Here is a 57,269-nt window from a genome sequence, read left to right as displayed (position 1 = left end):
TCGACGGTTTGGCAGTCAGCCTGCTGTATGAAGAGGGCGTGCTGACTCGTGGTGCCACGCGCGGCGATGGCAGCACCGGCGAGGACATCACCATCAACGTGCGCACCATTCGCAATGTGCCGCTTAAGCTGCAAGGCAGCGATTGGCCGCCGGTGCTGGAAGTGCGTGGCGAGGTGTATATCAGCCATGCAGGTTTTGCCGCACTCAATCAACGCGCCCTCGCAGAAGGCAGCAAGGTGTTTGCTAATCCGCGTAACGCCGCCGCCGGCAGCTTGCGCCAGTTAGACAGCAAGATCACCGCCAGCCGTCCGCTGGAATTTTGCGCTTATGGCTTTGGCCGCGTCGAGGGCGGTGAACTGGCCGATAGCCAATATCACATCCTGCAGCAGTTCAAGCGTTGGGGCATACCAATCAGCCCCGAGCTGCGCCAAGTCAGCGGCGCCGAGGCGTTGCTGGCTTATTACCAAGACATTGGCGCGCGGCGTGCTGCCCTGAGTTACGACATCGATGGGGTGGTGTTTAAAGTCGATGATTTGGCTTGGCAGGCGCAATTGGGCTTTCGGGCGCGTGAGCCTCGCTGGGCGATCGCGCACAAATTTCCGGCGCAGGAAGAAATCACCACCTTGTTGGATGTGGAGTTTCAGGTCGGACGCACAGGGGCGGTGACGCCGGTCGCGCGCTTGGCGCCGGTGCAGGTGGCGGGGGTGACGGTGTCCAATGCCACGCTGCACAACATGGATGAAGTGGCCCGCTTAGGGCTGATGATCGGCGATACGGTGGTGATTCGCCGCGCCGGTGACGTGATTCCGCAGGTGGTCAGCGTGGTGCTGGAGCGCAGGCCAGACGATGCACAAGCGGTCACCATTGCGTGCCAGTGCCCTGTCTGTGGTTCGGCGGTCGAGCGTACGCAGCTGATTAAACGCGGCAAAGGTAAGGATAGTGTCAGTGAGGGAGCGGTCTACCGCTGCGTTGGGCGTTTGGCCTGTCAGGCGCAGTTGATTCAAGCGATCATCCATTTTGTGTCGCGCCGTGCCATGGATATCGATGGTTTGGGCGACAAAATTGTCGAGCAACTGGTCAATGAAGGCTTGCTGCGCTCGCCGGCTGATTTGTACGCGCTGCAGTATGAACGCATCGTCGGTCTGGAGGGCTTTGCGGACCTGTCTACGCGTAATCTGTTGGCTGCGATTGCCCAGAGCCGACAAGTGAGTTTGGCGCGCTTTATCTATGCCTTGGGCATACCTGATGTGGGTGAGGAAACCGCCAAGCTATTAGCCCGTGCCTTAGGCTCGTTAGCGCGAATTAGCCAAGCGCTGCCGGAAGTGCTGACCTATTTGCCCGATGTCGGGCTTGAGGTGGCGCACGAGATCCATAGCTTCTTTGCCGATAGCCACAATCAGCACGTTATTAGCGCCTTGCTAGAGCAGGGCGTGGTGCTTGAGGAATCGTCCGAGCTGCATGCGGAGTTTAGCGCCTGCGCCACGCTCGCCAGCGTGCTGGAAAAATTGAACATCAATCATATTGCCAGCACCGGCGCGCAGCGCTTGGCGCAGCGTTTTGGCTCGCTGTCAGCACTGCTGGCGGCCGATTGGTTGGATTTGCGCAGCATCGAGCGCTTTACCGAGAAGGCCGCCCAGTCCTTGCGTGAGTTTTTGGCTAACCCCGCCAACGTCGCGCGCGCACAAGCCATTGAGGCGCAATTGCTGGAGTTTGGTATGCACTGGCAGAGCCCAAAGCAAGCGCTGACTGGCTTGCCGTTGGCAGGGCAGACGTGGGTGCTGACCGGCACGCTAGAGATCATGAGCCGTGAGCAAGCCAAGGCTAAGTTAGAAGACTTAGGCGCCAAGGTGGCAGGCTCGGTGTCGGCCAAAACCCATTGCGTGGTGGCGGGCCCTGGGGCCGGTTCTAAATTGACCAAAGCGCAGCAGCTAGGCGTCGCCGTATTGGATGAGGCAGCGTTTATGCAACGTTTGCAGGCGCTAACAGGTTAAGGCTTGTGGCTGAGCGCAGCTTGCGCGGCCAGTTGCTGGCCAAAGTGCGCGCCTTGTTCGGCACGCTGCATGCGGTGTACGTACAAGGCCAGTTGATGCTCAGCGTCTTCGCGGGTAAAAAACGGCCCGTGCCAACGGCTTTCGCGGGTGGCGAAAAAATACTCCCCATCAACGCAGTTAACGCGTTGCGTTCGATAATGGGTGCCGTGGTCATCATCACACGACCTTCGACAATACATTCCCTGCACTCCAATGCATCACAGGTTTTAGGGAGACGCTGAGTTAATGCCCGCTCAAATCAATCTTGGTGTTGTGCGGTGCCCGCAAACTTGAGTCGTTCGACGATTAAATCAGCGCCTCCTGAGGTCATCTGTATTGAATCTAGTCCGCTTTGCGTTGGTTGAAAAATGTACAGTGGCCCGTTGAGCGGTTTTTCCGCCCAACGGTGTGTTTCTTCGGGTATTGGGTGGTTAAACCACACGATCCTCCGGAAACCAGTGCCGCGTGCGGTTAACGAATGCGCACAGCGACAGCATGACCGGAACTTCAACCAGCACGCCCACCACGGTGGCCAGTGCCGCGCCTGAGTGCAGGCCAAATAAGCCAATCGCTACCGCCACCGCCAGTTCAAAGAAATTGCTGGTGCCGATCAGGCAAGCAGGAGCGCTAATGCGATGCGGCAGTCGCCAGTAATAGGCCCAGGCATAAGCAATGGCGAAAATACCGTAGGTTTGCAGTAGCAGCGGCACGGCAATCAAGGCGATAACCACAGGCTGGGCGATGATGGTCGGCGCTTGCAGGGCAAACAACAGCACCACGGTGGCCAGTAAGCCGCTAATAGACAGAGGCTTCACGTGTGCGAGAAAGCGCTCATAGTGCGCTTGGCTGCGCTTGAGCAGTGCGCGCCGCACCAGCATGCCGGCCAGCAGTGGCAGCACCACATACAGCAGTGCGGATAGCCACAGGGTTTGCCACGGCACACTGATTTCAGTCACCCCCAGCAGCAAGGCGGCCAGCGGGGCAAATGCGACCACCATGACCAGGTCATTGATCGACACTTGCACTAAGGTGTAGGCCGCATCGCCGCGCGTTAGCTGGCTCCAGACAAACACCATCGCGGTGCACGGGGCTACACCCAGCAGAATCATGCCGGCGATGTATTCTTGCGCGCTTTGGGCATCCACCCACGGGGCAAACAGGTACTCAAAAAACAGCACCGCCAGTGCGGCCATGGTGAACGGCTTGATGAGCCAGTTGATCACGATGGTGAGAATCAGCCCGCGTGGCTCACGGCCTACAGCGCGCACGGCGGCAAAGTCGATCTGCACCATCATCGGCAGGATCATCAGCCAGATCAGTACGGCCACCACCAAGTTAACCGAGGCAAACTCCAGCTGGCTGATGAACGTAAACAGAGCGGGTAAGGTTTGCCCCAGTACTAAACCGGCGGCAATACACAGAGCGACCCAGACGCTTAGATAGCGCTCGAACAATCCCATGGGATTACTTTGACTCATGCGGTGGTCGCTCCGATGCGCGCGAGCTTCTCGCGCAGGCTGGCGTCATCCAATGTTTCGATGGGCAAGGCCAGCAGTTGCTCAATACGGCGGCTGAGTTGCTGATAGGTCTGCTCAAAGGCTGCGGCAACAGTGGCGGCATCACCGCTGACATGGGCTGGGTCAGGCAGGCCCCAGTGACCTTTGACGGCACGCCCTGGGTAAAGCGGGCAAGCTTCGCCAGCGGCGTTGTCACACACCGTGATAACCAGATCAAAAGCTTGCTCGCCAAAACTGTCCCACGTTTTGCTGCTAAAGCCTGCCGTATCGAGGCCGTGTTTTTGCAATACCGCAATGGCGCCGGGGTTGACCTGCCCTGTGGGTTGGCTGCCTGCGCTAAAGCCTTGCAGACGACCTTGGCCGAGGTGGGTGATCAGTGCTTCACCGATGATCGAACGGCAAGAGTTGCCGGTGCATAAAATCAATACATTCAACATGATGGTCTCTTAGCAGCAGCCGCTTTTCGGTGAACAGCATGATGACGCGCTGGGGGCAGGCGTCGCCGGCTTCTCGCTGGGTGCGCAACAGGCGCTGGTGCTGCTCTTGGCGTCTGCGCTGCCGTTAAAGGTTGGCACTTCATGCAGAGAGTGAAACTGCTCCCATGGGATGCCGGCAGGGTCCACGGTCCAGTACTTGTTGGACTCCATATAGCAACAGGCGCCATTTTCTGGTCGCACTGGGTTGCCGGCGGCGTTGGCGCGTTGCTCTAGTTCGGCCAGCTCGTCAGCGTTTTCCGCCTGAATACCTAAATGATCAAGGCCGGTTTTGCCACTGCGGGTGGAGATAGCAAAGTTCACGCGTGGGTCATCCAGCATCCACTTGGCGTAATCATCTTTCACCACGCTAGGTTCGGCGGCGAACAGTTGTTGATAAAAGCTGATGGCGCTGGACAGTTCAGCGACAGAAACATGAATGTGTAGGCGTTTCATAGCAGTCCTCACGGGTTCTGGGTGGCGGTTTAGCAGCAAGTGCTTGTCGTGCGTAGTTGTGGGAATTGCGCCGGCAGTTGTTGCAAGCAGGCCGCAACGATAGGTTGGGCCCAAGCCGGTAGCTCAGGATTGATGCGGTAGTACACCCATTGGCCTTGGCGGCGATCGAGTACCAAGCCCAGGCTGCGCAGCAGCGCCAAGTGGCGAGATATTTTCGGCTGAGCTAATTGCAATGCGTCGGTTAGGTCGCACACACACAGCTCGCGCTCGCCCATCAGCAGCAGGCATTGCAGGCGGGTGTCATCGCTGAGGGCTTTGAACAGGTCATTGGGGGTCATTGAATATTCGCCAAAACGCATATGTGATTAATCGTATATATGGATTGGTGAATATGCAAGCCGCGTTATCGCTAAAAGCTGTCTATGCTTAACGTCGGCGTAGTGCGGGGCAGGTTGCAGTTAAGGCCTGAGCGCGCTGCAAGGTGTGTTGGCAAAGGTTGTCTTTGTCGCTGCGGAGGTGCCGCTATGTTTGCTGTGCTGGCTAACTTAAGTTTCCGTTGGAAGATTGCATTACCCATCGCCCTGTTGGCTTTGGTGCTGGTGGTGGTGGCTGTGAACGGAATTCGTGGCGTCAACAGTGTGGCCGATCATGGCGGGCAGCTGGGCCTGCGTGACATGCCCGGGGCGGTACTGTTACTGGAAGCCGACCGCGACATGTACCAAGCGTTCTTGGCTGAGCGCAGCTTAATTTTGGCGACTGATCCGCAAATCCAACAGGCCATTCGTGGCGAGAGTCGCGAAAACCTAGATCAGGCCCGCGATCGGGTGAAAAAGGCAGAAGAACTGCTGAACAACCCCGCTTTTAAAGATGAGTTCCAGCGTTTTCATCAGCAGTTTCAGACTTGGCGTGGCATCACCGAATCGGTGGTGGCTATGGCAGGCAAGGATGTTGCCCAAGCGCAGCAAATGACCATGACGCAAGGCTTCGATAGCTTCAGCGCCGCGCGCGGCACCTTAGATAAGATTAGCGAGCAGGTGTCAGAAACCGCGCGCACTGCCGCGAAAGAGGTTGCGGCGGAGGCGGAGGCTGTCGCTTGGTCGCAAACCATTGCCTTACTGGTTGGCTTGGGCTTTTGTGTCGCGCTGATTATCGGCTTTCCTGCGCTGCTGACCACGCGCATGCATGGCCTGCTGGAGAGGGTGGAGAACATCGCCAGTGGCAAAGGCGATCTGACGGTGCGTGTTAATGCCGATGGTAAAGATGAACTGGCACGGTTGGGTGCCGCGTTGAATCGTTTTTTGGACACCCTGCAAAATCTGATCAGGCAAGTGGGCAACACCACGCGTGACGTTGCAGGCTCAACCGATCAGTTGGTCGCGATGGCGGGCGAGAACAGCCGCTTAATCGCCGAGAGTCACCTGTCTGTTGATCAAGTCAGTACCGCGGCCACGCAAATGAGTAGCGCTATTCATGAGGTGTCGCGTAACGCGCAGGCGGCGGCTGATACCGCACAAGTGGCCGAGCAGAAAACCGAAGCCGGTGGCCGAGTGGTGAAAGAAACCATTTCCGCCTTAAGCGAATTGGCGCGTGAGGTGGCAGGCGCCTCGCAAGCTATCGGCGAGCTGGAAAAAGAAACCGGCAACATTGGTGCCGTGCTGGAAGTGATTAAGGGTATCGCCGAGCAAACCAACCTATTAGCACTTAATGCGGCCATTGAAGCCGCGCGCGCCGGTGAGCAAGGGCGAGGCTTTGCCGTGGTTGCCGACGAGGTGCGCGCCTTGGCTGCACGCACGCAAGAGTCGACCAAAGACATTCAAACCATGATTGAGCGTCTCCAGCAGGGCGCGCAACATGCGGTAAAAGTCATGCAAAACGGCAGTAGCCGCGCGGAGGCCAGCGTCAAACAAGCCAGCCAAGCGGAAGTGGTGCTGAGCGAGGCGATTGCCGCGGTTAATGGCATTAACGAGCGCGCCGCGCAAATTGCCACAGCCTGCGAGCAGCAAAGCAGCGTGACCGAAGAAATCGCACGCAATATCACCGATGTGCGCGATATGTCCGATCGCAGCGCGCAAACCTCTAGCGAGGCCACCGAGGCGTGTCGGCACTTGGCACAAATGGCCGATTCACTGGAGCAACAGGTCAGTCGCTTTAAGGTCTAACGCGGGCTGTGGCGTCTAGATCGCTGCCGTCGGTTGTCTTTGTCGAGCAAATCAGTACAATGCGCCACCTGACGACCAGCTTGGTCGTCAGTGCTTTATGGTGGCCCCATCGGTCCCCTCGCAACGATCAGCCGTGAACCCGGTCAGGCCCGGAAGGGAGCAGCCGCAGCGGTGACATTGTGTGCCGGGGTGTGGCTGATGGGGTTGCCACCCTCTCGTTTTACTTCGCCTACTTTTCCCTAAAAGCTTTGATTGCCACGTGCGCCGCATGCTGGCGGATGCAATTTGCCGATGGCTTGGTTACAGTACCGGCTGATTCAATAAGGTCTAGGTTTGCATGAGCTATCAGGTACTTGCGCGCAAGTGGCGTCCGCGTTCATTCCGCGAAATGGTCGGTCAGACCCACGTGCTCAAGGCGTTGATCAATGCTCTGGATAGCCAGCGCCTGCATCACGCGTATCTGTTCACGGGCACCCGGGGTGTCGGTAAAACCACCATCTCCCGTATTTTGGCCAAGTGCTTAAACTGCGAAACCGGCGTGAGCTCTAAGCCGTGTGGCGAGTGTTCGATTTGTCGCGAGATTGATGAAGGGCGCTTTGTTGACCTGATTGAAGTCGATGCGGCGAGTCGTACCAAGGTCGAAGACACCCGCGAGCTGCTAGAAAACGTGCAGTACGCGCCCAGTCGTGGCCGCTACAAGGTTTATCTCATCGACGAAGTGCATATGCTCTCGACGCACTCGTTCAATGCCTTGCTCAAAACCCTTGAAGAACCGCCGCCACACGTCAAATTTCTGCTGGCCACCACGGACCCGCAAAAACTGCCGGTGACTATTCTGTCGCGCTGCCTGCAGTTCTCGTTGAAGAACATGCCGCCGGAGCGCGTGGTTGAGCATTTGGCGCATGTGTTAAGCGCCGAAAATGTCCCGTTTGAGGATGATGCCCTGTGGCAGTTGGGTCGTGCTGCCGATGGCTCGATGCGCGACGCCATGAGTCTCACCGATCAGGCGATTGCTTTTGGTGAAGGTAAAGTGCTGGCTGACGATGTGCGCGCCATGCTCGGCAACCTTGATCATGGGCAGGTGTACCGCGTTTTACAGGCGTTGGTCAGTGCCGACGCTAAAGCGTTATTGGCGGCCATCGCCCATTTGGCCGAGCAAGGCCCCGACTGGGCCGGCGTGTTGGCCGAAATACTCAATGTTTTACACCGTGTCGCGGTGGCGCAGTTGCTGCCGGACGCGGTGGATAATGCTTACGGTGACCGCGAGCAAGTGCTGGCTATGGCTCAGCATTTACCCGCCGAAGATGTGCAGTTTTATTATCAGGTGGCCTTGTTAGGTCGTCGTGATTTGCCGCTGGCACCGGATGCACGCGCAGGCTTTGAAATGGTCATGTTGCGGATGTTGGCCTTCCGCCCGGCGCAAAGTGCCGAGGCGCCCCCGCCGCCCCAGTTGGCCCAACCGGTAAAGCCTGAGGGCGGCAGCGCGGCCACGACTGCTCCCCAAGCCCCAGTGATGGCCAGCGCGGCAGCGCCGTTGCCACCGACAGCGCCCAACGTCGCGACTGAGTCGAGCGTAGCTGCGCCAGCGCCAGTGGATTTGCCTTGGCAAACCTCGGCACAGCCAAAGCCTGCTGCTGAAGTGATTAATCCGTCTGAGCCGCAGGCGGCAGCCGAACCGGCGCAGCTTGAGCGTGTGGCACCGCTTGCCGAGATTGCTGTTGAGCCTGCATTACAGGCCCCCGCCGCAACGCCCACGCCGGCGCCTTTGCCCGAGCAGAGCACCGCAGACATCGCGCCCGATGTGGTTGAGCCAATACCTGAGCACGCACTTGATCCGGCCCCTGTTTCTAGCGAGCCTGCGCCGCTTGCCGCTGCGGCTGAAGTGCCGTCTGAGCCTGAGCCGGCAATGGTTCAGGCGATGGCCTCGAACTTTGTTGTGCCCGATATCGAGCAGGCCGATACCGATACCGATGATGGCGATGTTGTGCCAGAGGCCGCGCCCTTAGGTGCCGATGCGTATTTCGATAGCTTGCCTGAGTACGCCGAAGACGACGAGCCGACGACATCTGGCGCGTTCGTTAGCGGCAGTGCCGCGCAGGCGCAACTCGATGAGTTGGCGAGCTTGCCGCCGGCTACCGGATTGGCTGCCGAGTGGCTGGCGCTGTGTCCGCAGCTGGGCTTGTCGGGCCTGACGTTGAATATTGCAGATAACTGCACGCTGGTTGCGCGCGAGGGCGCGCGCTGGTCGCTACAGCTAGACCCAGGGCAGAGCGCGCTGTACAACGAAACCCAGCGTACCCGTTTGGCCGATGCATTAAGTAAGCACCTAGGCCACGCCGTAGAGCTTGTGGTCGAGGTGTGTGTGCCGGCGCAAGAGACACCAGCCAAAGCCAAGCTGCGCGGCCGTGCGCAGCGTCAGCTGGACGCTGAACTGGAAATTGCCGCAGATCCGCTGGTACAACAGCTGGTCAGCGATTTTGCTGCCGTAGTAATCGACGGCAGCATTGAACCTATCCATTGATTTGAGGGTATTCCCATGATGAAAGGCGGCATGGCCGGTCTGATGAAACAGGCCCAGCAGATGCAAGAAAAAATGCAGAAAATGCAGGAAGAGCTGGCTAACGCCGAAGTCACCGGCGAATCCGGCGCGGGCATGGTCAAGGTCACCATGACCGGTCGTCATGACGTCAAGCGCGTCAGTCTCGACGACAGCCTGATGGAAGAAGACAAAGAGATTCTCGAAGACTTGATCGCGGCGGCGGTGAACGATGCCGTGCGTAAAGTGGAAAAGAACAGCCAAGACAAGATGTCCGGCATGACCGCCGGCATGCAGTTGCCGCCCGGCTTTAAAATGCCGTTCTAACTGAATCTCGCCCTGCGGCAGTGTGCTGTCGCGGGGTGTGTGGTGGCTGTGTGAGAGTGTTTGATGAGTTTTAGTCCGTTAATTCGCCAATTGATCGATTCGCTGCGTGTTTTACCCGGCGTGGGGCAGAAGAGTGCGCAACGCATGGCTCTGCACCTGCTTGAGCGCGATCGGCAGGGCGGATTGAAGCTGGCGCAGGCCTTAGAGCAGGCGTTGACAGGGGTCGGCTACTGCCAGTCGTGCCGCACCCTGAGCGAGCTGGATGAATGTCAGCTGTGCAGTGATGTGCGCCGCGATGACACGCTGTTGTGTGTGGTGCAAAGCCCGATGGATGTGTGGGCGGTGGAGCAAACCGGCTTTCGTGGCCGTTACTTTGTGCTCAAAGGCCATTTGTCACCGTTAGACGGCTTAGGGCCGGAGTCCATCGGTATTCCATTGCTGGAAAACCGCATCAGCCGTGGCCAGTTCACGGAAGTGATCTTGGCTACCAACCCCACCGTAGAAGGCGAAGCGACCGCGCACTACATCGCGCAATTGCTGCTGCCCAAGGGGCTGGCAGTTTCGCGCATTGCCCACGGTGTGCCGTTGGGCGGCGAGTTGGAGTTGGTCGATGGCGGCACGCTGGCGCATGCCTTGGCGGGCCGTAAGTCGATGGCTAACTGAGCTTAAACCCCGCGCCAAATTAGTCTGCCGTTTGTTGCTGCAATGTGGCGGTCACTGTGGTGCCTTGAGTACGCGCTTTGTGCTGGCAGGGAACTGCGCGAGCTTTTCCGCTGGCCGGCGCGGGCGTTGGACCAGCTCGCCAGCGCAGTTGGGGCACTGCTGTTGCAATGGGCCGTCGCAGCAATCTGCACAAAACGTGCACTCAAATGAGCAGATGCGGGCATGGCTGGCGTGGGCCGGTAAGTCGGCGTCGCAGCGTTCGCAATTGGGGCGTAGCTCTAGCATGCTGGTGTCTCCTTTTTGACGTGACTTGTCATGGCTTAGCAGCCGCAACCCACGTGTGTTTTTAGGGCCTCTGAGCCGCGCGCGGTGGGTAAGCCTTCCTCGCGCCAGCCGGTCATCCCGCCGAGCATCTCTTTTACGGTAAAACCTAACTGGCTCAACGCCAGCGCGGCTTTGTGCACACCATTGCAGTGCGGACCGGCGCAATACAGTACCAATAAGCGCTCCTTGGCAAAGGCTGCCATGCGCTGCGCATTGATCTCGCGATGTGGCAGGTTGAGTGCGCCGCGGGCGTGTTCTTGTTGATACAGCGCAGGGCTACGGACGTCTAACAAGGTGAAGCCGGGCTCGTCGCCCTCCAGCGCTGCGGCAACATCGCTGCAATCGGTTTCCCGCGCTAAGCGTTGTTGGTAGTAGTGCACGGCTTGGTCGGCGGGCAACGCTGGGGTGTGGCAAACGGGATTAGGCATGGTGATATTCCTCGGTGTGGCTGCTGGTTTCCACTGTAGAGATTGTCGGTCTTGGGTTAAATTGGCGTTAAAGACATTAAACGGTGGAATCTAGCCAATGCAGCGCTCACCCGGCTTAGTGGTCACCTTGGCTTATGACGGCCTGTGTACCTTTGAGTTTGCGATTGCCGTAGAAATCTTCGCCTTGCCACGGCCCGAGTTTGAATGCCCTTGGTATCAACATGCTGTGGCGGCGGTGGACCAAGGGCCACTGCGTGCAGCCGGTGGTTTGCTGTTTCAGGTCGATGGTGACTTACGCCTGCTGGAACAGGCCGATACGGTCGTGATTCCCGGTTGGCGTGATCGCACCGCCCCAATCCCCCCGGCGCTGATCAGCGCCTTGCGGGCGGCGCATGCCCGTGGCGCGCGGATCGTGTCGATATGCTCGGGCGTCTTTGTGCTGGCCGCGTCTGGCTTGCTGGATGGTCTGCGGGCAACCACGCACTGGCGTTATTGTGCCGAACTACAAGCGCGCTACCCGCTGATTGCGGTGGACCCGCACGTGCTGTACGTGGATAACGGCCAGCTGTTGTGCTCGGCCGGCAGTGCGGCGGGCATCGATGTTTGCTTGCACTTGGTGGCCCGCGATTGCGGCCAAGCTGTGGCTAATCGCGTGGGGCAACGCTTGGTGATGGCGCCGCAACGTTCCGGCGGGCAGGCGCAGTTTATTGAGCAGCCGGTGCGCCGCAGTTCGCGGCGCGACATTGCAGCCTTGTTGCAGTGGCTGCAAACACGGTTAGCACAAGCGCCGAGCTTGGCTGAGATGGCGGCGTTTTTATCGGTCAGCCAGCGCACCCTGTTAAGGCGTTTCCAGCAAGCCACGGGCATGTCACCTAAAAGCTGGCTGTTGCAGGAACAACTGCGCCAAGCGCGGCAGATGCTTGAGCACACCGCCGATACTCAGCACGTCGCGCAGGCCTGCGGTTTTGCCTCCAGCGAAAGCCTGCGTAGCGCCTTTCGGCAGCATGTCGGTTTGTCACCTAGGCAGTATCGGCAGCAATTCGGCCAGAACAGCGCTAGCGGTGGCCAAAGCGTCATCTTGTAAACCAAGCAAGCGCTCGGTATGGTCGGTAAACCTACTGAGGAGGCTGGCATGTCTGCTTTTACTGAATACTTTACCGCTGAGCATCAACTGGTGCGCGACTCGGTGCGGCGCTTTGTTGAGCGCGAAGTCTTACCACAGGTTGCCGACTGGGAAGAAGCCGAAAGCTTCCCCCGTGAGCTGTATCAGCAAGCCGGTGCCGCCGGTATTTTAGGCATTGGGTTTCCTGAGCAATACGGCGGTAGTTACGAGGGCGATGTGTTTGCCAAAGTCGCAGCCAGCGAAGAGTTAATGCGCTCGGGCTCTGGCGGCTTGGTCGCCGGCTTAGGCTCGCTGGATATTGGCTTGCCGCCGGTGCTTAAGTGGGGCAAGCCGGCGCTGCGCGAGCGTGTTGTGCCTGAGGTGTTAAGCGGCGAGAAAATTATCGCACTGGCGATTACCGAACCTTCTGGCGGCTCGGATGTGGCCAACCTTAAAACCCGTGCGGTGCGGGATGGCGATTATTACCGTGTCACCGGCAGCAAAACCTTTATCACCAGCGGTGAACGCGCGGATTACTACACCGTGGCAGTGCGCACCGGCGGTGAAGGCTTTGGCGGTGTGAGCTTATTGCTGATCGAAAAAGGTACGCCGGGCTTTACCGTGGGACGCAGCCTGAAAAAAATGGGCTGGTGGGCGTCCGATACGGCGGAGCTGTTTTTCGATGACTGTCGCGTGCCGGTGGAGCATTTAATCGGTGCCGAAAACATGGGCTTTGCCTGCATCATGGCTAACTTCCAGAGTGAGCGACTGTCGTTGGCGATCATGGCCAACATGACTTCGCAGCTGGCGCTGGAAGAAGCTATGCGCTGGGCCAAAGAGCGCGAAGCCTTTGGTAAGCCCATCGGCAAGTTTCAGGTGCTCAAGCACCGCTTGGCGGAAATGGCGACGCAGTTAGAAGTCTCGCGTGAGTTCACTTACCGCCAGGCAGCCAAAATGGCGGCGGGTAAGAGCGTGATCAAAGAAATCTCCATGGCGAAAAACTTCGCCACCGATGTTTCGGACCGCATTACCTACGATGCCACGCAACTGCTGGGCGGTATGGGCTTTATGCGTGAGAGCTTGGTGGAGCGGCTGTATCGCGATAACCGCATTTTGTCGATTGGCGGCGGCACGCGGGAAATCATGAACGAGATCATCAGTAAGCAAATGGGCTTGTAGTCTTAAGTGGCATTGCGACTGCTGCGTGAGCGGAGCCAATGCGCTGCTGTGAGCCGTGTGCGCGGCAAATGGCTGTGCGGCTAACTAAGCTGTGGGATGTTTGCTAGGCGCGGGGCTGATCACCGCCTGCGCCAGCACGCTTGTACCATCCGCCTGTTAAGGCAAGTAAGGCAAGTAAGGCAGGTAAGGCTTAGCATGGACAAGACGCCGCTGGTAAGCGTGCCCCTAGAGCAGTTGGTTCCACAGGATGCAGCCGCGCGCGCCAGCATGTTGGCCGCTGCGGCCGAGATTCGCGAGTGCTATCGCGTGCTGGTTAAGGGCGGGCTTAACGTCGTGGGTGAGGTATTGCGCGGCGAAGGGGCTTTCTACCACCAGCAGCATTACCCCAGCGAAGATGTTTACGACAACGAAACCCACGCTCAGTACTACTACCACGCTCATCGTGGTGGTGAGCAGGAGCACGGTCACTTCCATACCTTTATGCGTGCTCGTGGAATCCCCGCGGGTATTGGGTCAGCCGAATACCCCCACCCCAGTCGGGCATCATGGCCACAAGGGCCTGACGTGATTAGTCATTTGATTGCGCTGTCAATGGATGCCTATGGCTACCCCATGGGCTTGTTTGCGACCAACCGTTGGGTAACCGGCGAGGCTTGGTATAGCGCCGAGCAGGTGATCAGCCTGTTAGACCGCTTTGCCATTGATCACGCCAAACCGTCGTGGCCGGTTAATCGTTGGTTAAGTGCCATGCTACGGCTGTTTCGTCCGCAGATTGAGTACTTGCTGCGCCATCGAGACCAGCAAATCGCTGCTTGGCAGCAATCAGCGCCCGATGCCGATGTGCTAGAAGACCGTGCGCTGGAAATCACCGGCTATCTGCCGATCAATGTCGACGCTTGGGTGTCTGCGTTAACGCAGCATGATTCAGCTCAAGCCAACGGCACGCCCGCATAACGCCAGCTATGGTGTAAGCACCGAGCGATTAACGCTTGGGGTATATCTGGGCCTTGCTGTGCAGAAGGCTTGTGCCTATCGTGCCATTTTTTGACCTGTGGGGATCAGCATGAGCCAAATCAGCCGTGCGCTGTTGGTGGTGGGGCAACCCGATTGTGGGCGTATCGAGGCGGTGAAGCGTTACGCCAGTGAGCAAGGCATCAGCCTTGATGCAGTGGACGAAAGCCGCTTTGTACAAACGCCTGCCGAATGTCTACAAGATCATGAACACTTGGTGGTGGTGATCGATGATGAGCAACTGGCCGGTTACCTCGATATCGCCGAGCGCATTGGTTGCTCGCTGGGCGTGGTGCCGCGTGAAAAGCAGTTACGCCTACACGAGTGGTTCAGTCTGCCGCGCAATGTCGATCAGGCCATTGAGTTGGCCTTTAGCGAGCAAACGACTCAAGTCGATGTGCTGCGCTGTAACGGTGAAACCACACTGGGCTTGGTCATGCTCGGCGATACGCCTTTCATTGATAGCCGCAGCAAAGCATTCCGTAACCGCGATCACTCGTTCATTGAACATTGGTTGTACCGTTTTGCCTTGGTATGGCTAAGCCTGCGCAATTTATTTGGCATTAAGCCGTTCCCCATTCGCCTGACGACGACGCGCGAAGAAGGCTTAAATACCGCTATTACAGGGCTGGTCGCGATTGAAAACGATGTGCGTGGCCCGGCGGCGCGCTTGGTCAACACCAGTTTGAGTGTGCAGGACGGGCTGATTTCTACTTTGGTCATCGCGCCCAAGTCGGTGGGCGAATATTTGGCCTTTTTGTTCACCAGTATTTTTCAGGGTGAGCGCCCGCTGAGTAAGTTGCCGCGCGCGGTGAGTTTTATCCGCTGTCCTGAGCTGTGCATCGAAAGTAAAACCTCGCTGGCGTACTTCATCGACGGGCAAGCCCGTGAAGCTGAGCGCATCGAACTGAAACTGCACAGCAAAGCCGTGGCCATGAAGGTGCCGGAAGATTATTTCGGCCGCGCCGAGGGCAAAGAGGTGCACCGCACCGAGCAACTGCCGCGCAAAGCAGAACGCTTAAAGATGATCGAAGAGCATCTGCCGCTGTTTACCCACGCGCTGGAAGACGAGTTCCGCGACCTGTTTGTGATCCTGCGTGACATGGCGCGGCCGCACAGCACCTTCCTGACCTTGATGGTGCTCAGCGCCATCGTCGCCAGCTTGGGCTTATTCCTCTCAAGCCCTGCGGTGATCATTGGTGCGATGGTGTTGGCACCTTTGATGGCGCCGATTATCTCGCTGGCGATGGGCTTGCTGCGCGGTGAACGCGGCATGTTGGTGCAGTCGCTACAAACCATTGCAATTGGTGTGGCGCTGGCGATGGGGACGTCTGCGCTGGTGGCGTTAATGATTCCGGTGGAGCGTATCACCCCAGAAATTGCCGGGCGCTTGCAGCCTAACTTGCTGGATTTGGGCGTGGCGATTGCCTCGGGCATTGCCGGTGCGTATGCCAACGTGCGTGAGGATGTGGCCAAAAGCGTGTCGGGTGTGGCCATTGCCGTGGCCTTGGTGCCGCCATTGTGCGTGTCGGGCATTGGCTTGGGCTGGATGGATTGGTACGTGATCAGCGGCGCAATGCTGTTGTTCTTAACCAACTTGGTGGGCATTTCACTGGCCGCAGCGCTGACCTTTTTGTTCTTGGGTTATGCGCCGTTGGTGCGCGCCAAGCGTGGCTTGACCGTGTCGCTGATGTTGTTGGTGTTGGTGTCGATTCCGCTGACCATCTCGTTTGTGGATATGGCGCGGCATTGGCAAATCGAAAAGCTCGTGGTGGGGCAGACCTTTATTATTCAGGGCAAGGAAATCAACCTGAGTAATTTGCAGGTCAACCTCAAGGGTAAGCAGGTTGTGCTGCACGCCGATGTGTTATCGCGCAGCGGGGTTACCTACCAAGACATGAGTCGGCTCAAGGCGATTTTAGAGCGTGAGTTAGACCGGCCTATCCAGCTTGAGTTGACGCCGCGTATTAGTCTGTAAATGCCATGCGCGTCGGGCGGGTTAACTGGCTTGACGCGCAGCGGCTTGCAGCGGTAACACTTCGCGGGTGTAGCGCATGCAGCACACGCGCAAGAACGAGGCAAAGTTGCTCACTTCACCGTGATAATCCATCACTTCTTGGTAGAGCTTGCTGATTAGCTGCGCCATGCTGATGTGCTCGCCGGCAGCCATTTCTTCCAACGTATCCCAGAATTGGTTCTCTAGGCTCAGCGTAGTGACCACGCCGCCCACACGCAGCGAGCGACGGCGCTTACGGTACAGCGCAGGATCGGCTTTGACATAAATCTCACACATGATGGCCTCGCACGTGAACCTTTGCGGATGGTGGGGCCACTCTGGCACAGCTTTTGGCGAGGTGCAAAACCGCCGCTACTTGAAAGCGGCGGTTTTGTTCGAGCGCTTAGTGGCTGATTTGGGTGCCCAGTGCTTCAAGAAACAGGGCGAGCCAGGCTGGGTGCGCCGGCCAAGCGGGTGCGGTGATCAAGTTGCCATCGCGATGGGCTTGGTCAACGGGAATGTCGACGTACTCGCCGTGAGCAGCGCGGACTTCCGGGGCGCAGGCAGGATACGCGCTGCACGCACGGCCTTCGAGGATGCCAGCAGCGCTAAGCAGTTGCGCGCCGTGGCATACCGCTGCAATCGGCTTGCCGGCGGCGTTAATCTCGCGCACCAGTTGCAGCACCTCTGGATTGAGGCGCAGGTACTCGGGCGCACGACCGCCGGGGATGACTAGCGCGTCGTAGTCTGCGGCTTTGACTTGGCTGAAGTCGGCGTTGAGCACGAAGTTATGGCCGGGCTTTTCGCTGTAGGTTTGGTCGCCTTCAAAGTCATGAATCGCGGTGCGCACGCTGTCACCAGCCACCTTGTTGGGGCATACGGCATCAACCTGATGGCCGACCATCTTCAGGGCCTGAAACGGCACCATAGTTTCGTAATCTTCGGCGTAGTCGCCAACCAACAGCAGAATTTTTTTCGCAGGCATGGGGTGTTCCTCCGTCAGTGGAGTCCCATTGTCGGCGCTCAGCGGGCGGTGCAGGTAATACGCAGTGCCTACGTTTTAGACCGTTTCGGTGTTATCGGGGCCAGCGGCGCACAGGGTGCTTTGCTCGCGCTTGGCGATGTACATGCGCTGATCGGCCACGCGCAGCAATTGCTCCATGTTGGCGGCGTCTGCGGGGAAGAAAGCCACGCCAATACTGGCGCTGACCGGCAGTTGCTGGTCGTTATCGCCGTGCACGGTTTGGCGCAGGCTGTGCGCTAGGGCGTCCAGCCGCTCAAGGACATCGGCAGGCTCGCCGCAGGCCGGCATTAAAATGGCGAACTCATCGCCGCCCCAGCGTGCCACGGTGTCACTTTGCCGTACCTGTGTTAGCAAGGTTTCGCCGATTTCGCACAGTAAGCGATCACCCGCATGGTGGCCTAGGGTGTCGTTAATCGCCTTAAAACCGTTGAGGTCGATAAATGCCAGCGCCAGTTTTTTGCCTTGACGTTCGCACAGTTGCAGCGATTGCAGCAGGCGATCGTCAAACAATAAACGGTTGGGTAAGCCAGTGAGCGGGTCGCGATAGGCCAAGCGCTGCAGTTGCTCTTGTTGCAGTTTGAGCTGGGTAATATCGGTGCAGATATACACGCGGTATTCAACATTGCCGGCTTCATCGCGACTCAAGCTGCGCGAGGCCAATACTGAACGGCTGCGGCCTTTGATGCCATGCAGCCACAGTTCGCCATACCAGCGTTCGCCGCCGAGGTGTTCCTCCAGTGCGGCAAGGCTATCTTCTGGAGTTTCTCGGCTGTGGCTAAGCATTGACCAGCCGGGCTCCAGCAATGCCTCTTCAGGGAAGCCGGTCATGCGGCAGAAGGCCGGGTTGATCAGTAAGGGTTGGAAATCACCATCGCAGATCAAGACGCCTTGGGTGCAAGCCTCAACGGCGAGGCTTGAGAGGTTCAGGCGTTTTTCCAGACGTAAGCGCTCGGTGACATCGGTCACTGTGCCCCACACCGCATGCAGGCTGCCATCGAGATTGAACTGCATGTGGTTGTGCTCAAGCAGCGTCAACAACTCGCCGTCGCCGCGCGCAATGCGGTATTCCATGCTGTAAGGCTTGGGGCTTTTGAGGGCTGCTTGTGCCGCGTGATGCACCTCATCACGGTCTTCTTCGTGAATTAAGGCCAGATAATTCTCATAGGTGGGGGTAAAGCTGTGCGGGTCGAGGTGCAGCAGGCGAAACACTTCTTCGCTCCAGTGCAGCTCATTGCTGGCGGGGTCCCAGCTCCAAGCGGCGATGCCGGCATCCAGTGCGCTGCGCTGCAAGAGCTTGGCGTTTTGCCGTAAATCCGGCAGCTCAACTTCGGCTTCGCTCAAATTGCGTAAGCGCAGAAGAAAGGTTTTGCGCTGCTTTGACCATTGGCTCACTTGCAAATGCAGAGGAATGCCTTGCGCGTGCTTTAAGCGCACCAAGCCAGCACCGATGGTCAGGTTTTGCGGGCCAAACAAGCTTTCTAGCGTGCTTTGCAGTAATTGCTCACGCGGGATGCTGAGCAGGAAGCAAGCCTGTTGATTGCACTGCGCGATCACGCCTTGTTGATTGACCAGCAGCAGGGCTTCTGGCCAGCGCTGCAGCATGCGCCGACGCGCCAAGCGCGCGTACCACAAGTTGCCCAAGAGGCCGAGGGCAAACAGGATGGCCAGTGATGCAACAATGAATTCAGACATGGCGGTATTTTGGCGTCGATATTTCTGACATATATAAGCGCGAAGTATGCCAAGTGCAGTGGCATATCGCCATTAAAGTTCCTTCAGTCCGACCAGTGTCACTAATGACACCTTATCAGTCTGCTGTTCTTCGGTTTGGCGCGGGGCTTTATCTGGCTAGACTGATGTCACCTGCAGCGGCTTGCGCGTTGTCGTCAGCCACTTTTAGTTCAAGGAGCGCACCATGATCACAGCTTATGCGGCTACTACAACCGGCGGAACGTTCGAACCAATCAGCTTTGATCCGGGCCCGCTGGCCAGTCACGATGTGGAGATTGCCGTGCAGCACTGCGGTATTTGCCACAGTGACTTATCCATGTGGCAAAACGAGTGGGGCATGAGCCGTTATCCCTTGGTGCCCGGTCATGAGGTGGTCGGCACTGTCAGTGCGTTGGGCGCCCAGGTGACTCATTTAAAAATTGGCCAAGCGGTAGGCTTGGGTTGGCAAGCCGGTTATTGCATGACGTGCTCGACCTGCATGGGTGGCGATCACAACCTGTGTGATCAGGCCCAGGGCACCATCATCGGTCGCCACGGTGGTTTTGCCGATAAGGTGCGCGCGCAAGCGGCCAGTGTGATTGCACTGCCGGAGGGGTTGGATATGGCCAGCGCCGGTCCGCTGCTTTGCGCCGGTATCACAGTGTTTAACCCGTTAGTGCAGTTCGACATTAAGCCGACCGATAAAGTCGCGGTGATCGGGATTGGCGGCTTGGGTCATTTGGCGTTGCAGTTCGTGCGTGCGTGGGGCTGTGAGGTCACGGCTTTTTCTTCCAGCCAAAGCAAAGCGCAGGAGGCTCGCGATTTAGGCGCACATCACGTGATTGACTCGCGTGACCCTAAGGCGTTGAAGGCCGTGGCCGGTCAGTTTGATCTGATTTTGTCGACGGTTAACGTCAAGTTGGATTGGAATAGCTACATCGGCGCACTCAAACCCAAAGGGCGTTTGCACTTGGTCGGCGCCACGTTGGAGCCTTTGCAGCTCAATGTGTTCCCAATGCTCATGAAGCAGCGTTCGGTCTCCGCCTCACCGGTGGGCAGCCCGCAAGTGATGGCCGACATGCTGGCCTTTGCCGCCCAACACGGCATTCGCGCCCAAACCGAGCATTTTGCCTTTGAGCAAGTCAATGAGGCGATGGCGCGGGTGGAGTCGGGGCACGCGCGTTACCGCGTGGTGCTGAGTCGCGACTGATTAACCTTCACCTTAAAGGCCCCGCCAGTGCGGGGCTTTTGTGTTTTAAGGATTGGCTGAGACGTTTTCCGTCGAGGTCTATCAGTACATAGCCCTGTTAACCGCTGTGCTGCTTGCTTAGGCCTTGGCTGTGTTTGTGTTAGCGCTATCGGCTCGGTTGCAATGGCGGTCTATGCTGTAGGCAAGACGAAAAGGGGTAGCAGATGCAAGCAACCGCGGCTTTATCAGGCGCCGGCGTGCTGTGGTCGGTGGTGGCATCGTGCTTGTTTGCGGTGATTCCTGCGTATGTATTCTGGCTTGCGCCGTTGGATGGCCAAGCGATTTTGGCGTGGCGCGTGGTCGGTACGTTACCGGCGGTGATGGTGCTGATTTATTGGCGCGGCCGCAGTGCTGAGCTGTGGGCTGAACTGCAAACCTTGCGCGTCATGCCCAAGCGTTTAATGCTGATCGTGCTGGCAACTCTGTTAATGGCCACGCAGTGGTGGTTGTTTTTATGGGCACCGCTGCAAGGGCTGACGTTGGATATGTCGCTCGGCTATTTCTTGCTGCCCTTAACCATGGTCTTGGCGGGTAGGGTGTTTTATGGCGAACGTTTGCGCCCGCTGCAAAGCCTGGCCGTGGCGGTGGCCTTGTTAGGCGTGGCGCATGAGTTGTGGCTAACCCGCGCGTTTTCATGGGTGAGCTTGTGGGTAGCGCTGGTTTATCCGCCGTATTTTATGCTGCGCCGACACCTGCAATTACAGCCCTTGGTGGGGCTGACACTTGAGATGTTTATCTTGGTGCCCTTTGCCGTGGCTTACTTACTGTGGCTGCCCAATCATGCGGCGCAACTGTGGGCGACGCCTGCGCTGTGGTGGTTGCTGCCGGGGCTGGGCGTGCTCAGTGCTGCAGCGTTTGTGCTGTACCTTTCGGCCAGTCGGTTGTTGCCCTTTGGCTTGTTTGGGATTTTGAGTTACGTCGAGCCGATTCTGATTTTTCTAATGGCTTGGCTGTGGTTGGGCGAAACCCTGACGTGGCAAAGCTTGCTGACCTACGGCCCGATTTGGCTAGCCGTACTGATCAGCGTGGTAGATAGCGTGTATGTATTAAACAAGCAGCGTTTGGCGGGATTGGTGGTGGCGGCCAATTAAGTGAGATGAATAAGAAAGCCCCTCAGCGCGCAACACGCTGAGGGGCTTTTTTTAGCGTTGCGGTTACGGCGTGATCAGGATTTTGCCATCGCGCTCGCCGGCAGCTGCGGCGGTGACGGCTTCTTTGATCTGCTCCAGCGGGTAGCAGGCATGGATGCGGCTAGTCAGTTGGCCGCTGGCGATCAGCCCTGTGAGTTCGCCAAACACTTTCATTTGCTCTTCGGGCGTGGCTTTTTGGAACCACTGGGCCAGCCAGAAACCTTTTAAGGTGACATCGCGGAACACGAACGACGCCGGCGACACTTGGCAAGGTTCGCCGCTCATCATGCCGTAGTTCACCAGCACGCCACCTTGGCTGAGCGAGGCGGCGACATGGTCGGTGGCTGCACCGCCGACGGCGTCGATACCCAGCATGACCGGGGCTTTGTTCGTGGCGGCGGCAACGCGCTTAGGCAGATCAGGGCCATCCACCAGCACGACGTCGGCACCTTGGGCTTTTACTGCATCGACGGCACTGTCACGGCGCACCACGTTGATGGTCTTTAGGCCTTTGATTTTGGCCAGTTGAATCAAATAACCACCCACGGCTGAGTTAGCCGCGTTTTGGATGACCCAATCACCGGGCTTGAGATCAACAAACTGAGTCAGCATCAGCAGCGCGGTCGGCGGGTTGATGGTCATCATCGCCAGTTGTTTGGCATCGCCCGCCGGCAGGGGGATCAACTGCTTGGCTTCGGCTTGCAGTTGGCTAACCCAAGTACCGCAGCCAACCGGCAGCAGCACCATTTGGCCGGCCTTTAAGTGCTTAACCTCGGCACCCACTTTAACCACTTCGCCGACACCTTCATTGCCGCCCACCGCTGGTAGTGGCGGCAACATGCCGTATTGACCGGTGAGGGTCAGTACGTCGGAAGGGTTAATCGGGCTGGCCAACACTTTGACCCGCGCCTGGGTCGCGCCAAGTGCCGGCAGGGTCAGGGGCTCAGCGCTGATGACATCCTGAGGAACGGGGCCGCGATGGTCGTAATGAGCTTTCAACATGATGAGGTCCTTGCGCGAGAGGATTGGCAAAGACATGAGTGTAGGCGGCAACGCGCCAAGAGGGGCGGCAGTTGTATTATTTATCTGAGTGATAACTCAGGGCTTATCAGCTCATTGTGCTGGATAAACTTGTCGCCCCTGCACAAAGACCGCCTCGTGGCGTAAATCGGTAAGTGTGCTGGCGGCGCTGGTCAGTGGGTTGCCGGAGAGGATTTGAAAGTCCGCCCATTTGCCGACCGCTAAGCTGCCGGTTTGCTCGGCAATCCCTAATTGATACGCGCCGTTGATGGTCATCGCTTGCAGTGCTTGTTCAGGCGAAATGGCTTGATCGGCGCCGAGGACTAAACCGCTTTGAGTGCGGCGGGTGATGGCGGTTTGCATCAGGCTAAAGGCATTGGCCGCAAACATCGGGCTGTCGGCGTGCAGGGTGGGGTGCATGCCCAGCTCAAAGGCGCGGCGCACGGGCAGCACTTGTTGCGCCCGTTCGGGGCCGATGATGGCCTGATCTAGCGCATCGCCGTAATACAAAATGTGGTTGATGTGAAAGCTTGGACTGACGCCTGCTGCCGCCAATTGCGGCATCAGACTTGGCGGCAATAACAGGCTGTGCTCCAAGCGCAGCGGCCGGCTTGTAGGTTGCTTGAGCTGGGCGATGGCCTGTGCCACCTCACTGTTCGAAGCATCGCCTTGGCTGTGAATCGACACCTGCCAGCCTTGCTCGGTGAGTTGTTGCAGTTGTTGCGCAAACGCTTGGGGCGCCAGCATCGCTTTGCCACGGCTGTTGCTCGGCATGCCCAGCGTTAGCGTCAGGGCGTTATTTAGGTAGTTCTGTTGCAGGTACATGCTGCCGGTGTAGGGCGAGCCGTCGTGCCACAACTTAACGCCTTGCACGCGGAAAAACGCATCGCCGTTTTCCGCTGAATCGGGCAGGGCGTCCAATTCGCTTTCGGTCAGGTAAAAATACTGGCGGATACGCGGCTTTCCGTTACGCAGGGCCGCGTAACGGGCCATCCAACTGGGCACGTTGTAGCCTTGGGAGGCCACGCTGGTAAAGCCTGCGGCTAATAGCTCGTCCAGCGCGGCTTCGTAACGCCCGAGCATGCGCAGGGGCGACTGCAATTCGGCCAGCAGTGGCTTGGCGGCGGCGCTTTCGGCGATAAACCCGGTGAGTTCGCCGTTGCTGTCTTTCTCGTAGTAGGAGCCGTGGCCCGGGTCTTCCGTGTGTTGGTCGATGCCGGCGGCGGCAAAAGCGGCTGAGTTGGCCCAGAACGAGTGCAAGGTTTGCGAAATCAACACCAAAGGCTGATCGGGCGCGATTTCGTCCAGCAGGGCGCGGGTGGGCATACGCAGCTCGGGTACTAAGATCGGGTCAATGCCCATGCCGTACAGCCATTCGCCGCGCTCACCCGCTTGGACGCCCTCGCGCAGTGCTTGCCACACCGCCGCGCTGCTGCGATGGCGAAAACCGCTGAGATCAATCACGCCGCCAAACACCGCGGTTAACGTGGGGTGCTCGTGGGCGGCGATAAAGCCTGGCAGCAAGGTGCGGCCCTTGAGATCAGTTTGTTGTGTGTCTGCTCCGGCAAGGGCGCGTATCTCGGCGGCTGTGCCAAGGGCGCTGATCACCCCGTCACGGATGGCCAGCGCTTCGACCTGTGGTTGGGCTGGGTCGAGCGTGAGGATCGGCCCACCAAAAAAGATCTGTTGTGGGGTATCGCTCGGTGGCGAGCAAGCGCTGCTCAGCAAGGCAGCGCACAGCACCAAGCTACCGGTAAAAAGACGCGTCATTGCACAGGCCCCTGTTCGGGGTGCCATAGGCGGCGCAGCAGTGCTTTGGCATCACTGAGCAACAAATATAGGCACGGCACCAAAAACAAGGTGATGGCGGTGGCAAACAAGATGCCAAAGCCCAGTGCGGTGGCCATGGGTTTTAAGAACTGCGCTTGCAAGCTGGTTTCAAACAGAATCGGCAACAGGCCGAAGAAGGTGGTCAGCGAGGTGAGGATGATGGCGCGAAAGCGCTGGCTGCCCGCTTGCAGAATGGCTTCGAGGCGGGTTAGGCCTTCTTCGCGCGCGCGATTGACGAAATCCACCATCACCAGTGAGTCATTCACCACCACGCCCGACAGGGCAATCAAACCAAAGCACGACAGCATGCTGAAGGCTTGCCCGCTGAGCCAGTGGCCAAACACCGCGCCGACAAAGCCGTAGGGGATAGCCGCCATGATCAGCAGTGGCTGGCTGTAGGACTTCAACGGCACGGCGAGCAAGATGTAGATGCCGATGATGGCGATGGAGAATTTTTTGACGAAGTCGCTAACGAACTTTTGCTGCTCTTCAGCGGAGCCGGTGAGGTTGTAACTGACCCCTGGGTATTTGGCCAAAATGGCCGGAATGATGCGTTCATCTACCTCATTGATCACGGCGGTGGATTGCGCACGGGTCTGATCAATATCGGCGGTGATCGACACCACACGTTTGCGTTGGCTGCGGCTGATGCTGGCCAAGGCCTCACCTTGTTCGATGCTGGCCACGGCGCTGAACGGTACTTCGTCACCGTTGGCGGTGCGGATGCGCATGTTCTCAAGGTTGGCGCGCGAGCGGCGCTCCGCTTCTGGATAGCGCACCATCACCCGCACATCGTCACGCCCGCGTTGAATACGCTGGGCTTCTTCGCCGAAGAAAGCCTGCCGCACTTGGCGCGCCAGCTCGGCTTGGGTCAGGCCTAGCGCCTCGGCGGCGGGTTTGATCTTTAGACGGATCTCTTGCGCGCCGGCGCTGAATGAGGAGCGAATATCAAACACCCCGTCGAACTGCGCCAGTGCCTGTGCGAGTTCTTCTGAGGCGCTTTTCAGTTGCGGGTAATGGCTGCCGGACAGCTGGAAATCCAACGCTGAGCCGCCACCAATATGGGTGCCACTGTAGAAGCGTAGTTGCCGGGCGCCCGGCAGTTGGCCGACGGCTTCGCGCCATTTGTTTTCGATGGTTTTGGCATCCCATTGGCGTGCTTCGGGCTTTTCTAGCTCGACCACCAGTTGGCCACCGAGATCGCTGTCGGTGAACACCAAGACGTACTGAATAAAACCGCGCTCAGCGTCGGGGAAGGCGGCGTGGTAGTCAGCCTCGACGCGGTGTAAGGCGGCTTCCATGTGATCGAGCGCCTCATTGCGTTTGCTCGCCGAGGTGCCGTTGTTCATGGTCAGGTTGGTGCGAATAAAGTCCGACGGCACATCGGGGAAGATTTCAATCTTCACCCAGCCCCCGACCATCAAACTGGCGCCGGCCAGCAGCAAGGTAATAAATAAGGCCACGGTGACCGCGCGGTAATGCAGCGCTTGCGCCAACAGTTTGGGGTAGTGCTCGCGGGCGATGCGTTCAAGACCACCACTGCACCACGCTTGTAGACGCGCCCACGCGGAGGGCTGACTGGTCGGCGGGGTAGCGCTCAGCGGGCGGTGCGCCAAATGCGCCGGCAGAATCCACTTGGACTCCACCAGTGAAAACAACAAACACAAGATCACCACCAAGGCGAGCGACTCAAAAAACGCCCCCGCAGTGCCTTCAATAAAGAGCATGGGCACAAAGGCGACCACGGTGGTCAGCACGCCAAAGGTGGCCGCGGTGGCGACACGGTTAGCGCCGCTGATGACGTTGTCGAGGCTATGACCGTGCTCGCGCACTTCGCTGTAGATGCTTTCACCGATGATGATGGCGTCATCCACCACAATCCCCAGCACCAAGATGAAGCCAAACAGCGACAGCATGTTGATGCCGATGGGAAACAGCGGGTTGTTCATCAACCACAACGCCCCCGCGAAGGCCACGGGGATGCCCAAAATGACCCAAAAGGCCACGCGCAAACGCAAGAACAAACTCAGGACTAAAAACACCAAGAGCGCGCCTTGGAACATGTTGCGAAACATCATGTCGAGGCGGTCATTCAGGTAGTACGAAGCATCGCCCCAGCTGTCTAGTTCAACCCCGGGCGGCAAACTGGCGCGGCGCTCGGTCACGTAATCTTTGACCGCTTGGGCGATCAGCAAATCATTTTGATCGCCCAGCGATACCACCTGAATCGACAAGCTGGGCGTGCCGTTAAAGCGGGAAAAGCCTTGGCTTTCTTCGAAGCCGTCTTTGATCTGCGCGATGTCACCGAGGTACAAACGCGAGCCATCGGCAAAGGTGCGCAGCACCAAGCGGCGGAACTCATCGCCTTGATAGGCTTGAGTTTTGCTGCGTAGCTGAATATCGCCGCCGGCGGTTTTTAAATGCCCGCCGGACAGGTCGATCGAGCTTTGCCGTATGGCCTTTGCCACATCATCAAAGGTCAGGCCGTAGCGGCGCAGGCTGACTTCGCTGACTTCGACGCTGATCTCAAATTCGCGATCGCCTACGACTTCGGCCTGATTGACCGCCGGTAGGGCGAGAATGTCATCGCGGATTTGCTGGGCGAGGCGTTTACGCAAAATCTCGTCCAAATTGCCGTGCAAGGACAGCCATAGCACCTGCTGGCGTGGCTCAAATTTGGCGACGATGGGTTTTTCTGCCTCATCAGGGAAGCTGGTGATGGCGTCGATACGGTTTTTGACATCGTTCAAGGCACTGTCGATGTCGGTGCCGGTGTGCAGTTCGATCAGTACCGTGCCGAGCACGTCGGTGGCGGTGCTGTTGATACGCTTGATGCCTTTGAGGTCTTGAACGGCTTCCTCAATTTTGATCACCACACCTTTTTCGACATCCTCCGGCGCGCCGCCACGAAACGGCACAGTGACTTGCAGGGTGTAGACCTCAAAGTCGGGGAAGGTGCGTTTTTTTAAGATTTGATAACTGAATACGCCAAGCAGCAGGATGAAGATCATCAGCAAGTTGGCGGCCACGGGGTTGCTAGCCCACCAAGCTAAAATGCCGCGCTGTGCTGGCGCGTTCATGGGCTGACCTCAGGTTTGATTTGCACCAAGGTGCCGGGCACTGGCAGCTCAAGTGCGGTGAGCACGGCGCGGTCACCGGCTTGCGTGCCTTGCTGGAAGTACAGCCACCGTTGGCTGCTGCGCAGCAATGTTAGCGTGCGCAGTTGTAGGCGATTGTCGGCATCGGCCACCAGCAGTTGGCGGTCGCCGCGCAGCAGTGTGCGCGGTGCGCGGTAAACCTGTTGCAGGGTTTGTCCCTCAATCCGCGCCTGCACAAAGCTGCCTACCTTCAGTGGCGGCAGTGGGTTGTTCGGCGCGAGGGCGTAGGGGTCGCTGACTTGGGCCACCAAGTAGTGCATGCGGTTGCGCTCATCCACGGTGCCTTCGCTGCGCACTATGTGGGCGGGCCACTCAACGCGGGTGCCGCCGTATTGCGCGCTTAAGCTGACCGGTTGCTGGCTGGCCAAGCTTTGCGCATTGGCCGAGTACAAGAATGGCAGCTCATGTTCGGGAATCGGCAGGCGTATTTCAGCGACCTCGGTGGCGAAGATCATCCCCAGCGGCGTACCAATGTTCATGTACTGACCAAGATCGGCCTGCCGCTGCCGCACCATGCCGGCATAGGGTGCGCGAATTTGTGTGCGGGCAAGCTTTCGTTTGGCGGCGGCTAAGTCGGCCGTCGACGAGCTGACGGCCGCGCGTGCTTGGTCAACAAACGGTTTGCGCAAGGCTAAATCGCTGGGCTTGCGCCCTTGTTTGATCAGGCTGGCCCATTCGCGGCGGGCAACTTCTGCGCGGCCAAGCTCTTCGGCCAGCTTGGCGCTGGCGCTGGCCAGCGCGGCGTCAGCTTGTTGCACGGCCACTTGGTAGTCGTGCGGATCAATGCGCAGCAACACATCGCCTTGAGCAAACACGCCGCCGGCTTCAAAGGCGGGGGCTAACTCAATCACCTCACCGGCGACTTCAGCGACTAGCGCGGTGGCATTGCGCGCCTGCACGCTGCCTTGGCTGTATACGCTCAAGGTGATGTCTGCGGCAGACAGCGGCAGCACATCCACCAATGGCAGGCGGTTGGGCTGCGGCTTTTTCGGTGCTTCAGGCTTGAAAACGATGGCCGCGCTTAAAATGGCCGCCCCCAGCAATACAATCAGCGCAGCTAACCAGCGCCCGTTGCCGCGCCCCATCCAGCTACTGTTGCGTGTCGTTGCGCTTGCTGTCATGCGTTCAATCCATCGTGTTAGGCCAAGCGCATTCTAGGCAAATCTTGGCGCCAGGGTCACTAAGCTGCCATCGTTAGTGTGGCGTATATAGGCAGCTTGATCAGTATGAGGAGTTTGTATGCAGCGCTGGTTGGTGATTGGCGCACGCAGTGCGTTAGGTCAAGCGGTGTGCCGTGCTGCGTTGGCACGAGGCGATGATTACCGTGGACTCACGCGTGAGCCAGGCGATGATCCGCGCTTATGTGGTTGGCAGGGCGATGAAGCCAGTTTGTTGCGCGGATTATCACAATGGCAGGACGAGGGTTATCACATCAGCCATGTGCTGATTTGTGTTGGGCAGTTACATGGAGTGGAGTTTGCCCCCGAAAAGCGCATTGATGAGCTGGATATTGAGGCTCTTCTGGCGCTAATGCGTATCAACGCGGCATTACCAGTGTTGTGCTTGAAACACTTGCTGCCCATTGTGAAAAACGCGCACGCCAATATCGTAGTGTGCTCGGCCCGCGTCGGCAGTATTGGTGACAATGCATTAGGCGGTTGGTATGCCTATCGCGCCAGTAAAGCCGCGCTCAATATGCTGGTGCAGACGGCTGCCGTGGAGTATGCGCGCCGTGCGCCCGAGGTGCGTTTGATGTTGTTTCAGCCAGGCACGATGGACTCGCCATTGTCGAAACCCTTTCAGCGCGGTGTGCCTGCAGAGAAGTTGTTTAGTCCTGATTTCGTGGCAGGGTGTCTGCTAAAGCGCGTCGAAGAGCTGCGTCAGCAACCTGCTGGTAAAGCCTGGTTTGTTGACTGGCAAGGCCAAACGATTCCTTGGTGACCTTGGTGAGCCTGATGGGTTTTCAGGTGTCTTGGGATAACACACTAAAAAGGCCGCGATTTATTCAGCGCTACCGCAAGCGTTTTAGTCTGTGCCTTGCACGACGTTCTCTGCTACATCTACTGCATAGGCTTATTGAAGGAGTTGCACTTGAGTCAGCACAAAAGCCCCGCCGCCTTGCCCCCCGAGCGCAAGTTGCAGGTGTTATGCCGCGTAGAACCCGGTTGTTTGGGGTCCAATGGCGCCGAGTTAATCGAAGGTTTCTGCCAATTCGCTGAACCTTTGATGAATCAGCACGAAACGGCACTGGCGAGTTGGCAGTTGGTGCCGCGCTACGACAAAACCCTAGCGGAGGTGCAGTTTAGCCTGCAGCAAAAGCGCCTCAGCGATGAGCACGTTGCGCGCTATTTGCAGGCTTTGGGGCGTGATTTCGACAGTTTTGAAGATGAGTTGCACCGGCGTCTAGCCAACTTGATTGACGAATACTTGGGCCGTTAACACGCTATTGAATGCAAAAAAAACCGCGCTCGGAGCAACCCAAAGCGCGGGTAGGAGAGAGCCATAGGCTCAGGGAAGAGGGTTGGCTGTAGGGCGCACCGCTACCTTGCGGGTTTGCAAGCGTTGCTGCGCTGGGGCGCTGCCCGGGGTGCCTCGCTTGGCTTAGGTTGCCAGCCAACCTTTGCCCAGCAGTAACAGCCCCGAGAGCAGCAATAGGCCGCGACACAGGCGAATAAACTGCTGTTCGTTGATTCGTCCTTGCAGGTGCTTGCCGAGCCACACGCCCAGCCACGCGAAGGGCAGCAGGCCCAAGGCGCAGAGCAATACGCTGAGCGACCAACTGCCAACCGTCAGGTAGGCCGGCACTTTGAGCCAGTTCATCAGTGCAAACACCACCGCAGCGGTGGCGAGCCAATGGGGTTTGGTTAAGTTGCGCCCCAGCAGATAGGCATTTAGCGGTGGCCCGCCGGCATGCAGCAAGGTGCTGCTCACCCCGCTAAGAGTGCCCCACAGCAGGGCAGCACGGCGCCAGCCAGTAAGGTAGGGCAGCAGGTTTTGCCACAGGGCAAACAGCACACAGAGCACACCCAAAATGAGCTGTAAGTGCGTGGCCGACAGGCTGCCTAACAACGCGGTACCCAGCGCAACCCCTAAGGCGGCAGCAGGCAACAGCAGGCGCGCCTCTGGCCAGCTAATCTGCCGCCAGTAGTAGCGAAGGGTTTGCGCATCCATGGCGATCAGCAACGGTAATAGCAGCGCGGTAGCCAGCGGTAGCGGCAGCACAAGGCTTAATAACGGCACGGCGATCACTCCAGCGCCGCCGGCCAACCCTGACTTAGAAATGCCACTGAGCACCACCCCAACACTGGCTAACAGCCAGAACAACGGTTCGTTCAGCGGTAACTCGGTGCTCATGCGTGCCCCGGCGGCAAGTCGAACCATAGAGCGCTAAAACCGAACTCGCCGGCGGTTAGCTGCAGGGTGTGTTGCTGACCTAAGCCCAGTGCATCGCCATCGTTAAAGCTGGCGTAGTTACCCTGTGCGCTGCCCGCGTAGGCATGCAGATAACCCCAGCGCTCGGCTGTTGTCAGGCTCAGCTGTTCGCCAGCGGCAAGTTGCACACGGTAGAGGCGAACGTCTTGGGCAATCTCGAGTGGGGCATTGTGCTCGGCGGCCACTAAGGTGACTGGGCCTTGCTGAGCAACTCGGGCTTGCTGGTAGCGTGGGGTTAAGCCTTGGCTGTGCGGGGTGATCCAGATTTGCAGTAAACGTGCTGCTTGGCTGTCGCTTGGGTTGAACTCACTGTGGCGAATGCCTTGCCCAGCGGTCATATGTTGCACTTCGCCTGGCTCAATCACGCCACGTTCGCCGGTGCTGTCTTGGTGGGCCAGTTGGCCTTCGAGCATCACGCTGATGATTTCCATATTGCGGTGCGGGTGGGTTGGGAAACCACCACTGGGGGCGATGCGATCATCGTTGATCACCCGCAGCACCGAAAAGCCCATGTGCGCAGGGTCGAAGTACTCGGCAAAAGAAAAGCTGAAACGGCTATCCAGCCAGTCCAAGTGGGCTTGGCCACGTTGTTTCGCGGGGCGGTGATACAGCATGGTTCGGCTCCATAAAAGGCAATGAGCTCACTTTATTGATCTGTTTGGTGAATAAAAAGCGTGTTAATTGCGCTAAAAATATCGAATAAATAGATGATAAAAGCTGGGCAAAAAAAACCGCGCTCGGAGCAACCCAAAGCGCGGGTAGGAGAGAGCCATAGGCTCAGGGAAGAGGGTTGGCTGTTGGGCGCACCGCTACCTTGCGGGTGTGCAAGCGTTGCTGCGCTAGGCGCACCAGCCAATAAAACAGCGGGGTCAACAGCAGGCCGAATAGGGTGACGCCGAGCATGCCGCTGAACACGGCAATGCCCATGGCTTGACGCATTTCAGCACCGGCACCGCTGGACAGCACCAAGGGCACCACGCCCATGATAAAGGCCACGCTGGTCATCAAAATCGGGCGCAAACGCAGGCGACACGCTTGCAGCACGGCATCCCAGGTGCTGAGTCCTTCGGCCTCTTGTTCCTTGGCGAATTCGACAATCAAGATGGCGTTTTTACAGGCCAAGCCGACCAGCACGATTAGGCCGATCTGGGTGAAGATGTTGTTATCGCCGCCGCTCAATATCACCCCGCTGATGGCGCTGAGCAGGGTCATCGGCACGATCAGGATCACGGCCAAGGGCAGGCTCCAGCTTTCGTACTGTGCCGCGAGCACTAAGAAAGCCAGCAGCACACACAGCGGGAACACCCATAAAGCGGTATTGCCGGCCAGCAGTTGCTGGTAGGTGAGGTCGGTCCACTCAAAGCTCATGCCGGGTGGCAGCTCGTCTCGCAGCAGTTTTTCCATTGCCGCTTGTGCTTGACCGCTGCTAAAGCCGGGTGCGGCGCCGCCATTGATCTCGGCGGTGAGCACGCCGTTGTAGTGCATCACTCGATCGGGGCCTGCGCTATCGCTAACGGTCACGAAGGTCGATAAGGGCACCATTTCGCCGCGTTGGTTGCGCACTTTTAGTTGGCCGATCTGCTCGGGCGAGAGACGAAACTGTTGCTCGGCCTGCACATTGACCTGATAGGTGCGCCCAAAGCGATTGAAGTCGTTGGCATACAGCGAGCCTAGATAGACCTGCAAGGTGTCGAAGATATCGCTGATGGCCACGCCGTGGGTTTTGGCTTTGTCGCGGTCGATATCGGCATCAATTTGCGGCACGTTGACCTGATAGCTGCTGAATAAACCTGCCAGTTCGGGCACTTGGCGGCTTTTGCTGAGGATTTTTTGTGTTTCCTCATACAGCGCCTCGTAGCCGTAGTTGCCGGTGTCTTTGAGTTGCACACGGAAGCCGCCAATGGTGCCTAAGCCTTGCACCGGAGGTGGCGGGAAGATCGCAATGTACGCTTCTTGAATGGCCGCAAAGCGTTGATTGAGTTCGGCGGCAATCGCATGCGCCGACAGGCTAGGGTCTTGTCGCTCGCTGAACGGCTTTAGCGGAGTAAAGACAATGCCGCTGTTGGAGCTGTTGGTGAAACCATTGATCGAGAGCCCGGGGAAGGCCACGGTGTTTTCCACGCCTGGGTGCTCACCGGCGATGCGCGACATTTCCCGCATCACCGCTTCGGTGCGTTCAAGGCTGGCGGCATCGGGCAGTTGGGCGAAGGCCACCAAGTATTGCTTGTCTTGCGCGGGCACAAACCCGGTCGGGGTGCTGGCAAAACCCAGCCATGTCAGGCCCAGTAAACCGGCGTACAGCACCAAGCCAATGCCGCTGGCGCGCAGAACCCGCCGCACGCCGCCGACGTAACCATTGCCGGCGCGGGCAAAGGCGCGGTTAAAGGGCGCAAACAGCCAGCGCCCCAGTAGGCGATCAATCAGTCGCGATAGCCGGTCTTTGGGGGTGTCGTGGCTTTTGAGCAAGACAGCGGCCAGCGCGGGCGACAGGGTCAGTGAGTTAAACGCCGAGATCACCGTGGAGATGGCAATGGTCAGGGCAAACTGCTGGTAAAACTGCCCCGTTAAGCCGGTGATAAAGGCGGTAGGCACGAACACGGCGCACAGCACTAACGCGGTGGCGACAATCGGCCCAGTCACTTCGCGCATGGCGCGGCGGGTGGCCTCCAGTGGGCTGTGGCCGAGGCCAATATTGCGCTCGACGTTTTCCACAACCACGATGGCGTCATCCACCACGATGCCAATGGCCAGCACTAGACCAAACAGTGACAGGGCGTTGAGCGAGAAGCCCAATAAATGCATCACCGCAAAGGTGCCAATCAAGGACACCGGTACGGCTAACAATGGAATGATCGAGGCCCGCCACGTTTGCAGAAACAGGATCACCACCAACACCACCAACAAAATCGCCTCAAGCAGTGTGCTCACCACCGCTTTGATTGAGCCGCGCACAAACACCGTGGGGTCGTAGACGATCTGGTAGTCGATGCCTTCGGGGAAGCGCTGCTTCAGTTGATCCATCCGCTCGCGCACGGCATCCGACAACGCAATCGCGTTGGAGCCGGGGCGCTGGAACACCGGCATGGCCACGGCAGGCTGATTGTTCAGCAGCGAGCGCAGGGCGTACTGGCTAGAGCCTAACTCGATCCGTGCAATGTCGCGCAGGCGGGTGATTTCACCGTGTTCGCCGGCGCGCACAATGATATTGGCAAACTCGTCTTCGCTGACTAAGCGGCCTTGGGTGTTGATCAGCAGTTGGAAGCTGGCATCGTTGGCGCTGGGCGGCGCGCCTAGGCTACCGGCGGCGACTTGGCGATTTTGCTCACGGATGGCGTTGACCACATCGCTGGCGGTTAGCCCGCGTGAGGCGGTTTTGTGCGGGTCTAACCATACGCGCAGAGAGTAGTTGCCTAGGCCAAATAACTGCACATCGCCGACCCCGTCTAAACGGGCTAACTCATCGCGCAAATTGAGCGCGGCGTAGTTAGACAAATACAGCATGTCGTAACGATTATCCGGCGAGGTCAGGTGCACCACTAAGGTCAGGTCCGGCGAGGCTTTATCCACCGTGACGCCCAAGCGCTGTACTTCAATCGGCAAGGTCGGTTGGGTGCGCGTCACGCGGTTTTGCACTTGCACTTGCGCTTTGTCGAGGTCGGTGCCGATGGCGAAGGTGATGGTTAACGTTAGGCGGCCGTCGGCGGTGGCTTGTGAGGACAGGTACAGCATGTTCTCCACGCCGGTAATCGCTTGCTCCAACGGCGAGGCCACGGTTTCACCAATGACTTTAGGGTTGGCGCCGGGGAAGGTGGCGCGCACTACTACGGTCGGCGGGACAACATCGGGGTATTCGCTGATGGGCAGTTGCACCAGCGACAAGCTGCCGGCAATCACAATCAACAGCGACAGCACGGCGGCAAAAATCGGGCGCTGAATAAAAAACTGAGAAAAATTCATGATCAATGTCCGCCGTGATTAGCTCTGGGGAGAACGCGCGGCTGGGCGTTGTACAACACGCGGCGCATCGTTTTGGCTATCACGGTCATGCAGCTGTTCAAGGGCGGTAAGGGTTTTGGCATCGGCCATCGGCACGTCTTCTGGGGTCACGGTACTGCCGGGAAAGGCGCGCTGTAGCCCGTTGACCACAATCCGCTCGCCAGCCTTAAGACCATCGCGCACGATGCGCAGCCCCGCGATGCGCGGGCCAAGGGTGACGCCGCGGTAATCCACTTGATTGTCAGCGTTAAGCACCAAGACATATTTGCGCCCAAGATCGGTACCGATGGCGTTTTCGCTGATCAGTTGGGCGGCGTACGGTGCGCTGCCACGCAGCTTGATCCGAGCATAAAGGCCGGGGGTGAATTGCTCGTCGGGGTTGGCGAACAGTGCGCGAGCGCGCAAGGTGCCGGTGTTGGGGTTGATCTGGTTGTCGAGAAAATCTAACTGCCCGTGGTGGCTAAACTCGGCCTCATCACTGAGCGCCATTAACACGGGACTGCTGTCGTGCACATCGGTGCCGCGGGCTTGGGCAATGTCTTGGTATTTCAGGTAGGCCTGTTCATTCACATCAAAATAGGCGTAGACCTGATCGGTAGACACTAGATTGGTCAACAGGCTGTCGCCGGCGCTGACTAAGTTGCCGGCGGTGATCATGGCACGCCCCACGCGACCGTCGATGGGTGCGCTAATGCGGGTGAACTCAAGGTTTAGTCGGGCGTTGTCCAGCTGCGCACTGATCGCCGCCAAAGCAGCGGCTGCTTCTTCGGCACTGCTTTGCCGTGCTTCGGCTTGCTCGGTTGACATCATCTGTCGCTGACGCAACTGGGCACCACGCTGCGCTTCGTTTTGGGCGCGTTTATAGGCCGCTCGCGCCTGTGTTTGCTGAGCCTCAAGGCGCTTCACTTCGGCGGTAAAAGGGCGTGGGTCGATCTGAAATAACAGGTCGCCTTTGCGCACGCGCGCGCCTTCGGTAAAGGCCACGGCATCGATATAGCCCGACACCCGTGGCCGTATTTCAATCGCATGCGGTGCTTCTAAGCGTGCACTGAACTCATCCCACTCGATCACCGTTTGGCTGACCACAGCGGCTACGCTAACGCGCGCAGGGGCTGCTTGGCTGTGTTGCTCCGCAGCGGGCTGGCACGCGGCGATCAGCCCCAGCGCGGGGCCCAGCACGGCAAGACGAATAAGGTGAGGTAGGCGCTTAGGCAAAGAGGCCGACATGACAGGCTCCGCAATAACAAGATGTGGCGCAGTGTGCCGAGCGGGTGCGTATCAATCGAATCGAATCCAGCAAACGTCTGTATCGATACAAACAATAATCGCCCGATCTAGAGCGTCGCGTGGGGGCGAGTTGTGATGCGAGTCAAGCTTGCAAACGTGGTGAGCTTGCCGATTGTCGCTCGTGTGTGACTCGGCAGTCAGATCGCGCCTCACAGCGCTAAGACGGCCGCTGACGTTAAGCGCTAGTGCGCCGCCGTATGATCAATGATTGAGGAGCAAGACATGGGCATGCTGAATGTGTGTTCGAAGGAATATGTCAGTAAAGGTCACTACCGCGTCGACCTGCACGATGAGCGTTATGGCTATCTGCCGCGCGTTGACTTTATGACCGTTGGCGCATTTAAGCGCCGCTTTGGGTTGCCGGATCAAGATGTGGCCAACAACGTGGCAGAGGCCGATGTGTTGGCAAGTAAAGCCAGCGTCTGGCACGTGGCGCAGTCAGAAACCCAAGGCTTGGATCGCGTGCGGGTGTTTTTACTCGATGATTTGCGCTCGCATTTTAAGTTGCGGGATGTCGCAGAATTCGCCTGAGTGAGCGCACTGAGCAGAAGACAAAAACCGGCATGGCAGCCGGTTTTTTCATGCCTGCTGTTTGGCTTGCTTTAGATCAGTATTTGCCGCTTAAAGCCGCCTTAAAATTGGCGCGTACGCCAGAATCGGCGGGTGTGAGAGGCGAGGGTGATCATGTTTGCGGTGAACTCCAGAGAGTACGTGGCTAAAGGGCACTACCGGGTGGATGTGCAGTTGGCGCAGGGCGGCTATTTTCCACGGGTGGATTTTATGTCGGTGGGCACGTTTAAGCGTCGTTTTGGCTTGCCGCATAGCCAAGATGTGGCACGCAATGTTGCCGAGGCAGAGCTGCTCGCCAGCAAGTTGCGCCTATGGCACGAAGGCCAAGCGGAAACCCAAGGCGTGAGCAAGCTGAAACTGTTCACCGTGGATGACCTAAAAGCGCACTTTAAAACCCAGTTAAACCCCAAATAATCGGCAAAAAAAACCCGGGGGTTACCCGGGTATAAATAGCTCGCGTGCGGGTGACGCGAGGCTAGGCACCTTGCTCGGCGCTGCTGTGGCAGCGCCGACGTTAAGCGTTAAGCGCTGTGCGCCGCCGCCAGTACGGCTTGGGCGTGTTGCGCGGCAACCTCACCAATCACTAAGACGGCCGGGCTTTGCAGGGCAAAGTCGAGGGCATCTTGCTGCATGCCAGCCAGCGTGCTGCGGCACTCGCGTTGATTGGGCAGAGTGGCGTTCTCAATCATGGCCACGGGCATGTCATCGCGCATGCCACCGGCCAACAGCCCTAAGCGGATATCAGCAAGCTTGGCCACCCCCATGTACACCACCAAGGTGGTGCCGGTTTGCGCCAGCGCAGACCAATTGAGGTTGCTGTCGTCTTGCGTGTGGGCGGTGACTAAGGTCACGCCACGGCTCACACCGCGCAGCGTTAGGCTAATGCCGCACTGCGTGGCACCGGCTAAGCCGGCAGTGATGCCGTTGATGACTGTGCTGGGCACGCCGTGCTCGGTTAGCCAATCGGCTTCTTCAATGCCACGACCAAAAATGCAGGGATCGCCGCCTTTTAGGCGCGCCACGCGCTTGCCTTGGCGGGCGTAGCGCAACATCAAGCGTTGTATAAACGCTTGCGGGGTGCTGCGGCAGCCGCCGCGCTTACCCACGCGAACCACGCGGGCATGGGGGCAGTGCTCCAGTATGAGCGGGTTAACCAAGTCGTCGATCAGCACCACATCGGCTTGCGCTAAGGTGCGCACGGCTTTGAGGGTGATCAGCTCTGGGTCGCCGGGGCCGGCACCGATCAGGGCAACGGGATGTAAGGCATTCAATGGGCGAGAAGACAACATGATTATTCTCCAACCTTACAAAGGGGTAGCGAGTTGACTGGCTTGCGCGTGATTGATCATGCGCTTGAGTTCCGGCACGCAAGAGCCGCACTGTGTGCCGCAGCCGAGGTTTTGCTTAAGCGCGTCGAGGTCATTGCCGGCGGCGATGGCGGTGGCGATCGCGTCTTGCGAGACATTCACGCAAGTGCACACGGTTTTACTCGCCACTTGATTGCCGCCCGGCGGGGCTGACAGCGGTGCCAGCAGCCAGCGGCGCAGGCTGTCGTCGGTTTCGCCTTCTAAGTAGAGGGCTTTGAGCCATTCGCGTGCGGCGCTTTCACCGGCTAAGCGCAAGGCGGTAATGCGGCCGTTTTCCAGTTTGACGCGTTTGCCGATGGACTGGCGTGGATCGTCGTAAGCCATCACCGGCCCTGCATCGAGCCCCAGCACTTGATCGATAGCGGCCAAGGTGGTCTTGTCCGGTGCGCTGCTGTGGGCGGCGCGCATGACCACGGCGGGGGTGTCGCGGCCGATCAAGGACAGGCTGACGTAATCGCAACTATCGGCTAGCGCGCGCAGTTGATCTAAACGTTGCTGCGCCAAGCCGTCGCTGCCTTCAACCAAGGCATATAGGGTCCACGGTAGGCTGACCGGGGTAATGGCCACGCTGCAATGCTTGAGTTCGGGTTGTTGCGAGTGCGGGTCGTAGTCGCCCAGCGTCAGGGTGTTCACCCCCAAGGCTTTCAAGTAACGGCCGCCCCAGTGCATGGGTAAGAAGGCTTGCCCCATGTGCACGCTGTCGTCGGCTTTAACAGGCACGACCAGTTCGCCCCGGCGGCTTTTAACGCTGACCAGCTGACCATCGCTGAGCTTGCGCCGCGTCAGTTCGCGTGGGTTTAGGCTCAGCTGTGCTTCTTCGGTATGGCTAAACAGGCGCGAGCAGGTGCCGGTGCGGGTCATGCCATGCCACTGATCACGCAGGCGACCGGTTAACAGCGAGAGGTCGTAGCGGGCGTCGCGGCGCTCGATGGTCGGCTCGTAGTTGACGCTCATAAACTGCGCGCGGCCATTGGCGGTGGCGAACTGTTGATCTTGGTACAGGCGCGCGGTGCCTTGACGGGCACCTTGCGGGTACGGCCATTGCTGCGGGCCTTGGCTGTCAAGAATGGCGTAGCTGAGGCCGGATAAGTCCAAGTCGCGGCCGGCGGTCAGCGCGGCATGCTCGGCAAACAAGGCCTCAGGCGCTTGGAAGGGGAACAGGCTGGGCTGGTTGGCACGTAAGCGCTGCTCTAGGCGCTGGGCAAAGTCCACCGCAATGCTCCAGTCGGCACGGGCTTCGCCGGGGGCGGGGATGGCCGGTTGCACGTGGCTGATGCGGCGCTCGGAGTTAGTCACGCTGCCTTCTTTCTCACCCCAACTGGCGGCCGGCAACAGTAAGTCGGCGTAGGGCACGGTTTCGCTGGTGGTGAAGGCCTCTTGCACCACCACAAAGGGGCATGCGGCCAAGGCTTGGTGGATCAGGTTTTGATTTGGCAGCGATTGCGCAGGGTTAGTGCAGGCAATCCACAGGGCTTTGATCTTGCCGTCTTTCACCGCTTGGAACAGGTCGATGGCGGTTAAGCCAGGGTTGGCCGGCAGGCTGTCGATGCCCCAGAACGTGGCGATTTCGGCGCGGTCGGCGGCGTTTTTCGGGTCACGGTGGCCGGGCAGAATGCTGGCCATGGTGCCGCTTTCACGGCCGCCCATGGCGTTGGGCTGACCGGTGAGCGAGAACGGGCCGCAGCCAGGCTTGCCGATTTTGCCGGTGGCCAAATGCAGGTTGATCAGCGCGCCAACTTTGTCGGTGCCGCAACTGGATTGGTTCAACCCCATGCACCACAGCGACAAGAAACTCGGCGCGCTACCGATCAAACGGGCGACGTTGTGCAGTTGTTCGGTGCTAATGCCGCAGATTTCCGCCGTCAGCTGGGGGGTGTATTCACGCACTAGGGTTTTCAGTGCGTCAAAGCCGTCGGTGTGTTGATCGATAAAGCTGCGGTCGATCCAGCCTTCCCACAGCAAGATATGCAGCACGCCATGACACAAGGCGACATCGGTGCCGGGCAAAATCGGAATGTACTGATCCGCCAGTTCGGCGGTGTCGGTGCGCCGTGGGTCGACCACGATCAGCTGCATCTCCGGGCGTGCCGCTTTGGCGGCCTCTAGGCGGCGGAACAGCACAGGGTGCGCGTAGGCCATGTTGGAGCCGATGATCAGCACGCAATCGCTTTGCTCGATGTCTTCGTACGAGCATGGCGGGGCGTCAGCACCCAAGGCTTTTTTGTAGCCGACCACTGCGCTGGACATACACAGGCGTGAGTTGCTGTCGACGTTGTTGGTGCCAATCAGGCCGCGCGCCAGTTTGTTAAAGGCGAAATAGTCTTCGGTCAGCAGCTGGCCAGACAGGTAAAAAGCCACGCTGTCTGGACCGTGTTCGGCGATGGCGGCGGCAAATTGCTCGCTGGCATGCTCAAGAGCGGTGTCCCAGTCGGTACGGGTGCGGGCTAAGGATTTGCCTAAGCGTAATTCGGGGTACAGCGCGCGGGCTTGCCGGTCGCCGGTTAAGTGCAGGGTCGAGCCCTTGCTGCACAGGCGGCCTAGGTTGGCCGGATGGTCGGGGTCGCCTGTGACATTGAGAATCTGCTCGCCGTCGTGCTCGATCAACACGCCGCAGCCGACACCACAGTAACAACAGGTGGATTTGGTGACTTGACTCATCCGCTAATACTCCCGCTAGACGGCTGCTTATGTTTTGGTTTTATGCCGCCGGTAATGCTTGGGTGAAACAGGGCCTGATGCTGGGTGGCGATGCGTGGTGCCAACCGCAGCATCAGGTAAAACAGTGCGTTAGCCGCGTGGGCCTAAGAACACACGGCCGCCTTCGACCTTGGTCGGGTAGCGGTGGGCGCAGCCAACATCGGGGGCCAGGGCTTCGCCACTGGCCAGATCGATGTTCCAGCTGTGTAGCGGGCAGGTCACGGTGTTGCCGTGGATAATGCCTTGCGACAGCGGGCCATGCTTGTGCGGGCAACGATCGGCCAGCGCGAACACTTCGTCGTTGCTGGTGCGAAACAGCGCGATGTCGTGCTTCTCACCTTTGATGACACGCGAGCCGAGCACCGGGATGTCGGTTACGGCGCAGATTTCCTGCCACTGACTCATACGGATACCTCTTGGATCTGAACGGCGGGGATAACTTCGAATTCACGCTTAAGCTCGGGCTGCTCGATACGCTCGGTCCACGGATCTTTCTCCAGCGACAGGGTGTACTGCAGGCGGGCGTACAAGGCTTTACGGTTGGCTTCGTCTTCGAGCACGGCTTTCTTGATGTGCTCCATGCCGACGCGCTGCATGTAGTGCACGGTGCGCTCAAGGTAGAAGGCTTCTTCGCGGTACAGCTGCAAGAAGGCGCCGTTGTACTCGAGCACTTCTTCTTCGGTTTTCAGCTTGACGAAGAACTCAGCGACTTCGGTTTTGATCCCGCCGTTACCGCCGATGTACATCTCCCAGCCGGAGTCCACGCCGATGATGCCAACGTCTTTAATGCCGGCTTCAGCGCAGTTACGCGGGCAGCCCGACACCGCCAACTTGACCTTGTGCGGTGACCACATGTTGAACAGGTCTTTCTCCAGCTTCACGCCCATGTCCATCGAACGCTGGGTGCCAAAGCGGCAGTGCTCGGCGCCGACACAAGTCTTCACGGTACGGATGCTTTTGCCGTAGGCGTGGCCCGAGGGCATGTCGAGGTCTTTCCAGATCGCTGGCAAGTCTTCTTTCTTCGCGCCCAACAGGTCGATACGCTGACCGCCGGTGACCTTAACGGTGGGGATGTTGTACTTCTCGGCAACATCGGCAATGCGGCGCAGTTCGCTGGGATTGGTCAAGCCGCCCCACATGCGCGGTACCACGGAGTAGGTGCCGTCTTTCTGGATGTTGGCGTGGGCGCGTTCGTTGATGAAGCGCGATTGCGGGTCATCTTTGGCCACGCCAGGCCAGCTGGAAATCACGTAGTAGTTCAGCGCGGGGCGGCAGCTGGCACAGCCGTTAGGCGTGTTCCAGTTCAGGTACTCGATAACTTGCGGGATGCTGGTCAGCTTCTGTTCGATGATCGCTTTGCGCACGGCGCCGTGCGGGTGATCAGTACAGCCGCACATGGCTTTTTCGCTCTTGCCCTTCACGTCAGCGGCACCACCGACGGTGCTGATGAGGATTTGCTCGACCAAGCCGGTGCACGAACCACAGCTAGACGCCGCCTTGGTGTGCTTTTTCACTTCATCGACGCTGAACAGGCCTTGCTCTTTGATCGCCTTGACGATGGTGCCTTTGCACACGCCATTACAGCCGCACACTTCGGCCTCGTCTGGCATGCTCGAGGCCTTGTCTTGGCCAGCGTGGCCAGAGTCGCCCAAGCTGTTTTCGCCGAACATCAGGTGGTCGCGGATCTCGCTGATGTCGTGGCCTTCGCGCAGCATCTTGAAGTACCACGCGCCATCACCGGTGTCGCCGTACATGCAGGCGCCGATCAGCTTGTTGTCGCGGATGACCAGTTTCTTGTACACACCGCCGATGGGGTCGGCGAGGGTGATTTCTTCACTGTCGTCGCCGCCCATGAACTCGCCGGCGGAGAACAAATCGATGCCGGTCACTTTCAGCTTGGTCGAGGTGACCGAGCCTTGGTAGCGGGCAAAGCCCAGTTGGGCCAAGTGGTTGGCGCAGACTTTGGCTTGTTCAAACAGCGGCGCCACCAAGCCGTAGGCAATGCCACGGTGGCTGGCGCATTCGCCGATGGCGTAAACGCGCGGGTCGTAGGTTTGCAGGGTGTCGTTGACCAGAATGCCGCGGTTGCAGGCCAAGCCTGAGGTTTCGGCCAGTTCGGTGTTGGGGCGAATACCGGCGGCCATGACCACGATGTCCGCGGGGATGATGTCGCCGTCTTTAAAGCGCACACCGGCCACGTTGCCGTCACCGTCATCCAGCAGGGCTTCGGTGAACTTGGGCAGCAGGAACTTCAAGCCGCGGTCTTCCAGCGCTTTTTGCAGCAGCTTGCCGGAGGTTTGGTCCAGTTGGCGCTCAAGCAGCCAGTCAGAGATATGCACCACGGTGACATCCATGCCACGCAGCTTAAGGCCGTTGGCGGCTTCCAAGCCCAGCAAGCCGCCGCCGATGACCACGGCGTGCTTTTTGACCTTGGCGGTATCGATCATGGCTTGGGTGTCGGCGATGTCGCGGTAGCCAATCACGCCGTTTAGGTCTTTACCGGGAATCGGCAGGATGAACGGGTTCGAGCCGGTGGCCAGCAACAGGCGGTCGTACTCGGCTTCGCTGCCGTCATCAGCAATTACCTTGCGCTTGGCGCGGTCGATCTTGACCACTTTGCGGCCCAGACGCAGGTCGATGTTGTGTTCTTTGTACCAGTCGAGGTCGTTGAGGACGATTTCTTCGAAGGTTTGCTCGCCCGCCAATACCGGCGACAGCAGGATGCGGTTGTAGTTGGGGTGTGGCTCAGCGCCAAACACGGTCACCTCATACATATCGGGTGCCAGTTTGAACAGCTCTTCCAGGGTGCGAACCCCGGCCATGCCGTTACCCACCATGACTAATTTCAACTTTTGCATGCCTATCTCCCGTAGTACCGGCCGCGCTTTGGCTTAAGCGTTCAGCTCGCTAAAAAAACAAAAAGCGTCTTGTCTGCACGAGTGCAGGTAAGACGCCTTTGTCTTGTGCGAGTGAAGCCCCGCGTATGTGAAGGGATCGCCGTTGACCCCTGTGCTAATGGGGATAAAGCAGAAGGTGTGCCAATGTTGCGTTGGCCCTTGTTTTTCGCGGGATATTAGGTTTGTTGAGAGCGGTTCTCAGCTGTTTGGGGCGTACGTGCACTATCTTGGTGCTGCTGGCGCGGGCGTGCCTTAGCCTTGCACCAAGAAGTAGAACAACAGCAGGTTTAACAGCAGCGAGATCAGCGCCACGCTCTGCCAGACCTTGAGCGGTTCGCGTTCGATCAGCGGGCGATGGCTTGGCACTTCGCGAATATCGCCACCGCGTTCGAGTTGCAGTAGCCATTCTTCGGCGGTTTCGTAGCGTTGCTCAGGGTTGGCGGCGACGGCTTTATCCAGCATGTCGACCCACCACGCCGGTAGATCAGGACGATAGCGGCTGGCTGGCGTGGCGCTGCCAAAGCGCGGGTGTTGGAAGGGTTCGATTTCGCCGTAGGGGTAGTGACCGGTCAGCAAGTGATAAAAGGTCACGCCGGTGGCGTAGAGGTCGTTGCTGATGTCGGCTTCGCTGCCGCTGAAGCGCTCGGGGGCGATAAAGCTTGGCGTGCCTGGCTGACTGCCGGGTTCGTCTTCGGTTAGACCGGGGCAGTGGGCGACGCCGAAGTCGAGAATGCGCAATTCGCCGTCTTGGCCTAGGTGCAAGTTCTCGGGCTTGATGTCGCGATGCAAAATATTCAGCCGATGCAGGCTGCCAAGGCCGCGCAGTACGCGCTCCAGCTGCTCGTGGGCGTCCCCCAGACTCATCGGCCCTTGGCGTTTAAAGCGTTCGGCCAGCGTTTCGCCGGCGTGCTCGCGCATCACGTAATACAGATGCTGACGCGAGGGCAGCGGGCTGATGTCGGTGAAGTTACGCCCGCCCAAGCGCTTTAAAAACCACTCTTCTAGCAACAAGCGTTGCTGCGCGCGTTGGTCGTCTTGATGGCTGCTGGGCAGTGTTTTTAGCAGCCAAGGGCGCTGTTCGTTGTCGAGTACGCGGTAGAGCAATGAATGGCGCGACTCGTGCACGATGCCTGTCACAGCAAAGCCCTCGAACGATTGTCCGGTTTTTAAGCGACCCGGCAAGGGCCACTGGGCGAGGGCGGCGAGTTCGTCATCAAGGTCGCCATCGGGCAGCGCGTCCACGCGCACCACAATGGCGCTGGCGTTGTCATTGCTGCCAGCTTTGAAGGCGGTTTGCAGCATCAATTGGCACAGGTGTGGCAAGTCGTGCTGCTCGTTGTTGAGCATGTCATTGAGGATGCCGTCATTCAGCGCGGCCCATACGCCATCAGAGAGCAAGACAAAACAGTCGCCGACTTGCAGTTCGCCGTCGCGGTAATCCACCACGAGGTGTTCATCTAAGCCCAGCGCACGCTTGAGCACGTGCTCCATGCCGGGCTGCGTCCAGACATGGTCTTCGGTCAGTCGTTCTAAACGTTGCTTGCGCCAGCGGTATAAACGGCTATCACCGACGTGCGCGGCGGTGAAGCGCCGGCCGCGCAAGATCAAGCTGGTGAGCGTGGTGAGCAGTGGGCCTTGGCTGCTTTGGGCGTGGAGCCAGCGGTTGTGGGCGACCAAGATGCGGTCCAGCGCTTGGCCAACGGCCCAGGTTTCGGGCGTGGCGTAGTAGTCGCTGGCCAGTGCTTGCACGCTGGCGCGAGCGGCAAGGCCACCGTCGGCGCAGCCACTGACCCCATCGGCCAAGGCGAACAAGTAGCCTTTGCTGGCGGCTTGGGCGCTGGGTGGGGTGACCATGCGCACGGCGTCTTGGTTGACGCTGCGTGGGCCGGTGGCGCTGGCTTCGGCGATGCTTAAGGTCAGGCTCATGGCGTGCTCGTGTGGTGGCTGGCGCTAACAAGAAAAAAGCCCGCGCAGATAAAAAGCAAGCTGCGCAGGCTGCGGGAGCTGAATCATCAGCAAACCTAGAACGGTATTGGGGCTGCGTATTGGCAGCAGCCCCTTAAGGGTTACACGCGGGCGCTGGTCATTGCCGCGGAGCCCCAGGTGGTGCGCCAGCGCTTTTTCACGCTGAACAAGCCGATAAAGGCAATCAAACTCAGGCTAGCGAACAGCCATAGTGCCAGTTGGTAGTTACCCGTGGCTGACTTGATGGCGCCCATGCCAGCGGTCAAGCAGAAGCCACCGACACCACCCGCCATGCCGACGAGCCCAGTCATTACGCCAATTTCCGAGCGGAAACGCTGCGGTACGAGCTGGAAGACCGAGCCGTTACCACAGCCCAAGCCCAGCATGGCGATGATGAACAGTGCCAGTGCGGCGTATTGGCTCGGCAGGTTGAAGCCGACGATAGCGATACAGACCGAGGAAATGGTGTACATGATCAGCAAGGCGCGGATGCCGCCAACGCGATCGGCCAGTGCGCCGCCCAAAGGACGCATCAGGCTGCCGCCAAACACGCAGGCTGCGGTGTAGAAGCCGGCGACCACCGGGTCGAGGCCGTACTGATCATAGAAGTAGAAGGGCAGCGAACCGGCGAGACCGACGAAGCCACCAAAGGTCACGCTGTAGAAGAACATGAACCACCAGCTGTCCTTATCGCCCAGCGCCTTTAAGTAGTCGCCAACGGCCTTGGGAGCTGGGCGGTTGGGGGCGTTTTTCGCCATAAAGCAAAACAGCACAAACACGATTGCCAGCGGAATCAGGGCTAAGCCGAATACGTTGTTCCAGCCGTAAGCTACGGCCAGCATGGGGGCAAACAATGCAGCGAGCACAGTGCCAGAGTTACCTGCGCCGGCGATGCCCATGGCTTTGCCTTGGTGCTCTGGTGGATACCACTGCGAGGCCAGCGGCAGCGATACCGCAAACGAGGCACCCGCTACGCCGAGAAATACACCCAGCAGCAAGGCTTGTTCGTAGCTTTTAATACCGAAGGCCCATGCTGTGGCGAGTGCGGCCATCACGATCACTTGCGAAATGACGCCGGTGGTTTTCGGTGAAATACGGTCGGCCAAATAGCCCAGCACCAAACGGAGCAAGGCGCCGCAGAGAATCGGCGTGGCGACCATCATCGAACGTTGTTGTGCGGTCAGCTCTAGGTCGGCGGCAATCTGCACCGCCAGTGGGCCGAGGACGTACCAAACCATGAAGGCAAGGTCGAAATAGAGGAAGGCGGCAAACAGTGTTGGCGTGTGGCCAACCTTCCAGAAGTTGGAGTTACTAGACATCATGCACCTCAAGTGGTCAGAGAAAGGGTCACCCACACTGGCGGTCTGCGAGCGTCAGTGTGGGTGTGACCGGCTGCTGGCTTGTGGCTGGCAGCAAGGTGAAAATCACCGACTGAGCTAAGGGTCGGCACCCAAATAACGCTGGATCACAGTCGCTATCTGGCCGGTAAACCGGCAGGCACAAAAAAGCGTCCACGTTGCTGCATTACTCCAGACAAGCCCGAGCCAAGTCTGGGAGTGCAATAACGAGGACGCCGGTGTCCTGTTGCCTATGACCGCCATTGGTCAATGCCTGAGCTAAAGCAGGCAGCGTGCCAAGTGCGGTAATCGGCTGATAACTAAGGCGTTAACGTTGTTGTGATGCGCTTTGACGCGTTAGCCGCACAGTGCTGGTGCGTGCTTATGGTGCGCCTGCGCGCGGATGTAGCGCGTTATGCGGTATTGCGGTGCGCCTACGCGTTAAAGCGTGGCGAAGGGGCATTACTGGTGCGTTAGCCAGTGCTGATAGCGTTTGGCGTTGCGTAGTAGGTACCCGTCAATCAGCAGTAAAGCGGCCGGTAGTAGCAGCAAACCAAGCCCCGCGCCTTGTTGCAGGGCACCGCTGTGCGGCCCGAAAAGCAGCGCAAGGCCGGCGAGCAAGGCGGCGATTTCGATACGCAGATACCAGCGAAAGCCGCGCACCACCTTGGTCATGCGCGTGTGTTCTTGTTCAAGCAAGAGGCTTGGATTGCTGCGGCGCAGCGTTTGCAGCGCTTGTACTTGGCGGTCGGTGCGCAGGGCGATCACCGCACCGACAACGAGCATGATCAGCGCAAACGGTGCGCTGCTGATGCTCGCGCCGCGGATGAACTGGGCGTAGTCGGCCAACGCGGGCGCAGCTTTATACAGTGCGATGCACAAGGCGAGGGCGATAAGGCCCAATAGTCCCAGCAGGTAACCACTGACCTTTTCGCTGGCAAAGTAATGCTCTAGGGGTAACGCGTTCATGTCGGCTGCGCGCGCGGGAAGTGCGCTAAAAAGCGCTCGGGTATGGGGCTGACACGTTTTTGTGCGTAGTCAAAAAACACAAAACCCGATTTGGCGACGGCGATGAGCTGGTCATCGCTGGGGCGCGTGACCTTAAAGATGACATCCGCGCCATAACGGTTGAAGTCGGTCATGCCGAGGGCGAAGGCGAGGGTGTCGCGCGCGTAAGCTTCGGCTTTATAGGTGGTGGCCAGGTCCGTCACGATGACGCCAATGCCATCGTCTGGGGCTTCATCCACGCCCAGTGCAAACAAATAGCGCGCGCGGGCCTCGCTCAGCATGCTGATCATGGCGTCATTGGCCAAATGGTTAGCGGCATTGATGTCGGTAATGCGCACTTGCATTTGGGTGGTGAAGCTAAACAGTTCGTCAGCGTAATTCAGTTCAATGCGCGCCATGGGATACCTGCCAAAAGCGCTCAGTTTTGACTAATCAACCGCTGCGGTAAAGCGCCGTCAGCTTTTACTAGGCCCGACAAAAGGGGGATAGGCGCGGGGTGTCGTGCTGTTGGGTTTGCTGCTGACGCTGAAATAAGCACAGCTGCTGCCAGCGACTGAACCAATGCGTGCGGTGCTCGGTTTTTGGCGCAGGCTCGCTGGGGCGGGTGTCTTGCATTAATAAGTTCACGCTGAGCGCGTGAAGGGGGATGAGCTCGATCATGACAGGGCCTCGTGTTAATTGCGGCTAAGCGTAAGGTTGCCTGCTGACAAGATCATTGCACTTGAGTGAAATTAAGAATTAAGCCTGAACTCATCCTGCAGGCAGGATGCTTCGCTTTTTGCGCGATCATTGTTGACGGGCGCACTACACTGCAAAAAAGTGATCATTGGGGTGACGTTAGGCGATGAATGAGCTGTTTGAAGGGCTTAAGGCGCTAACCGCCGATACCTTCCCGAAGACCTGTGCGTGCTGTGGGGCGGTGTTTGCTGATCAGGCGCAGTACATCGCCGGTACGGTGCCGATTGATCCCGCCAAAACTGGCTTTAAGGCGCTGTACGATGACGATGATCAGGCGAGCGTCGGTTGGTTTCGTAACTGCAAGTGCGGCTCTACTTTGCTGACCTATCACCTTGATCGTCGCGATGTCAGTGAGCGTGGCCTGCGCCGCCGCGAGCGCTTTGCTGAGTTGCAACAGCGCTTGTCAGTACTGGGTTGGGGGGCGGACGAGGCGCGTGAGGCTTTATTGGGCGTGGTGCTGCGCGGCGAGGTCAACCCTCGCTTGCGCGAGGCCTTGCAGCAAAAAAACTAATGCGTATACCGATGGGGCTGCCCCGTTAACGGTCTAGCGCCGAGGGCGCCTTGTCTAATCCGGGCAGGTGCAGGTTGCTGCGGGCCAATTGGCGGCCCTCAAGGCTCGGTTGGCCGACCCAGCTGAGAATGTCGTAGTAACGACGAATGTTGCGCACAAAGTCCACCGGCTCCCAGCCGCGCGCGTAGCCATAACGGGTTTTGCCATACCACTGTTTGCGCGCTAAGCGCGGCAATATCTCCCGCACATCATTCCACTTGTTGGGGTCGAGGCCGGCTTCGCGAGTCAGCTTGCGGGCGTCGTCAAGATGACCCATGCCAACGTTGTAGGCGGCCAGCACAAACCAGATGCGCTCGCCGGCTGGAATTTCTTGCGGCAATACCTCGTTGAGGTGAGCCAAATAGCGTGCGCCGCCGGCAATGCTTTGTTGCGGGTTGAGGCGATCTTCAACGCCCATGGCACGGGCGGTGCGTTGGGTCAGCATCATCAAGCCGCGCACCCCCGTTTTGGAGGTGGCGTCGGGTTGCCATAACGATTCTTGGTAGCCCACAGCCGCGAGCAGTCGCCAGTCGAGGCTGTGCTCATTGGCTGCATTGCGGAAAAAGCTCTCATACCGAGGCATGCGCTGCTGCAGGTGCTGGGCAAAGGTATAGGCACCGACATAGCCGAGCTTTTCAACGTGGCCATAAAAACGGTCGACCAAGCGGGCCAAGGTGCCGTTGCTATCCACTTCTTGCAGAAAGCCGTTCACCGCTTGTAGCAAGCTGCTGTCATCGCCGCCGGCTACGGCCCAGCTCAGCCAAGTTGGCGCGCCGACGTCAAAGCCGACGCGTACTTTGGGGAAATACACTTGATTGGTGGCCAGCTCATTCGAGTTGGTCAGGGTGATGTCGATACGGCCTTCTTCGATCAGTCCGAGTAGGTCGATGACCTCAACGTCGTCTGACTCTTCCCAGCGTAACTCGGGATATTGGCGCTTGAGGTTACTGAGTAACTCGGCTTGGCTGCTGCTGCGCGCCACTAGAATACGTTTGCCGATCAAGTCGCTGATCTGTCTTGGTCGCGGCTCGCCGTGGCGGTAAACCACTTGGGGCACCACTTCTAAGTAGCCTTTGCTAAAGCGGGCGAACTGGTGGCGGCTGGGTGTGTCGACAATATTGGCAGCAATAATGTGCGCGCGGCGGTCTACTAGGCTGCTGAACAGGTCTTCAAAGGTGTTGGCAGTGATGATCTTGAGTTCGACGCCGAGCTGCTTGGCAAATTGCTTGGCGAGTTGATATTCGAAGCCGCTTTCGCCGTTTTTATCCTGAAAGTAGGTGGCAGGGCTGTTGCGCGTCATCACCCGTAGCTCGCCTTCTTGCTGGACTTGTTCCAGTAAGGTTGGCGGTGGCGTGGGGTCGCCGCAGCCAGACAGCAGCAGGGCGAGTACGCCGGTCGCCAGCCATGGCAACGGGCGCAGAAAGGATCGGATAAGGGTGCGCATGTTTGGAGTATACGCAAAGGCTGACCTGCGCCAAATCTTCCTGTTGGCGTGGTGGCTGTTATTCGGTGATCTGCGTCGCACTTCGGGATTTGTATAAAAAGCTATTGCTATCAATGGCTTGGCTTTGCTTGGTGGATTTAGCTACTAAGTTGCTGGTGCTGCGTGGTGAGCATTCTGTGTTAGTGCGCTGCGCTGTTTTTGGCTCAATTGCGCCTGATGAGCAGGGGCTGCGCAATTAACTGGGTAAAGTCGCGGTTTGTGAGGTGCCGCTGGGCGAGGCTTTGAGGTAAACTACGCGGCCTCTTTTTTCCGCATTCCAGAGGCCGTCTTTCCATGCTTATTTTGCGTGGCGCACCTGCCCTTTCTGCTTTTCGTCGTGACAAATTACTCGCTCAATTGCAGGCCGACGTGCCGGCGGTGAGTGGCATTTATGCTGAGTTCATGCACTTTGCCGAGGTGAGCGAAGACTTGTCTGCGGATGAGCAGGGCGTACTAGCGCGGCTGCTCAAATACGGCCCCAGCGTTCACCCCGAGCAGGGTGTTGGCAGCTTGCTGCTAGTGGTGCCGCGCTTTGGCACTATCTCGCCGTGGTCGAGTAAGGCGAGCGATATCGCACACAACTGTGGCTTGAATAAGGTCGAGCGCCTTGAGCGTGGTGTGGCGTATTACGTCAGCGGTGAGTTGGATGCGGCAGCGTTGCAGCAAGTGGCCAGCAAACTGCACGACCGCATGACCCAGCGTGTGCTGGATGCGCCAGAACAAGCCGCTGGGCTGTTTAGTCACGCCGAACCTGCGCCCTTGGCTGCGGTGGATGTGCTGAGTGGTGGGCGTGCGGCGCTGGAAGTGGCCAATCTCAACTTGGGCTTGGCGCTGGCCGACGATGAAATCGACTACTTGGTGAAAAGCTTCACCGATATGGGCCGCAACCCGAACGACATCGAACTGATGATGTTTGCTCAGGCTAACTCTGAGCATTGCCGCCACAAGATTTTCAATGCCAGCTGGGATATCGATGGTCAAGCGCAGGAAAAATCCCTGTTTGGCATGATCAAAAATACCTATGAGCTGCACCGTGAAGGCGTGCTGTCAGCGTACAAAGACAACGCCGCCGTGATTGAGGGTTTTACCGCCGGTCGTTTCTTCCCCAATCCAGAAACGCGCGAGTACGCCGCCAGCCAAGAGCCGGTGCACATTCTGATGAAGGTGGAAACGCACAACCACCCAACCGCGATTGCGCCGTTCCCGGGCGCATCCACCGGCTCTGGTGGTGAGATTCGCGATGAGGGCGCCACCGGTATCGGCGGCAAGCCGAAAGCCGGTTTGACAGGCTTTACCGTGTCTAACTTGAAAATTCCGGGCTTCACTCATGCTTGGGAAGAAGACCACGGCAAACCCGGTCGCATCGTCAGTGCGCTAAATATCATGATTGAAGGCCCGCTGGGTGGCGCGGCGTTCAACAACGAATTTGGTCGCCCCAACCTGACAGGTTACTTCCGTACCTTTGAACAAAGTGTCGATAGCCCGCGCGGCAAAGAAGTGCGCGGCTACCACAAGCCGATCATGATTGCCGGCGGCATGGGTAATATCCGCGCCGAGCACGTTGAAAAGCGTGAGATCGAAGTGGGCGCCAAGCTGATTGTGCTCGGTGGTCCGGCCATGTTGATTGGCTTGGGCGGTGGTGCGGCGTCGTCGGTGGATACCGGTGCTAGCGCCGAAGATTTGGATTTTGCTTCGGTACAGCGCGATAACCCAGAAATGGAACGCCGCTGTCAGGAAGTGATCGACCGCTGCTGGCAACTGGGCGAGCAAAACCCGATTGCCTTTATTCATGACGTTGGCGCCGGTGGTGTGTCGAACGCCTTGCCTGAGCTGATTAACGATGGCGGTCGTGGCGGTCGTTTTGAGCTGCGTAATGTGCCCAACGATGAGCCGGGCATGAGCCCGTTGGCGATTTGGTGTAACGAGTCGCAAGAGCGCTACGTGATGGCGGTCAATGCCGCCGACTTTGAGCGTTTCCAAGCCATTTGTGAGCGCGAGCGTTGCCCGTTTGCGGTGGTTGGTGAGGCCACCGAAGAGCGCCACCTCACCGTGGCCGACAGTCATTTTGGCAATACTCCGGTGGATATGCCGCTGGAAGTGCTGTTGGGTAAGCCGCCGCGCATGCACCGCAGCGTGGCACGCGAAGCCGAGCAGGGCGATGACTTTGCCGTTGATACGCTAAATGTCGAAGATGCAGTGAATCGCGTTCTGCGCCATCCGGCGGTGGCGAGCAAGAGCTTCTTGATCACCATTGGTGACCGCAGCATCACCGGCTTGGTCGCGCGTGATCAATTTGTCGGGCCGTGGCAAGTGCCGGTGGCCGACTGTGCGGTTACCGCCAGCAGCTTTGATGTCTACACCGGCGAAGCCATGGCCATGGGCGAGCGCACGCCGTTGGCACTCTTGAATGCACCGGCCTCGGGGCGCATGGCCGTCGGCGAGACCATCACCAACTTGGCCGCTTCCAGCATTGCCAAGATATCTGACATTAAGTTGTCGGCTAACTGGATGGCTGCGGCGGGGCATCCCGGTGAAGATGCTCGTTTGTATGACACCGTTAAAGCCGTCGGGATGGAGCTGTGCCCTGAGTTGGGTATCACCATTCCCGTGGGTAAAGACTCCATGTCGATGAAAACCCGCTGGCAGGATGAGGCGGGTGACAAGAGCGTGACCGCACCGATGTCGCTGATCGTGACCGGCTTTGCGCCGGTGCAGGATGTGCGTCAAACCCTGACCCCGCAGTTGCGTTTGGATAAGGGCGAAACCGACCTCATCCTGATCGATTTGGGCCGTGGCCAGAACCGCTTGGGCGGCTCTATCTTGGCGCAAGTGTTTAGCCAGATCGGCCACAGCGTGCCGGATGTGGATGACGCCGAAGACCTCAAGGCCTTCTTCGCGGTGATCCAAGGCTTGAATGGCGACGGCAAACTGCTTGCCTACCATGACCGCTCCGACGGTGGCTTGATCACCACGCTGCTGGAAATGGCCTTCGCCGGTCATTGCGGTATGAATGTTTATCTCGACGCCTTGGGCGAAACCGATGCCGAGCTCAATGCCGTGCTGTTCAGCGAAGAGTTGGGCGCGGTGGTGCAAGTGCGTCAAAGCGACACCGAGTTTGTCTTGGCGCAGTTTGCTGCGGCAGGGCTAGACGATTGCGTGGCGGTTATTGGTCAGCCGCAAGACGGCGATCGCGTCGGCATCAGCCGTGAAGGTAAGCGTATTTTTGTCGGCGAGCGCCGCTTGCTGCAGCGCACTTGGGCCGAAACCAGTTATCAAATCCAGCGTCTGCGTGATAACGCGCAAGGGGCTGATCAAGAGTTTGATGGCTTGTTAGATGAAAGCAACCCAGGCCTTAGCGCTAAGTTGAGCTTTGATATTAACGAGGACATCAGCGCGCCTTACATTGCCAAGGGCGTGCGTCCACGCGTGGCGGTGCTGCGTGAGCAGGGCGTGAATGGCCAAGTGGAAATGGGCGCGGCGTTTGATCGTGCGGGTTTCTCGGCGATTGACGTGCACATGAGCGATATTTTGGCCGGCCGTGTCGATTTGGCTGAGTTCAAAGGCTTGGTGGCGTGTGGCGGCTTCTCTTACGGCGACGTATTAGGTGCTGGTGAGGGTTGGGCTAAGTCGATTCTGTTCAATGCCCGCGCCCGCGAAGCATTCGAAGCCTTCTTTCAGCGTAAAGACAGCTTCAGCTTGGGGGTGTGCAACGGCTGCCAGATGATGTCCAACCTGCACGAGCTGATCCCCGGTGCTGATTTGTGGCCGCACTTTGTGCGTAACCGCAGTGAGCAGTTTGAGGCGCGCGTGGCCATGGTTGAGGTACAGGACTCGGCCTCGATCTTCCTGCGTGGCATGGCTGGCAGTCGCATGCCGATCGCCGTGGCGCACGGTGAGGGTCATGCTGAGTTCGCCAGCCCTGAAGCGCTGGTCGGTGCTGATCTGTCGGGTACCGTGGCGCTGCGTTATGTCGATAACCACGGCAAAGTCACCGAAACCTATCCGGCTAACCCCAATGGCTCGCCCAAAGGCATTACCGGTATGACCAGCATGGATGGTCGCGTCACCATCATGATGCCGCACCCCGAGCGGGTGTTCCGTGCGGTGCAAAACTCGTGGCATCCGGATGCGTGGCAAGAAGATGGCGCGTGGCTGCGTATGTTCCGCAATGCGCGTGTTTGGGTTGACTGATTCGCGCAAGCCCGCCACGCCCTTATCGCAGGATGAGGGCGTGCTTCCTACAGTACGCCGGCTTGATGCCGGCGTTTCTGTTTGTTGGTGTCGCTGCGAGAAGATCACCCAACAGGTTGATTGCTCAGCCGGTTGCGACAAGGGGCTGCGGCTGACTGCCCAGCGCGAGCAAACGGTGCTGTTGTGCCGTTGTGGCCGTTCTAAACGTTTGCCGTATTGCGATGGCAGCCATGTTCCGCAAGCGGATGGAATGCTGGCAAAATGGCGGCGCTTTATCGGCGGTGATGGTCAGTCGCGAAACTGACCGCACGCATCCCGCGTTGCCGGCTGCTGTGTCGGCACGCGTCATAACAACAATAAGGAAACGCTATGAAAAAACTCGCCCTCGCCGTTGTGGTGCTCGTGCTGAGCGTTGCAGTCGGGCTGTTTGTTGCCGGTAAGCCCCGTCAGCAAGCGTGGACCAGTGGTTGGGCCAGCGACCAAGCCCTGACCTTCCCCAAAGATTTTTACTTCGGCACCGCCACCGCCGCGCAGCAGATTGAAAGTCAAAGCCCCAGTGACTGGACGGCGTTTGAGTTGGATGTGATCGCCAACAAGCGTACCGAGCATGGCAGTGCACCGGGCGTGGCTAAGCCCGGCCATATCGCGGCGCTGGATCAGTTCTCGCAGGCTGTTCGTACCCGCAAGACCGATTACGACCAGCGCTACGCTGAAGATTTTCAAGCCGCGCGCGAGGTGCTGGGCAATAACGCTTATCGCTTTTCTTTTGAGTGGTCGCGGTTATTCCCACGTGCCGACATGACTCGTCCTGATCCAGCGGCGATTGCCTTCTATCAAGGTGTGCTGGATAGCTTAAAAGCCCAAGGCTTGACGCCTTTTGCCACCTTGTTTCATTTCTCCAGCCCCGCTTGGTTGTGGACGGAGCAAGACGGCCAGCGCGGCTGGGAGCGCGCCGATGCGCAGCAGCAATGGCAGCGTTATGTGGATGCGGTGCTTGAGCATTTTGGTGGCCAGATTCAGCACTGGACCACACTGAATGAGCCCATGGTATTTTTGAATGCCGGCTATCTGGATGGCGTGTTTCCGCCGCTGGAAACTCGTGCTGATCCGGCTGCCACCGGCCCTGCCTTAGCGGCGATGGCGCGTGCGCATGCCTATGCCTATCATGCCATCAAACAACACGCACAAGCGCAAGCCACATCCAGCGGTCAGCCGGTGCAAGAAACTTGGGTCGGTATCACTCAGCACACACGTGCGTTTGAGCCATGGCGCAACTGGCATCCGCTGGAGCGTTTTGCTGCGCGGCAGATCGATGAAATCTTTATCTGGGATTTACTCGATGCCCTAGAAAGCGGCGAGCTGACGTTGACCGGTACCGGCTTTAGCGAGCAGATCGAAGGCTTAGCCAGCACCCAAGACTATGTGGGGATCAACTATTACGGTCGTTTTTACGTTGAAGTCGACATGGCTAATCCGGCCAAGCCGATTATTCACAGTCACGATCCGGCCACTGATCAGTGGGTTAATGACCTCGGCTGGGCCTTGTACCCCAAAGGCTTTGGCGATGTGCTGCAGACCGCCTACGAACGTTATAACAAGCCGATCTACGTGCTAGAAAACGGTACTGCCGATCAAGCGGATAACGATGTGCGCCGCCAATACTTATTAGTCACGCATCTGGCTGAAATGGCCCATGCCATGCAACAAGGCGTGCCGCTTAAAGGCTACTTTCATTGGTCACTCACCGATAACTTTGAGTGGGCAGAAGGCTTTACTGCACGCTTTGGCTTGTTTGCACTGGATTACGCCAATGACTTCAAGCGCACCGCTCGCCCGAGTGCCAGCTTGTACGGACGAATCGCGCGTGAGGGCTTGCAGCCGGCGTTGCTGCAAAGCCTTAACGATCTACAACCACCGCGGCAGCCCTGATGTATAAGCTGGCGTTTTTTGTGCCCCAGTCGCACTTAGAGGTAGTCAAGACCGCCTTGTTTAACGCCGGTGCGGGGCGCATTGGCGGCTATGAGCACTGCTGTTGGCAGTGCTTAGGCACCGGCCAGTTTCGCCCACTGCCCGGCAGTCAGCCGTTTATTGGTAGCGTCGACACCCTTGAACAAGTGCCGGAGTGGAAGGTGGAAATGGTGGTCGCTGATGAGCACTTAGCGGCGACTGTCGCAGCCCTCAAAGCCAGTCATCCTTATGAAACCCCAGCGTTCGATGTGTGGCGCTTGGAGGATGTTGCGCTGTAGCAGGACGCTCTCTGGCTTGATGTCTCTACGCCCAGCCTTGCGCTGGGCGTAGACGTTTTAGGGCTGACGGCCAGTATTTGGATGGTGTTGGCCAAGCGCCAGATCAGCTTAAAAGCTAAAAAGCCCCAGACTGACGTCTGAGGCTTTTGAATTTGGCTCCGCGACCTGCGGCTCGACGGCGTT

At 58.6% G+C, this 57,269-nt stretch carries 48 protein-coding genes and 1 other RNA gene (1 of these 49 cut by a window edge); 21 read left to right on the top strand and 28 right to left on the bottom strand.

All coding sequences use genetic code 11. From position 1 onward, the window contains the following. Positions 1-1,991: the 3' portion of an NAD-dependent DNA ligase LigA gene (gene ligA, locus MKI83_RS01250; protein ID WP_245399607.1), read on the top strand. The gene continues 376 nt to the left of window position 1, outside the view; only the last 1,991 of its 2,367 coding nucleotides appear in the window; its start codon lies off the left edge, out of view; the stop codon is at positions 1,989-1,991. Here ligA and MKI83_RS01245 read toward each other — a convergent pair. The 5 genes from MKI83_RS01245 to MKI83_RS01225 all read right to left on the bottom strand — a co-directional run bounded on the left by MKI83_RS01245 (position 1,988) and on the right by MKI83_RS01225 (position 4,814). Next, entirely contained in the window at positions 1,988-2,230 is a 243-nt protein-coding gene (locus MKI83_RS01245) for a DUF6316 family protein (protein WP_241582857.1), read from the bottom strand. The genes ligA and MKI83_RS01245 overlap by 4 nt on opposite strands. A 231-nt stretch (positions 2,231-2,461) precedes the next feature. After that, positions 2,462-3,508 carry an ACR3 family arsenite efflux transporter gene (gene arsB / locus MKI83_RS01240; RefSeq protein WP_241582856.1) on the bottom strand — a complete coding sequence of 349 codons (1,047 nt, stop codon included), beginning with the start codon at positions 3,506-3,508 and terminating at the stop codon, positions 2,462-2,464. Next, positions 3,505-3,981, bottom strand: a complete 477-nt coding sequence (locus tag MKI83_RS01235; protein WP_442320098.1) for an arsenate reductase ArsC — start codon at positions 3,979-3,981, stop codon at positions 3,505-3,507. Before MKI83_RS01235 ends, arsB begins: the two co-directional genes overlap by 4 nt. A gap of 12 nt (positions 3,982-3,993) precedes the next feature. Continuing rightward, positions 3,994-4,476 carry an ArsI/CadI family heavy metal resistance metalloenzyme gene (locus MKI83_RS01230; RefSeq protein WP_241582852.1) on the bottom strand — a complete coding sequence of 161 codons (483 nt, stop codon included), beginning with the start codon at positions 4,474-4,476 and terminating at the stop codon, positions 3,994-3,996. A gap of 29 nt (positions 4,477-4,505) precedes the next feature. After that, the gene (locus MKI83_RS01225; protein ID WP_272492994.1) at positions 4,506-4,814 is read right to left on the bottom strand and encodes a metalloregulator ArsR/SmtB family transcription factor; all 309 of its coding nucleotides are present in this window, start codon (positions 4,812-4,814) and stop codon (positions 4,506-4,508) included. 186 nt (positions 4,815-5,000) lie between these two features. Here MKI83_RS01225 and MKI83_RS01220 point away from each other — a divergent pair, with 186 nt between their 5' ends. The 5 genes from MKI83_RS01220 (at position 5,001) to recR (ending at position 10,161) form a co-directional block, all read left to right on the top strand. Then, a complete protein-coding gene (locus MKI83_RS01220) occupies positions 5,001-6,635 on the top strand; it encodes a methyl-accepting chemotaxis protein (protein WP_241582851.1) in 1,635 nt (544 codons plus the stop codon). 107 nt (positions 6,636-6,742) lie between these two features. Further along, positions 6,743-6,839: signal recognition particle sRNA small type (gene ffs, locus MKI83_RS01215), an RNA gene on the top strand. A 133-nt stretch (positions 6,840-6,972) separates the two neighbouring features. Beyond that, positions 6,973-9,156, top strand: a complete 2,184-nt coding sequence (gene dnaX, locus MKI83_RS01210; RefSeq protein ID WP_241582850.1) for a DNA polymerase III subunit gamma/tau — start codon at positions 6,973-6,975, stop codon at positions 9,154-9,156. Between the two features lie 15 nt (positions 9,157-9,171). Then, positions 9,172-9,498: a YbaB/EbfC family nucleoid-associated protein gene (locus MKI83_RS01205; protein WP_241582849.1), complete on the top strand. Its 327-nt coding sequence runs from the start codon at positions 9,172-9,174 to the stop codon at positions 9,496-9,498. Between the two features lie 63 nt (positions 9,499-9,561). Continuing rightward, a complete protein-coding gene (recR, locus tag MKI83_RS01200) occupies positions 9,562-10,161 on the top strand; it encodes a recombination mediator RecR (protein ID WP_241582848.1) in 600 nt (199 codons plus the stop codon). A 51-nt stretch (positions 10,162-10,212) separates the two neighbouring features. On the opposite strand, the gene MKI83_RS01195 is transcribed toward recR, so the two are convergent. Together MKI83_RS01195 and MKI83_RS01190 are read right to left on the bottom strand one after the other, a co-directional pair. Continuing rightward, positions 10,213-10,446 carry a DUF1272 domain-containing protein gene (locus MKI83_RS01195; protein WP_241582847.1) on the bottom strand — a complete coding sequence of 78 codons (234 nt, stop codon included), beginning with the start codon at positions 10,444-10,446 and terminating at the stop codon, positions 10,213-10,215. A gap of 35 nt (positions 10,447-10,481) precedes the next feature. Then, positions 10,482-10,913 (bottom strand): rhodanese-like domain-containing protein, encoded by a 432-nt coding sequence (locus MKI83_RS01190; RefSeq protein ID WP_241582846.1) that lies wholly within the window; start codon positions 10,911-10,913, stop codon positions 10,482-10,484. Between the two features lie 97 nt (positions 10,914-11,010). Between MKI83_RS01190 and ftrA the strand changes: the two genes are divergently transcribed. The 4 genes from ftrA to MKI83_RS01170 all read left to right on the top strand — a co-directional run bounded on the left by ftrA (position 11,011) and on the right by MKI83_RS01170 (position 16,183). Then, positions 11,011-11,997: a transcriptional regulator FtrA gene (gene ftrA / locus MKI83_RS01185; protein WP_241582845.1), complete on the top strand. Its 987-nt coding sequence runs from the start codon at positions 11,011-11,013 to the stop codon at positions 11,995-11,997. A gap of 48 nt (positions 11,998-12,045) precedes the next feature. Further along, entirely contained in the window at positions 12,046-13,194 is a 1,149-nt protein-coding gene (locus tag MKI83_RS01180) for an acyl-CoA dehydrogenase family protein (protein ID WP_241582844.1), read from the top strand. A gap of 195 nt (positions 13,195-13,389) precedes the next feature. Then, on the top strand, positions 13,390-14,148 hold the full coding sequence (locus tag MKI83_RS01175) for a DUF6969 family protein (RefSeq protein WP_241582843.1): 759 nt from the start codon (positions 13,390-13,392) through the stop codon (positions 14,146-14,148). 109 nt (positions 14,149-14,257) lie between these two features. Then, on the top strand, positions 14,258-16,183 hold the full coding sequence (locus tag MKI83_RS01170; protein WP_241582842.1) for a DUF389 domain-containing protein: 1,926 nt from the start codon (positions 14,258-14,260) through the stop codon (positions 16,181-16,183). 21 nt (positions 16,184-16,204) lie between these two features. On the opposite strand, the gene MKI83_RS01165 is transcribed toward MKI83_RS01170, so the two are convergent. From MKI83_RS01165 to MKI83_RS01155, 3 genes are all read right to left on the bottom strand, one after another. Continuing rightward, positions 16,205-16,498: a ribbon-helix-helix domain-containing protein gene (locus MKI83_RS01165; protein WP_241582841.1), complete on the bottom strand. Its 294-nt coding sequence runs from the start codon at positions 16,496-16,498 to the stop codon at positions 16,205-16,207. A 106-nt stretch (positions 16,499-16,604) separates the two neighbouring features. Continuing rightward, positions 16,605-17,186, bottom strand: coding sequence for a DJ-1/PfpI family protein (locus tag MKI83_RS01160; RefSeq protein ID WP_241582840.1), 582 nt, complete (start codon positions 17,184-17,186; stop codon positions 16,605-16,607). A gap of 75 nt (positions 17,187-17,261) precedes the next feature. Beyond that, positions 17,262-18,917 (bottom strand): sensor domain-containing diguanylate cyclase, encoded by a 1,656-nt coding sequence (locus MKI83_RS01155; protein WP_241582839.1) that lies wholly within the window; start codon positions 18,915-18,917, stop codon positions 17,262-17,264. Positions 18,918-19,140: 223 nt separating this feature from the next. Between MKI83_RS01155 and ahr the strand changes: the two genes are divergently transcribed. Both ahr and rarD read left to right on the top strand, forming a co-directional pair. Further along, complete coding sequence (gene ahr / locus MKI83_RS01150; RefSeq protein WP_241582838.1) at positions 19,141-20,145, top strand: NADPH-dependent aldehyde reductase Ahr; 1,005 nt, start codon at positions 19,141-19,143, stop codon at positions 20,143-20,145. Between the two features lie 203 nt (positions 20,146-20,348). After that, the gene (gene rarD, locus MKI83_RS01145; RefSeq protein WP_241582837.1) at positions 20,349-21,275 is read left to right on the top strand and encodes an EamA family transporter RarD; all 927 of its coding nucleotides are present in this window, start codon (positions 20,349-20,351) and stop codon (positions 21,273-21,275) included. A 63-nt stretch (positions 21,276-21,338) separates the two neighbouring features. On the opposite strand, the gene MKI83_RS01140 is transcribed toward rarD, so the two are convergent. The 4 genes from MKI83_RS01140 to MKI83_RS01125 form a co-directional block, all read right to left on the bottom strand. After that, positions 21,339-22,316 (bottom strand): zinc-dependent alcohol dehydrogenase family protein, encoded by a 978-nt coding sequence (locus MKI83_RS01140; protein WP_241582836.1) that lies wholly within the window; start codon positions 22,314-22,316, stop codon positions 21,339-21,341. Positions 22,317-22,427: 111 nt separating this feature from the next. After that, positions 22,428-24,104 carry an amidohydrolase gene (locus MKI83_RS01135; RefSeq protein ID WP_241582834.1) on the bottom strand — a complete coding sequence of 559 codons (1,677 nt, stop codon included), beginning with the start codon at positions 24,102-24,104 and terminating at the stop codon, positions 22,428-22,430. Continuing rightward, positions 24,101-27,244, bottom strand: a complete 3,144-nt coding sequence (locus MKI83_RS01130; RefSeq protein WP_241582832.1) for an efflux RND transporter permease subunit — start codon at positions 27,242-27,244, stop codon at positions 24,101-24,103. Before MKI83_RS01130 ends, MKI83_RS01135 begins: the two co-directional genes overlap by 4 nt. Then, positions 27,241-28,443, bottom strand: a complete 1,203-nt coding sequence (locus MKI83_RS01125; protein WP_241582830.1) for an efflux RND transporter periplasmic adaptor subunit — start codon at positions 28,441-28,443, stop codon at positions 27,241-27,243. The genes MKI83_RS01130 and MKI83_RS01125 overlap by 4 nt, the downstream gene beginning before the upstream one ends. A 118-nt stretch (positions 28,444-28,561) precedes the next feature. Here MKI83_RS01125 and MKI83_RS01120 point away from each other — a divergent pair, with 118 nt between their 5' ends. Both MKI83_RS01120 and MKI83_RS01115 read left to right on the top strand, forming a co-directional pair. Continuing rightward, positions 28,562-29,263 (top strand): SDR family NAD(P)-dependent oxidoreductase, encoded by a 702-nt coding sequence (locus tag MKI83_RS01120; protein ID WP_241582827.1) that lies wholly within the window; start codon positions 28,562-28,564, stop codon positions 29,261-29,263. Positions 29,264-29,413: 150 nt separating this feature from the next. Next, positions 29,414-29,761: a hypothetical protein gene (locus tag MKI83_RS01115; RefSeq protein ID WP_241582826.1), complete on the top strand. Its 348-nt coding sequence runs from the start codon at positions 29,414-29,416 to the stop codon at positions 29,759-29,761. A 162-nt stretch (positions 29,762-29,923) separates the two neighbouring features. Here MKI83_RS01115 and MKI83_RS01110 read toward each other — a convergent pair whose 3' ends face one another. The 4 genes from MKI83_RS01110 to MKI83_RS01095 all read right to left on the bottom strand — a co-directional run bounded on the left by MKI83_RS01110 (position 29,924) and on the right by MKI83_RS01095 (position 35,977). Next, positions 29,924-30,676 (bottom strand): sulfite exporter TauE/SafE family protein, encoded by a 753-nt coding sequence (locus MKI83_RS01110; protein ID WP_241582823.1) that lies wholly within the window; start codon positions 30,674-30,676, stop codon positions 29,924-29,926. Next, the gene (locus MKI83_RS01105) at positions 30,673-31,368 is read right to left on the bottom strand and encodes a pirin family protein (RefSeq protein WP_241582821.1); all 696 of its coding nucleotides are present in this window, start codon (positions 31,366-31,368) and stop codon (positions 30,673-30,675) included. The genes MKI83_RS01110 and MKI83_RS01105 overlap by 4 nt, the downstream gene beginning before the upstream one ends. A 163-nt stretch (positions 31,369-31,531) precedes the next feature. Then, complete coding sequence (locus tag MKI83_RS01100; protein ID WP_241582819.1) at positions 31,532-34,711, bottom strand: efflux RND transporter permease subunit; 3,180 nt, start codon at positions 34,709-34,711, stop codon at positions 31,532-31,534. An 18-nt stretch (positions 34,712-34,729) separates the two neighbouring features. Next, positions 34,730-35,977: an efflux RND transporter periplasmic adaptor subunit gene (locus MKI83_RS01095; RefSeq protein WP_241582817.1), complete on the bottom strand. Its 1,248-nt coding sequence runs from the start codon at positions 35,975-35,977 to the stop codon at positions 34,730-34,732. A gap of 282 nt (positions 35,978-36,259) precedes the next feature. Between MKI83_RS01095 and MKI83_RS01090 the strand changes: the two genes are divergently transcribed. Together MKI83_RS01090 and MKI83_RS01085 are read left to right on the top strand one after the other, a co-directional pair. After that, positions 36,260-36,568: a hypothetical protein gene (locus tag MKI83_RS01090; RefSeq protein WP_241582816.1), complete on the top strand. Its 309-nt coding sequence runs from the start codon at positions 36,260-36,262 to the stop codon at positions 36,566-36,568. A 153-nt stretch (positions 36,569-36,721) separates the two neighbouring features. Continuing rightward, positions 36,722-37,021: a hypothetical protein gene (locus MKI83_RS01085; RefSeq protein WP_241582815.1), complete on the top strand. Its 300-nt coding sequence runs from the start codon at positions 36,722-36,724 to the stop codon at positions 37,019-37,021. A 107-nt stretch (positions 37,022-37,128) separates the two neighbouring features. Here MKI83_RS01085 and cobA read toward each other — a convergent pair whose 3' ends face one another. From cobA to MKI83_RS01040, 9 genes are all read right to left on the bottom strand, one after another. After that, positions 37,129-37,896 carry a uroporphyrinogen-III C-methyltransferase gene (gene cobA / locus MKI83_RS01080; RefSeq protein ID WP_241582814.1) on the bottom strand — a complete coding sequence of 256 codons (768 nt, stop codon included), beginning with the start codon at positions 37,894-37,896 and terminating at the stop codon, positions 37,129-37,131. Positions 37,897-37,911: 15 nt separating this feature from the next. Further along, the gene (locus MKI83_RS01075) at positions 37,912-40,632 is read right to left on the bottom strand and encodes a nitrate reductase (protein ID WP_241582812.1); all 2,721 of its coding nucleotides are present in this window, start codon (positions 40,630-40,632) and stop codon (positions 37,912-37,914) included. Between the two features lie 129 nt (positions 40,633-40,761). After that, on the bottom strand, positions 40,762-41,076 hold the full coding sequence (gene nirD / locus MKI83_RS01070; protein WP_241582811.1) for a nitrite reductase small subunit NirD: 315 nt from the start codon (positions 41,074-41,076) through the stop codon (positions 40,762-40,764). Next, a complete protein-coding gene (gene nirB, locus MKI83_RS01065) occupies positions 41,073-43,529 on the bottom strand; it encodes a nitrite reductase large subunit NirB (protein WP_241582810.1) in 2,457 nt (818 codons plus the stop codon). The genes nirD and nirB overlap by 4 nt, the downstream gene beginning before the upstream one ends. 291 nt (positions 43,530-43,820) lie before the next feature. Further along, positions 43,821-45,494 (bottom strand): bifunctional protein-serine/threonine kinase/phosphatase, encoded by a 1,674-nt coding sequence (locus MKI83_RS01060; protein WP_241582809.1) that lies wholly within the window; start codon positions 45,492-45,494, stop codon positions 43,821-43,823. Between the two features lie 140 nt (positions 45,495-45,634). Next, positions 45,635-46,852 (bottom strand): nitrate/nitrite transporter, encoded by a 1,218-nt coding sequence (locus MKI83_RS01055; protein WP_241583144.1) that lies wholly within the window; start codon positions 46,850-46,852, stop codon positions 45,635-45,637. 480 nt (positions 46,853-47,332) lie between these two features. After that, a complete protein-coding gene (locus MKI83_RS01050) occupies positions 47,333-47,839 on the bottom strand; it encodes a hypothetical protein (RefSeq protein WP_241582808.1) in 507 nt (168 codons plus the stop codon). Beyond that, a complete protein-coding gene (locus MKI83_RS01045; protein ID WP_241582807.1) occupies positions 47,836-48,276 on the bottom strand; it encodes a thioesterase family protein in 441 nt (146 codons plus the stop codon). Before MKI83_RS01045 ends, MKI83_RS01050 begins: the two co-directional genes overlap by 4 nt. A gap of 67 nt (positions 48,277-48,343) precedes the next feature. Next, positions 48,344-48,538, bottom strand: a complete 195-nt coding sequence (locus MKI83_RS01040; protein WP_241582806.1) for a hypothetical protein — start codon at positions 48,536-48,538, stop codon at positions 48,344-48,346. Between the two features lie 184 nt (positions 48,539-48,722). Here MKI83_RS01040 and MKI83_RS01035 point away from each other — a divergent pair, with 184 nt between their 5' ends. After that, positions 48,723-49,127 (top strand): hypothetical protein, encoded by a 405-nt coding sequence (locus tag MKI83_RS01035; RefSeq protein WP_241582804.1) that lies wholly within the window; start codon positions 48,723-48,725, stop codon positions 49,125-49,127. Between the two features lie 25 nt (positions 49,128-49,152). Here the strand turns inward: MKI83_RS01035 and mltF are convergent, their stop codons facing one another. Continuing rightward, positions 49,153-50,610, bottom strand: a complete 1,458-nt coding sequence (gene mltF / locus MKI83_RS01030) for a membrane-bound lytic murein transglycosylase MltF (RefSeq protein WP_241582803.1) — start codon at positions 50,608-50,610, stop codon at positions 49,153-49,155. Positions 50,611-50,943: 333 nt separating this feature from the next. Between mltF and purL the strand changes: the two genes are divergently transcribed. The 4 genes from purL (at position 50,944) to MKI83_RS01010 (ending at position 57,086) form a co-directional block, all read left to right on the top strand. After that, a complete protein-coding gene (purL, locus tag MKI83_RS01025) occupies positions 50,944-54,840 on the top strand; it encodes a phosphoribosylformylglycinamidine synthase (RefSeq protein WP_241582802.1) in 3,897 nt (1,298 codons plus the stop codon). Continuing rightward, positions 54,776-55,144: a CDGSH iron-sulfur domain-containing protein gene (locus tag MKI83_RS01020; RefSeq protein WP_306423216.1), complete on the top strand. Its 369-nt coding sequence runs from the start codon at positions 54,776-54,778 to the stop codon at positions 55,142-55,144. The genes purL and MKI83_RS01020 overlap by 65 nt, the downstream gene beginning before the upstream one ends. Before the next feature lie 65 nt (positions 55,145-55,209). Then, on the top strand, positions 55,210-56,769 hold the full coding sequence (locus MKI83_RS01015) for a glycoside hydrolase family 1 protein (RefSeq protein ID WP_241582801.1): 1,560 nt from the start codon (positions 55,210-55,212) through the stop codon (positions 56,767-56,769). Continuing rightward, positions 56,769-57,086 carry a YqfO family protein gene (locus tag MKI83_RS01010; protein ID WP_241582800.1) on the top strand — a complete coding sequence of 106 codons (318 nt, stop codon included), beginning with the start codon at positions 56,769-56,771 and terminating at the stop codon, positions 57,084-57,086. Before MKI83_RS01015 ends, MKI83_RS01010 begins: the two co-directional genes overlap by 1 nt. Positions 57,087-57,269: the final 183 nt, after the last annotated feature.

Source organism: Atopomonas sediminilitoris (genome assembly GCF_022601735.1).
GTDB classification, from domain to species: domain Bacteria; phylum Pseudomonadota; class Gammaproteobacteria; order Pseudomonadales; family Pseudomonadaceae; genus Atopomonas; species Atopomonas sediminilitoris.
Note: the sequence above shows the minus strand (reverse complement) of the source record. Positions and strands in the feature narration are given on the sequence as shown.

Bases quoted from the DNA above. Each gene is read 5' to 3' on its own strand.
- MKI83_RS01245 (WP_241582857.1), bottom strand. From the start codon at position 2,230: ATGTATTGTCGAAGGTCGTGTGATGATGACCACGGCACCCATTATCGA.
- arsB (WP_241582856.1), bottom strand. From the start codon at position 3,508: ATGAGTCAAAGTAATCCCATGGGATTGTTCGAGCGCTATCTAAGCGTC.
- MKI83_RS01230 (WP_241582852.1), bottom strand. From the start codon at position 4,476: ATGAAACGCCTACACATTCATGTTTCTGTCGCTGAACTGTCCAGCGCC.
- MKI83_RS01225 (WP_272492994.1), bottom strand. From the start codon at position 4,814: ATGACCCCCAATGACCTGTTCAAAGCCCTCAGCGATGACACCCGCCTG.
- MKI83_RS01220 (WP_241582851.1), top strand. From the start codon at position 5,001: ATGTTTGCTGTGCTGGCTAACTTAAGTTTCCGTTGGAAGATTGCATTA.
- dnaX (WP_241582850.1), top strand. From the start codon at position 6,973: ATGAGCTATCAGGTACTTGCGCGCAAGTGGCGTCCGCGTTCATTCCGC.
- MKI83_RS01205 (WP_241582849.1), top strand. From the start codon at position 9,172: ATGATGAAAGGCGGCATGGCCGGTCTGATGAAACAGGCCCAGCAGATG.
- recR (WP_241582848.1), top strand. From the start codon at position 9,562: ATGAGTTTTAGTCCGTTAATTCGCCAATTGATCGATTCGCTGCGTGTT.
- MKI83_RS01195 (WP_241582847.1), bottom strand. From the start codon at position 10,446: ATGCTAGAGCTACGCCCCAATTGCGAACGCTGCGACGCCGACTTACCG.
- MKI83_RS01190 (WP_241582846.1), bottom strand. From the start codon at position 10,913: ATGCCTAATCCCGTTTGCCACACCCCAGCGTTGCCCGCCGACCAAGCC.
- ftrA (WP_241582845.1), top strand. From the start codon at position 11,011: ATGCAGCGCTCACCCGGCTTAGTGGTCACCTTGGCTTATGACGGCCTG.
- MKI83_RS01180 (WP_241582844.1), top strand. From the start codon at position 12,046: ATGTCTGCTTTTACTGAATACTTTACCGCTGAGCATCAACTGGTGCGC.
- MKI83_RS01175 (WP_241582843.1), top strand. From the start codon at position 13,390: ATGGACAAGACGCCGCTGGTAAGCGTGCCCCTAGAGCAGTTGGTTCCA.
- MKI83_RS01170 (WP_241582842.1), top strand. From the start codon at position 14,258: ATGAGCCAAATCAGCCGTGCGCTGTTGGTGGTGGGGCAACCCGATTGT.
- MKI83_RS01165 (WP_241582841.1), bottom strand. From the start codon at position 16,498: ATGTGTGAGATTTATGTCAAAGCCGATCCTGCGCTGTACCGTAAGCGC.
- MKI83_RS01160 (WP_241582840.1), bottom strand. From the start codon at position 17,186: ATGCCTGCGAAAAAAATTCTGCTGTTGGTTGGCGACTACGCCGAAGAT.
- MKI83_RS01155 (WP_241582839.1), bottom strand. From the start codon at position 18,917: ATGTCTGAATTCATTGTTGCATCACTGGCCATCCTGTTTGCCCTCGGC.
- ahr (WP_241582838.1), top strand. From the start codon at position 19,141: ATGATCACAGCTTATGCGGCTACTACAACCGGCGGAACGTTCGAACCA.
- rarD (WP_241582837.1), top strand. From the start codon at position 20,349: ATGCAAGCAACCGCGGCTTTATCAGGCGCCGGCGTGCTGTGGTCGGTG.
- MKI83_RS01140 (WP_241582836.1), bottom strand. From the start codon at position 22,316: ATGTTGAAAGCTCATTACGACCATCGCGGCCCCGTTCCTCAGGATGTC.
- MKI83_RS01135 (WP_241582834.1), bottom strand. From the start codon at position 24,104: ATGACGCGTCTTTTTACCGGTAGCTTGGTGCTGTGCGCTGCCTTGCTG.
- MKI83_RS01130 (WP_241582832.1), bottom strand. From the start codon at position 27,244: ATGAACGCGCCAGCACAGCGCGGCATTTTAGCTTGGTGGGCTAGCAAC.
- MKI83_RS01125 (WP_241582830.1), bottom strand. From the start codon at position 28,443: ATGACAGCAAGCGCAACGACACGCAACAGTAGCTGGATGGGGCGCGGC.
- MKI83_RS01120 (WP_241582827.1), top strand. From the start codon at position 28,562: ATGCAGCGCTGGTTGGTGATTGGCGCACGCAGTGCGTTAGGTCAAGCG.
- MKI83_RS01110 (WP_241582823.1), bottom strand. From the start codon at position 30,676: ATGAGCACCGAGTTACCGCTGAACGAACCGTTGTTCTGGCTGTTAGCC.
- MKI83_RS01105 (WP_241582821.1), bottom strand. From the start codon at position 31,368: ATGCTGTATCACCGCCCCGCGAAACAACGTGGCCAAGCCCACTTGGAC.
- MKI83_RS01100 (WP_241582819.1), bottom strand. From the start codon at position 34,711: ATGAATTTTTCTCAGTTTTTTATTCAGCGCCCGATTTTTGCCGCCGTG.
- MKI83_RS01095 (WP_241582817.1), bottom strand. From the start codon at position 35,977: ATGTCGGCCTCTTTGCCTAAGCGCCTACCTCACCTTATTCGTCTTGCC.
- MKI83_RS01090 (WP_241582816.1), top strand. From the start codon at position 36,260: ATGGGCATGCTGAATGTGTGTTCGAAGGAATATGTCAGTAAAGGTCAC.
- MKI83_RS01085 (WP_241582815.1), top strand. From the start codon at position 36,722: ATGTTTGCGGTGAACTCCAGAGAGTACGTGGCTAAAGGGCACTACCGG.
- cobA (WP_241582814.1), bottom strand. From the start codon at position 37,896: ATGTTGTCTTCTCGCCCATTGAATGCCTTACATCCCGTTGCCCTGATC.
- MKI83_RS01075 (WP_241582812.1), bottom strand. From the start codon at position 40,632: ATGAGTCAAGTCACCAAATCCACCTGTTGTTACTGTGGTGTCGGCTGC.
- nirD (WP_241582811.1), bottom strand. From the start codon at position 41,076: ATGAGTCAGTGGCAGGAAATCTGCGCCGTAACCGACATCCCGGTGCTC.
- nirB (WP_241582810.1), bottom strand. From the start codon at position 43,529: ATGCAAAAGTTGAAATTAGTCATGGTGGGTAACGGCATGGCCGGGGTT.
- MKI83_RS01060 (WP_241582809.1), bottom strand. From the start codon at position 45,494: ATGAGCCTGACCTTAAGCATCGCCGAAGCCAGCGCCACCGGCCCACGC.
- MKI83_RS01055 (WP_241583144.1), bottom strand. From the start codon at position 46,852: ATGTCTAGTAACTCCAACTTCTGGAAGGTTGGCCACACGCCAACACTG.
- MKI83_RS01050 (WP_241582808.1), bottom strand. From the start codon at position 47,839: ATGAACGCGTTACCCCTAGAGCATTACTTTGCCAGCGAAAAGGTCAGT.
- MKI83_RS01045 (WP_241582807.1), bottom strand. From the start codon at position 48,276: ATGGCGCGCATTGAACTGAATTACGCTGACGAACTGTTTAGCTTCACC.
- MKI83_RS01040 (WP_241582806.1), bottom strand. From the start codon at position 48,538: ATGATCGAGCTCATCCCCCTTCACGCGCTCAGCGTGAACTTATTAATG.
- MKI83_RS01035 (WP_241582804.1), top strand. From the start codon at position 48,723: ATGAATGAGCTGTTTGAAGGGCTTAAGGCGCTAACCGCCGATACCTTC.
- mltF (WP_241582803.1), bottom strand. From the start codon at position 50,610: ATGCGCACCCTTATCCGATCCTTTCTGCGCCCGTTGCCATGGCTGGCG.
- purL (WP_241582802.1), top strand. From the start codon at position 50,944: ATGCTTATTTTGCGTGGCGCACCTGCCCTTTCTGCTTTTCGTCGTGAC.
- MKI83_RS01020 (WP_306423216.1), top strand. From the start codon at position 54,776: ATGCGTGGCAAGAAGATGGCGCGTGGCTGCGTATGTTCCGCAATGCGC.
- MKI83_RS01015 (WP_241582801.1), top strand. From the start codon at position 55,210: ATGAAAAAACTCGCCCTCGCCGTTGTGGTGCTCGTGCTGAGCGTTGCA.
- MKI83_RS01010 (WP_241582800.1), top strand. From the start codon at position 56,769: ATGTATAAGCTGGCGTTTTTTGTGCCCCAGTCGCACTTAGAGGTAGTC.